The 57671-nt window shown below is 48.6% G+C and carries 51 protein-coding genes (1 of these 51 running past the window's edge); 35 read left to right on the top strand and 16 right to left on the bottom strand.

From position 1 onward, the window contains the following. A protein-coding gene (locus tag DW947_RS18260; RefSeq protein WP_005825199.1) for a non-canonical purine NTP diphosphatase crosses the window boundary here: on the top strand, window positions 1-260 show its final stretch. It extends 319 nt beyond the left edge of the window; only the last 260 of its 579 coding nucleotides appear in the window; its start codon lies beyond the left edge, outside the window; it ends in the stop codon at window positions 258-260. 93 nt (window positions 261-353) lie between these two features. Here the strand turns inward: DW947_RS18260 and nadA are convergent, their stop codons facing one another. Continuing rightward, window positions 354-1292: a quinolinate synthase NadA gene (nadA, locus tag DW947_RS18255; RefSeq protein ID WP_005825202.1), complete on the bottom strand. Its 939-nt coding sequence runs from the start codon at window positions 1290-1292 to the stop codon at window positions 354-356. A gap of 464 nt (window positions 1293-1756) precedes the next feature. Here nadA and DW947_RS18250 point away from each other — a divergent pair, with 464 nt between their 5' ends. The 3 genes from DW947_RS18250 to DW947_RS18240 all read left to right on the top strand — a co-directional run bounded on the left by DW947_RS18250 (window position 1757) and on the right by DW947_RS18240 (window position 4440). Then, window positions 1757-2284: an RNA methyltransferase gene (locus DW947_RS18250; RefSeq protein ID WP_005833966.1), complete on the top strand. Its 528-nt coding sequence runs from the start codon at window positions 1757-1759 to the stop codon at window positions 2282-2284. A 323-nt stretch (window positions 2285-2607) separates the two neighbouring features. Then, window positions 2608-3570, top strand: coding sequence for a YitT family protein (locus tag DW947_RS18245; RefSeq protein ID WP_005825206.1), 963 nt, complete (start codon window positions 2608-2610; stop codon window positions 3568-3570). A gap of 129 nt (window positions 3571-3699) precedes the next feature. Continuing rightward, window positions 3700-4440, top strand: coding sequence for a DUF5131 family protein (locus tag DW947_RS18240; protein WP_009037514.1), 741 nt, complete (start codon window positions 3700-3702; stop codon window positions 4438-4440). Here DW947_RS18240 and DW947_RS18235 read toward each other — a convergent pair. Beyond that, complete coding sequence (locus DW947_RS18235) at window positions 4435-5067, bottom strand: DUF4294 domain-containing protein (protein WP_005833968.1); 633 nt, start codon at window positions 5065-5067, stop codon at window positions 4435-4437. The genes DW947_RS18240 and DW947_RS18235 overlap by 6 nt on opposite strands. Window positions 5068-5164: 97 nt before the next feature. On the opposite strand from DW947_RS18235, the gene DW947_RS18230 reads away from it, so the two are divergent. The 3 genes from DW947_RS18230 (at window position 5165) to DW947_RS18220 (ending at window position 8642) form a co-directional block, all read left to right on the top strand. Then, window positions 5165-7210 (top strand): helix-hairpin-helix domain-containing protein, encoded by a 2046-nt coding sequence (locus DW947_RS18230; protein ID WP_119958594.1) that lies wholly within the window; start codon window positions 5165-5167, stop codon window positions 7208-7210. A gap of 138 nt (window positions 7211-7348) precedes the next feature. Beyond that, window positions 7349-8122 carry a radical SAM protein gene (locus DW947_RS18225; RefSeq protein ID WP_057097320.1) on the top strand — a complete coding sequence of 258 codons (774 nt, stop codon included), beginning with the start codon at window positions 7349-7351 and terminating at the stop codon, window positions 8120-8122. 10 nt (window positions 8123-8132) lie between these two features. After that, window positions 8133-8642 (top strand): flavin reductase family protein, encoded by a 510-nt coding sequence (locus DW947_RS18220; RefSeq protein ID WP_009037517.1) that lies wholly within the window; start codon window positions 8133-8135, stop codon window positions 8640-8642. A 5-nt stretch (window positions 8643-8647) separates the two neighbouring features. Here the strand turns inward: DW947_RS18220 and DW947_RS18215 are convergent, their stop codons facing one another. Beyond that, on the bottom strand, window positions 8648-9487 hold the full coding sequence (locus DW947_RS18215) for a DNA/RNA non-specific endonuclease (RefSeq protein ID WP_008662282.1): 840 nt from the start codon (window positions 9485-9487) through the stop codon (window positions 8648-8650). 7 nt (window positions 9488-9494) lie between these two features. Beyond that, the gene (locus tag DW947_RS18210; RefSeq protein WP_005825218.1) at window positions 9495-11177 is read right to left on the bottom strand and encodes a SulP family inorganic anion transporter; all 1683 of its coding nucleotides are present in this window, start codon (window positions 11175-11177) and stop codon (window positions 9495-9497) included. Between the two features lie 321 nt (window positions 11178-11498). On the opposite strand from DW947_RS18210, the gene rbr reads away from it, so the two are divergent. Further along, window positions 11499-12077, top strand: a complete 579-nt coding sequence (gene rbr / locus DW947_RS18205; protein WP_005825226.1) for a rubrerythrin — start codon at window positions 11499-11501, stop codon at window positions 12075-12077. Window positions 12078-12208: 131 nt separating this feature from the next. Here the strand turns inward: rbr and nadB are convergent, their stop codons facing one another. Next, window positions 12209-13780 carry an L-aspartate oxidase gene (gene nadB, locus DW947_RS18200; RefSeq protein ID WP_016272212.1) on the bottom strand — a complete coding sequence of 524 codons (1572 nt, stop codon included), beginning with the start codon at window positions 13778-13780 and terminating at the stop codon, window positions 12209-12211. A 76-nt stretch (window positions 13781-13856) separates the two neighbouring features. After that, window positions 13857-15776 carry a tetratricopeptide repeat protein gene (locus DW947_RS18195; RefSeq protein WP_005825236.1) on the bottom strand — a complete coding sequence of 640 codons (1920 nt, stop codon included), beginning with the start codon at window positions 15774-15776 and terminating at the stop codon, window positions 13857-13859. Window positions 15777-15996: 220 nt separating this feature from the next. Here DW947_RS18195 and DW947_RS18190 point away from each other — a divergent pair, with 220 nt between their 5' ends. The 3 genes from DW947_RS18190 (at window position 15997) to DW947_RS18180 (ending at window position 17769) form a co-directional block, all read left to right on the top strand. Beyond that, the gene (locus DW947_RS18190) at window positions 15997-16371 is read left to right on the top strand and encodes a helix-turn-helix transcriptional regulator (RefSeq protein ID WP_005833976.1); all 375 of its coding nucleotides are present in this window, start codon (window positions 15997-15999) and stop codon (window positions 16369-16371) included. Between the two features lie 33 nt (window positions 16372-16404). Beyond that, entirely contained in the window at window positions 16405-16797 is a 393-nt protein-coding gene (locus DW947_RS18185; RefSeq protein WP_005833977.1) for a PH domain-containing protein, read from the top strand. Between the two features lie 225 nt (window positions 16798-17022). Continuing rightward, the gene (locus DW947_RS18180; protein WP_057089632.1) at window positions 17023-17769 is read left to right on the top strand and encodes a LytR/AlgR family response regulator transcription factor; all 747 of its coding nucleotides are present in this window, start codon (window positions 17023-17025) and stop codon (window positions 17767-17769) included. Window positions 17770-17922: 153 nt separating this feature from the next. Here the strand turns inward: DW947_RS18180 and DW947_RS18175 are convergent, their stop codons facing one another. Next, window positions 17923-19134, bottom strand: a complete 1212-nt coding sequence (locus tag DW947_RS18175) for a hypothetical protein (RefSeq protein ID WP_117887849.1) — start codon at window positions 19132-19134, stop codon at window positions 17923-17925. Beyond that, the gene (locus tag DW947_RS18170) at window positions 19131-20447 is read right to left on the bottom strand and encodes a DUF4270 family protein (RefSeq protein ID WP_119958593.1); all 1317 of its coding nucleotides are present in this window, start codon (window positions 20445-20447) and stop codon (window positions 19131-19133) included. The genes DW947_RS18175 and DW947_RS18170 overlap by 4 nt, the downstream gene beginning before the upstream one ends. Window positions 20448-20689: 242 nt before the next feature. Between DW947_RS18170 and DW947_RS18165 the strand changes: the two genes are divergently transcribed. Together DW947_RS18165 and DW947_RS18160 are read left to right on the top strand one after the other, a co-directional pair. After that, entirely contained in the window at window positions 20690-21769 is a 1080-nt protein-coding gene (locus tag DW947_RS18165; RefSeq protein ID WP_005825248.1) for a Kelch repeat-containing protein, read from the top strand. Between the two features lie 25 nt (window positions 21770-21794). Beyond that, a complete protein-coding gene (locus DW947_RS18160) occupies window positions 21795-22127 on the top strand; it encodes a DUF4907 domain-containing protein (RefSeq protein ID WP_005825250.1) in 333 nt (110 codons plus the stop codon). Here the strand turns inward: DW947_RS18160 and DW947_RS18155 are convergent. Continuing rightward, the gene (locus DW947_RS18155; protein ID WP_061412812.1) at window positions 22124-23071 is read right to left on the bottom strand and encodes a hypothetical protein; all 948 of its coding nucleotides are present in this window, start codon (window positions 23069-23071) and stop codon (window positions 22124-22126) included. The genes DW947_RS18160 and DW947_RS18155 overlap by 4 nt on opposite strands. 188 nt (window positions 23072-23259) lie before the next feature. On the opposite strand from DW947_RS18155, the gene lpdA reads away from it, so the two are divergent. Together lpdA and DW947_RS18145 are read left to right on the top strand one after the other, a co-directional pair. Beyond that, the gene (gene lpdA, locus DW947_RS18150) at window positions 23260-24618 is read left to right on the top strand and encodes a dihydrolipoyl dehydrogenase (RefSeq protein WP_119958592.1); all 1359 of its coding nucleotides are present in this window, start codon (window positions 23260-23262) and stop codon (window positions 24616-24618) included. Window positions 24619-24652: 34 nt separating this feature from the next. Next, window positions 24653-25075, top strand: coding sequence for a DUF2007 domain-containing protein (locus DW947_RS18145; protein ID WP_005825260.1), 423 nt, complete (start codon window positions 24653-24655; stop codon window positions 25073-25075). 8 nt (window positions 25076-25083) lie between these two features. On the opposite strand, the gene DW947_RS18140 is transcribed toward DW947_RS18145, so the two are convergent. Further along, window positions 25084-26355, bottom strand: a complete 1272-nt coding sequence (locus DW947_RS18140; RefSeq protein WP_119958591.1) for a M1 family aminopeptidase — start codon at window positions 26353-26355, stop codon at window positions 25084-25086. A gap of 177 nt (window positions 26356-26532) precedes the next feature. On the opposite strand from DW947_RS18140, the gene dacB reads away from it, so the two are divergent. Beyond that, window positions 26533-27996, top strand: a complete 1464-nt coding sequence (dacB, locus tag DW947_RS18135; RefSeq protein ID WP_119958590.1) for a D-alanyl-D-alanine carboxypeptidase/D-alanyl-D-alanine-endopeptidase — start codon at window positions 26533-26535, stop codon at window positions 27994-27996. Between the two features lie 68 nt (window positions 27997-28064). Here dacB and DW947_RS18130 read toward each other — a convergent pair whose 3' ends face one another. Further along, entirely contained in the window at window positions 28065-28976 is a 912-nt protein-coding gene (locus DW947_RS18130; RefSeq protein WP_022400615.1) for a helix-turn-helix domain-containing protein, read from the bottom strand. 222 nt (window positions 28977-29198) lie between these two features. Between DW947_RS18130 and DW947_RS18120 the strand changes: the two genes are divergently transcribed. The 3 genes from DW947_RS18120 to DW947_RS18110 are packed head-to-tail and all read left to right on the top strand — an operon-like array spanning window position 29199 to window position 34958. Continuing rightward, on the top strand, window positions 29199-30305 hold the full coding sequence (locus tag DW947_RS18120; protein WP_034523281.1) for an efflux RND transporter periplasmic adaptor subunit: 1107 nt from the start codon (window positions 29199-29201) through the stop codon (window positions 30303-30305). Between the two features lie 37 nt (window positions 30306-30342). Next, window positions 30343-33522 (top strand): efflux RND transporter permease subunit, encoded by a 3180-nt coding sequence (locus DW947_RS18115; RefSeq protein ID WP_035447432.1) that lies wholly within the window; start codon window positions 30343-30345, stop codon window positions 33520-33522. A gap of 29 nt (window positions 33523-33551) precedes the next feature. Next, the gene (locus DW947_RS18110) at window positions 33552-34958 is read left to right on the top strand and encodes a TolC family protein (RefSeq protein ID WP_119958589.1); all 1407 of its coding nucleotides are present in this window, start codon (window positions 33552-33554) and stop codon (window positions 34956-34958) included. Between the two features lie 107 nt (window positions 34959-35065). On the opposite strand, the gene DW947_RS18105 is transcribed toward DW947_RS18110, so the two are convergent. Continuing rightward, entirely contained in the window at window positions 35066-36562 is a 1497-nt protein-coding gene (locus DW947_RS18105; RefSeq protein ID WP_117588941.1) for an acetyl-CoA hydrolase/transferase family protein, read from the bottom strand. A 73-nt stretch (window positions 36563-36635) separates the two neighbouring features. Next, entirely contained in the window at window positions 36636-37016 is a 381-nt protein-coding gene (locus tag DW947_RS18100) for a hypothetical protein (RefSeq protein WP_044468396.1), read from the bottom strand. A 394-nt stretch (window positions 37017-37410) separates the two neighbouring features. Between DW947_RS18100 and miaB the strand changes: the two genes are divergently transcribed. Beyond that, complete coding sequence (gene miaB / locus DW947_RS18095; RefSeq protein ID WP_005833992.1) at window positions 37411-38784, top strand: tRNA (N6-isopentenyl adenosine(37)-C2)-methylthiotransferase MiaB; 1374 nt, start codon at window positions 37411-37413, stop codon at window positions 38782-38784. A gap of 103 nt (window positions 38785-38887) precedes the next feature. On the opposite strand, the gene DW947_RS18090 is transcribed toward miaB, so the two are convergent. Continuing rightward, window positions 38888-39391, bottom strand: a complete 504-nt coding sequence (locus tag DW947_RS18090; protein WP_008662312.1) for a DUF3836 domain-containing protein — start codon at window positions 39389-39391, stop codon at window positions 38888-38890. Window positions 39392-39741: 350 nt separating this feature from the next. Between DW947_RS18090 and DW947_RS18085 the strand changes: the two genes are divergently transcribed. From DW947_RS18085 to metK, 8 genes are all read left to right on the top strand, one after another. After that, entirely contained in the window at window positions 39742-40641 is a 900-nt protein-coding gene (locus DW947_RS18085; RefSeq protein WP_057089640.1) for a class I SAM-dependent methyltransferase, read from the top strand. 89 nt (window positions 40642-40730) lie between these two features. After that, a complete protein-coding gene (locus tag DW947_RS18080) occupies window positions 40731-41606 on the top strand; it encodes a cell division protein FtsX (protein ID WP_005825286.1) in 876 nt (291 codons plus the stop codon). An 83-nt stretch (window positions 41607-41689) separates the two neighbouring features. Next, entirely contained in the window at window positions 41690-41929 is a 240-nt protein-coding gene (locus tag DW947_RS18075) for a DUF3098 domain-containing protein (protein ID WP_005833999.1), read from the top strand. 156 nt (window positions 41930-42085) lie between these two features. After that, window positions 42086-42877, top strand: a complete 792-nt coding sequence (locus DW947_RS18070) for an undecaprenyl-diphosphate phosphatase (RefSeq protein WP_005825291.1) — start codon at window positions 42086-42088, stop codon at window positions 42875-42877. A 115-nt stretch (window positions 42878-42992) separates the two neighbouring features. Next, a complete protein-coding gene (gene truB, locus DW947_RS18065) occupies window positions 42993-43700 on the top strand; it encodes a tRNA pseudouridine(55) synthase TruB (protein WP_119958588.1) in 708 nt (235 codons plus the stop codon). A gap of 130 nt (window positions 43701-43830) precedes the next feature. Further along, on the top strand, window positions 43831-44889 hold the full coding sequence (queA, locus tag DW947_RS18060; RefSeq protein WP_005825296.1) for a tRNA preQ1(34) S-adenosylmethionine ribosyltransferase-isomerase QueA: 1059 nt from the start codon (window positions 43831-43833) through the stop codon (window positions 44887-44889). 2 nt (window positions 44890-44891) lie between these two features. Then, window positions 44892-45368: a 2-amino-4-hydroxy-6-hydroxymethyldihydropteridine diphosphokinase gene (gene folK, locus DW947_RS18055; RefSeq protein WP_005825297.1), complete on the top strand. Its 477-nt coding sequence runs from the start codon at window positions 44892-44894 to the stop codon at window positions 45366-45368. A gap of 301 nt (window positions 45369-45669) precedes the next feature. Then, window positions 45670-46962 (top strand): methionine adenosyltransferase, encoded by a 1293-nt coding sequence (metK, locus tag DW947_RS18050; protein WP_005825299.1) that lies wholly within the window; start codon window positions 45670-45672, stop codon window positions 46960-46962. A gap of 104 nt (window positions 46963-47066) precedes the next feature. Here metK and DW947_RS18045 read toward each other — a convergent pair whose 3' ends face one another. Together DW947_RS18045 and DW947_RS18040 are read right to left on the bottom strand one after the other, a co-directional pair. Beyond that, window positions 47067-49013, bottom strand: coding sequence for an ATP-binding protein (locus DW947_RS18045; RefSeq protein WP_119958587.1), 1947 nt, complete (start codon window positions 49011-49013; stop codon window positions 47067-47069). A gap of 155 nt (window positions 49014-49168) precedes the next feature. Next, on the bottom strand, window positions 49169-49891 hold the full coding sequence (locus tag DW947_RS18040; protein ID WP_005825301.1) for a helix-turn-helix domain-containing protein: 723 nt from the start codon (window positions 49889-49891) through the stop codon (window positions 49169-49171). Between the two features lie 180 nt (window positions 49892-50071). Here DW947_RS18040 and DW947_RS18035 point away from each other — a divergent pair, with 180 nt between their 5' ends. From DW947_RS18035 to DW947_RS21930, 7 genes are all read left to right on the top strand, one after another. Further along, window positions 50072-50215 (top strand): hypothetical protein, encoded by a 144-nt coding sequence (locus DW947_RS18035; protein ID WP_229078227.1) that lies wholly within the window; start codon window positions 50072-50074, stop codon window positions 50213-50215. Between the two features lie 100 nt (window positions 50216-50315). Beyond that, entirely contained in the window at window positions 50316-50630 is a 315-nt protein-coding gene (locus tag DW947_RS18030; RefSeq protein ID WP_008662326.1) for a hypothetical protein, read from the top strand. Window positions 50631-50677: 47 nt separating this feature from the next. Next, complete coding sequence (locus DW947_RS18025; protein ID WP_119958585.1) at window positions 50678-51541, top strand: DUF4373 domain-containing protein; 864 nt, start codon at window positions 50678-50680, stop codon at window positions 51539-51541. Window positions 51542-51727: 186 nt separating this feature from the next. Continuing rightward, entirely contained in the window at window positions 51728-52216 is a 489-nt protein-coding gene (locus tag DW947_RS18020; protein ID WP_005825310.1) for an HU family DNA-binding protein, read from the top strand. Window positions 52217-52374: 158 nt separating this feature from the next. Continuing rightward, window positions 52375-52815, top strand: a complete 441-nt coding sequence (locus DW947_RS18015) for an N-acetylmuramoyl-L-alanine amidase (protein ID WP_119958584.1) — start codon at window positions 52375-52377, stop codon at window positions 52813-52815. 26 nt (window positions 52816-52841) lie between these two features. Beyond that, on the top strand, window positions 52842-52943 hold the full coding sequence (locus DW947_RS21655; RefSeq protein ID WP_005825315.1) for a smalltalk protein: 102 nt from the start codon (window positions 52842-52844) through the stop codon (window positions 52941-52943). Between the two features lie 92 nt (window positions 52944-53035). Then, on the top strand, window positions 53036-57671 hold a 4636-nt coding region (locus tag DW947_RS21930), incomplete at its 3' end, for a DUF6443 domain-containing protein (RefSeq protein ID WP_243635103.1).

The following is a 57671-nucleotide window of genomic DNA, read 5'->3' as shown; positions in this document are numbered from 1 at the left end:
TGGAGGGCATCGAGAACCGTAAGGCACAATTCCGTACCGTATTTGCACTTATCATCGACGGAAAGGAACATCTGTTTGAAGGCATCGTGAAAGGAGAAATCACGAAAAACAGAAAAGGCGCTTCAGGCTTCGGTTACGATCCCATATTCATTCCCGAAGGATATACGCAGACTTTTGCAGAAATGGGGAATGAACTGAAGAATAAAATCAGTCACCGGGCATTGGCCACTAACAAGTTGTGTAAGTTCTTAATGAGATAATGTTTTTAATGTGCTGATATGCTAATGTGCCAATGTGCTAATTGGCTGCGCTGTCACGCCGAAAGGTCATTGGCACATTGGCATATCAGCACATTATAACCCCAGTTGAGCCGATATTTCCAACATCCTCTTAATCGGTTTCACTGCTTTTTCTGCAATCTCAGCATCCACCTTTATTTCCGGTGATTCGTTTTTCAAACAATCATAAAGCTTTTCCAGTGTATTCAGCCGCATGTAACTGCATTCATTGCAGGCACAAGTGCTGTCGTTGGGAGGAGCCGGAATAAATGTTGTCTGCGGGCATTGTTTCTGCATCTCGTGCAGGATACCGCTTTCGGTAGCTACAATGTAGCTCTTTTCGGGATGTGCCACTGCGTACTTCAGCAAAGCTGCCGTAGAGCCTACCACATCAGCCAGTTTCAAGACTGTACTCTTGCATTCGGGATGTGCCAGTACCACCGCATCGGGATGCTGCCGTTTTATTTCAACAATCTTTTCAACCGAGAATTCCTCGTGTACATGGCATGCGCCATCCCATAATAACATATTTCTTCCGGTAATGGAGTTGATATAATTACCCAAGTTCCGGTCCGGGCCAAAGATTATTTTCTCATCTTTGGGGAAGCTTTCCACAATCTGCTTTGCATTGGTAGAAGTTACCACCACATCGGTCACCGCCTTTACGGCAGCCGTTGTGTTCACATAGGATATCACCGTATATCCGGGATGCTCTTTGACAAACTGACTGAATTTGTCTGCCGGACAACTGTCTGCCAACGAACAGCCTGCTGCCATATCGGGCACCAGCACCTTCTTGTCGGGACAAAGCACCTTTGCCGTTTCTCCCATGAAGTGCACACCGCACATCACGATGATGTCCGCCTCCGTTCGGGCCGCCCATTGCGCCAAAGCCAGACTGTCGCCCACGTAATCGGCTATATCTTGTATTTCACCTTTCTGGTAGTAGTGCCCCAGAATGATTGCGTTCTTCTCCTTCTTCAGCTGCTTGATAGCTTCTATAAGATTATCCATAATTATATTTTTTAATTTCTCTTTCTTCTTTAAAAATCCTTTGATAGTGATGATAGGCTGTTAATAGTGTGGACAAATAAATACGATTTTTCTTGCCCATGAAGTTATTAGTATCAAGCTGAATTTTACTCTTATGCTTATAAACCGGGGTTTTTAAGTTTATCCGTTGATAATAAGACTTCTGCTAAACAGCATTAACATGTTGTTAATAATATGCAAAGTTAATAACTTTAGAGTTATAAACCGATGAAACCAGGCTGAAAAATATGTTGAATGAAGCCTGGAAAATTCTCCTTAACTTTTTTGGTTTGTTCGTTTCACTACTGTAATATGCAGACCTTTGAATAATGCAAGGATTATTTTTAAAATTGTTTCCCTATTGTATTGACACCTTTTCAACGGTTATTAACCGGGATATAAACGGAAAAAAGTATCTTTGCAGGGAGATTTAAAAGTATATTGTCATGCGTAAACTGAAGATAACTGAACTGAATCGTATTAGTGTAGAGGAATTTAAGGAAGCCGAAAAACTGCCTTTGGTAGTGGTATTGGATAATATCCGCAGTCTCCATAATATAGGTTCCGTTTTCCGTACTTCGGATGCTTTCCGCATCGAGTGCATTTATCTTTGTGGCATTACAGCTACCCCACCCCATCCGGAGATGCACAAAACAGCTTTGGGAGCGGAATTTACCGTAGATTGGAAATATGTTGATAACTCTGTTGAAGCTGTTGATAACCTAAAATCCGAGGGATACATCGTTTATTCTGTAGAGCAGGCGGAAGGTAGTGTGATGCTGGACGAACTGGTGCTGGACAAGACTAAAAAGTATGCTGTGGTAATGGGAAATGAAGTGAAGGGTGTTCAACAAGAAGTGATTGACCATTCGCACGGTTGCATTGAAATTCCTCAATACGGCACAAAGCATTCGTTGAATGTATCGGTTACGGCGGGTATTGTTATTTGGGATTTATTCAAGAAACTGAGATAATAACAGGGCTGTTAATAAGCTGTCAATATATCGGGTTTGTTGGAGCTATAGATCGAACACGGTGCATCTATAGATCCAGCGTGTTGCATCTATAGATCCAATAAACTAGTTCTATATAGGTATGATGAGAGATTTTATGAACAGTGGTTTATTTTTATAATCAACCATTTTATTCATTGTAAATTAATGCTTTATCTCCTAATTTATCCTTTTTGTTAACCATGTATTCAACACATATCGGTTGTATGTGGAAAACTTGCTGTACAGTTGGTGTCTTTTCTTATTTTTTGTATATTTGCTGAATATATATAAATCATATCGATATGAAAAAGATAATATCTTCATGGATAGGCATTTTTGTAGGTTGTACTATTCTGGCAGCAGGTTTTGTTTACTTTATCAATCCTTATAATCTTGTTCCTGGCGGGGTGTATGGAGCCAGTATTGTGCTTCATAATCTGTTCCCTTCTATTCAGGTAGGTACTTTCGGTTATATGTTTGATATTCCTTTGCTTATCATTTCCGTGCTGGTACTGGGAGCAAAATTGGGAGCACGTACTATCGTGGCGGCACTATTCACTCCGCTTGCCATGAATGTGCTGTCTCTCCTCTCCTATCCTTCTGAAGAAGCGCTCCATCAGTTGGACCCTACACAGTTGCTGGGTGGCAGTCTGAATATGTCCGACCATTTGATGCTGACTTCTGTGATTGGTGCGGTGGTTATCGGTATAGGCTGTGGTATTGTAGTGCGTAGCCGGGCTACTACAGGAGGTACGGATATTGTGGCGATGATATTGCAGAAATATTGCCATATACGTTTTTCAAAGGCGATACTGCTGGTAGATGGTATTGTGGTGGGATTCGGCCTATTGGTTATCGGTTTCGGTATCGGAAATCCGGATGATGCTACACAACCTTCGTGGCATTTGTCTTTCTATTCACTGATAGCTATTTTTGTCACTTCAAGGGTATTGGCCTATGTGATAAATGGGGAGAAGAATGACAAGATACTGTTTGTCATCAGTGATATGCGCCTTACCGCTTTGCACGACTATATTCTTAAAGATTTGGACCGTACAGCCACTTGCATCAAAAGTAGTGGTCTTTATACCAATGTAGACAAGGAAATGCTGTTTCTTGTGGTGAGTTACAAGGAAGTGGTAGGTATCAAGCAGAAGATAAGGGAAGTAGACCCAAAGGCTTTTGTAGTGGTTACCGATGCTTATGATGCATTTGGTGAAGGTTGGAAAGAGCTTCCGATGGCAGGAGAGGTACAACCCGAATAGGTAGTAATAAACAATTGTTCATTCTATTATTAACTGAATATATAGCTTAATATCAATTGTTTAATAACTAATTATTTATGTTGCTAACATAGTTTTCAACATGGTGTTAACGATAAGTTTTTTGTTTGAATGAACGGTATTGTTGCGAAGTCGATGATGTGGAACTTATGGCATGGTTGCCATAAATTGAGTGCAGGTTGCAAGCATTGTTATGTTTATCGTGGTGATGCCCGGCGAGAGGTGGACAGTTCGGTGGTGGTGCGGACAAAAAACTTTGACCTGCCTTTGCGTAAAAAGCGTAACGGAGAATTCAAGATACCACCTGGAACATTTGTCTACACCTGCTTTACTTCCGATTTCTTTGTGGAAGATGCTGACAAATGGCGGGCCGAAGCATGGGAGATGATTCGTTGTCGCAGTGACCTGCATTTTATGATGATTACCAAGCGTATAGACCGTTTTTCTGACTGTCTGCCCGATGATTGGGGAGACGGATATGATAATGTAACCATCTGCTGTACGGTTGAAAACCAGGCTTGCGCCGATTATCGCTTGCCCATTTATAAGAGGGCTCCTATAAAGCATAAGATAATAATCTGTGAACCGCTGCTGGAAAGGATAGATTTAAGTACTTATGCTGTTGGCGAATGGATTGAACAGATAGTTGCAGGGGGAGAATCCGGTTACGAAGCCCGCCCTTGTGATTTTGAATGGGTGATGGACCTTCGCAGAATTTGTGTGGAAAATAAAGTGGACTTCTGGTTCAAGCAGACCGGTTCTAAGTTCGTCAAAGACGGAAAGACATATAATGTGAAACGCCAATTTCAACATTCGCAGGCACGCAAGGCGGGAATAAACATCAGTTTATAATTGTCCGCTTTCTACCATCAATATCACCCGTTCGGTCAATGCATCGTCTCCCATAGGGTCGTATTGCTTCTTTAGACTGGCGCCGAAGAGTGCGGCAAAAGTCTGGTAGAAACCGGCTTTGAAAGGGCCCATAAAAGCTTTTACCAGTTCATATCCGGTGGAGTTGGTCTGTCGGTCTACCAGTTTTATTAACAGTTTGCCTTGGGCAAAGGTAAGTTTCTTCATGCGGGGAGTGTATTGCTCCTTCAAGCTTTTCTCTACTGCTTTCATGTGTTTCTGGCGGGCTTTCTCGGTGGGCAGGGTCATCATGTATTCGTAGGTTTCAATGATGGCACGGTTAATCTCCTTGGAGATGGGAAGTACCTTCTTTACGTCACGAATGAGTTTGTAGTACTTGTTCATGTCGCGCTTGTTCTTGAATTTAAGCGGCTTGAAGATGTAGACAGTGGGGAGCTTGACATAAGGGATGGTATCTCCTTCGTAAACGCACATGGGAGTAAGATAGACACTCTTTTGCGCAGCAGACTGTGGTTGCTGTTGTGCAAAGCATTTCAGGCTTCCGAGAGAAAGAAACATGATGAGTATTACTATGTTAAGCCTTGCGTTCATGTTGCAAAAGTACACCATTCTGTGTAATGTTGTTGCATCATGTTGATTTTTCCTTGCTCAATTAACTTATTTAAGGTAACTTCGCTTCCCAAAACATGAAAGTGACCTACTATTAATGGAATTACTCAAGATAGGAGTTTTTGTAAGTATGCTGTCAATGACTCCTATGCTTGAAGCTCAAAATATATCCGGCCTTCAGAAAGAACGGCCTTTACTTCTTTTGGAAGAAAATTTGGAACAACTCTCCATCGGGAATGAGGAAGAATACGGTTGGGAAGATGAATTGGAGGAGTTGTCCCGACGTCTGCAAGAGCCTGTCAACCTCAATGCCGCCACTAAACGGCAATTGGAGCAGTTTCCTTTTCTTACGGATATACAGATAGAGAATCTTCTGGCTTATGTCTATATACACGGACAGATGCAGACCATTTATGAATTGCAACTGGTGGAGGAGATGGATAAACGTACCATCGACCTACTGCTGCCCTTTGTCTGTGTGCGGGCAGTGAAAGCGGGTAGGGGGTATCCTGCTTTAAAATCTATACTGAAATACGGGAAACACGAAACATTGGCACGTTTGGATGTACCGTTCTATATCCGTAAAGGATATGAGAAGAATTACCTGGGACCTTCCCTTTACCATTCTTTGCGCTATAATTTTCATTATGGAGATTATCTCCAAATAGGCGTGACGGGAGAGAAGGATGCCGGAGAACCCTTCTTTGCCCTGCACAACAGAAAAGGCTATGATTACTATTCTTTCTATTTTCTGATAAAGAATCTGGGGCGGCTGAAGGCTTTGGCATTGGGCAATTACCGTCTGAGCTTCGGGCAGGGACTGGTACTTAGTACGGATTTTCGTTTAGGAAAAACATTCTCTATGTCTACAACAGAATATCGTACCGGAGGCATCCGTAAGCATAGTTCTACCGATGAGTACAATTATTTCCGGGGAGTGGCGGCAACGGTGGGAGTATTGCCTTACTTGGATATTTCGGCTTTCTATTCGCATCGCTCCATGGACGGTGTGGTGGAGGATGGCGAGATAACTTCCATTTACAAGACGGGATTGCATCGCACGCAGAAGGAGGCAGATAAAATGAATGCCTTTGCCTTGCAGGTTACAGGAGGAAACGTGACCTATGAAAAGAATTCTCTGAAGATGGGAGTAACGGGGATTTACTATTTTTTCAACCGTCCTTACGAGCCTCGGTTGAACAAGCATGCAAAGTACAATCTTCATGGAAGTGATTTCTATAACGTGGGCATGGATTATAGGTATCGTCTGGGCCGTTTTGTCTGGGTGGGGGAAGCGGCAACCGGCAGTAAAGGCTATGCCTTGCTGAACCGGCTGAAGTATAATCTTTCTTCCGATTATCATCTGCTACTTGTTTACCGGTATTATTCATATGATTATTGGACTTTGTTTGGGCGTTCCTTTGGCGAAAGCAGTATGCCGCAGAATGAGAACGGATGGTATCTGGCAGCAGAGGCCACACCTTTCGCCCATTGGAAGTTTTTCGCTTCACTGGATATGTTTTCTTTTCCTTGGTGGAAATACCGTATAAGTAAGCCCTCAAAGGGAGCGGATGCCATGTTTCAGGTTACTTATACTCCTCGAAAGAGCCTTTCGATGTATTTTAATTATCGGTACAAACAGAAAGAAAGAGACGTGACGGGTACAAGCGGTACAGTTATCGAACCTATCTATCACCATAAACTCCGTTATCGGTTGACCTATATGCCGGGAAAATATATCTTTCGTACTACAATAGATTATAACCACTTCCGCCAGCAGGATGGGGAAGGGTATCGCTTCGATAGACGGCAAGGTTATCAGTGTACTCAACTTTGCTCGTACACTTTCCCCTTCCCTCTGTCGGTTTCCGTGCAGGGAACCTGGTTTCATACGGACGATTACGATTCGCGTGTTTACGCCTCCGAGCGTGGATTGTTATATACTTTCTATACCCCTTCCTTCTATGGCAAAGGATTCCGTTACTCCACTCATCTGCGATATGATTTGAGTAAGAACTTCATGTTTCTTGCCAAGTTCGGACAGACGGTTTATCAGGATAGGCAGACGATTGGTTCGGGCAATGATGAGATACCGGGAAATAGGAAAGCGGACTTGCAGATGCAACTGCGTATCAAGTTTTAGAGGAATGATTGATAGCTTTTTTATTTCTTTCTTTATCTTTGTCCGTATGATAATCTAAGGATGAACTCTGGAGTGCTAAGATTAGTAGATACTCGGAGTATTAAATAGTAAATAGTAAATCGTCAAATAGTAAATAGTATGACTGTCATTTATCCATCTCCCATATTCGGTCCCGTTCATTCTCGCCGTCTGGGAGTATCTTTGGGAATAAATTTATTGCCGGCAGACGGCAAAGTATGCACTTTCGACTGCATTTACTGTGAATGTGGTTTCAATGCCGACCATCGTCCCAAACAGCCGCTGCCCACACGCGAAAAAGTCCGTTCGGCCCTTGAAGCCCGCCTGCGGGACATGCAGCAAAACGGACCTACACCGGATGTTCTGACTTTTGCCGGTAATGGAGAACCGACGGCACATCCCCGTTTCCCCGAAATCATAGAAGATACACTTGCCTTGCGCGACAAGTATTTTCCGAATGCAAAGGTGAGCGTACTGAGCAATTCTACCTTTATTCATCGTCCTGCCGTATTCGAGGCTTTGAACAAGATTGACAACAACATCCTTAAACTGGATACGGTGGATGAAGAGTATATCCGTGTACTTGACCGTCCTACCGGACATTACTCCATCCGGGAGATTATAGAAGGGATGAAAGCGTTCAAAGGGAACTGCATTATCCAGACCATGTTTCTCAAAGGAAGTTATAAAGGACAAGATATGGATAATACATCCGATAAATTTGTTCTTCCCTGGCTGGAAGCTGTCAAGGAGATTGCTCCCCGCCAAGTGATGATTTATACCATCGACCGCGAAACGCCCGACCATGATTTGCAGAAGGCCACCCGCGAGGAACTGGATCGCATTGCGGAACGGATACGGGAAACGGGTATACCGGTAAGTGTTTCTTATTAATAATATACTTATGAAATCAATAGCAATTAAAGATTTAAGCGAGAACTTCTTCGAAGTGATAGGCAAAGAGTGGATGCTGGTTACGGCAGGCAGTAAAGAACATTTCAACACCATGACTGCCAGTTGGGGAGGTATTGGCTGGCTTTGGAACAAGCCGGTGGTGTTTGTCTTTATTCGTTCCGAGCGCTATACGTATGAGTTTATGGAGGAGAACGAATATTTCACCCTTTCTTTTTTAGGAAAGGAAAACCGGAGCATTTACAACCTTTGTGGCAGTAAATCGGGTAGGGAAGTGGATAAGGTAAAGGAAACTGGTCTGAATCCTATCGTTACCGAGCGGGGAAACATTCTCTTTGAGCAGGACCGCCTGGGATTGGAGTGCCGCAAGCTTTTCATTACCGATATGAAAGAAGAACTCTTTCTCGACCATTCCGTCTACGAGCGTTGGTATGGCGGTGACCACGGTGGATTGCACCGGGTTTATGTAGCCGAGATTGTAGATGCCTGGGTAAAGGAATAGCTCCTTTACCACAGTTTCAAGTCATATTCGGCTTCCACCTTCTCTTCTATTTCATCCGGAAGGGCGGGGAAGAAGTCGATACCTGTAATCCGTTCCACTTCGTCCACTGTATTGACGTAGCTGTCCAACGGATGATTGCCTGATGCATTCTTATAAATGAAGCCGATGGCTTTGGGGGGATTGCTGTCTGCACACAGAACGACCTTGAAGAATGCTTCGGGCACTGTAATTTTGTGCTTCTTACCAATGGTGCGGTGACGTTGGTCATAGAGAATAGGACCGCATACAATGTATATCTTGCCTTCTTCTTGTGCCCAACGGCGGCATGACTCTTCCAGTTCTTTCCAGTCGCCACGGTTTAGATTGTGGTTCTGCGGGCAAATGTTTGTCATGTAGAAGCTCTCTTGCATGGCTTTCCAGTGCCAGCGGTTGTCACCGGCCGGACACATATGTCCGCGGTCCATGCCGGCTCCTTTGTAGTCATCGGTGGTTACTGCCTCGTGCTCAGGCAGGTCGGGGTCGGGCAGGAACTTGTCTGTACGGCTTTCACGCTCCACCAGTTTTTCGGGAGTGAGTTCCCAGGCTACCCAGTTGGGTATCTTTAAATCTTTGTTGTAGGATACTGTGTAGCCTTTCCGCTGGAGAATCTGTTCGGAGACGTTCTTCAGCTTTGCCGGTATTTCAAGGCGTGTGCCTGCCGTGAGTTCTATCTTGGCAGGCGTAGAACTCTTTTGCCTGGCATCCGAAAGTATCTTTGCAACGGGTTCATAGGCAAGGCAGACCGCACATATAAACAATATAAGATAATAGACGCCTTGCGATTGTTTCTTTTTTTTTCGTGCCATGCCGGGATTAGTGTTGGATAATCATTTTGGCCCTTTCCAGTGCCACATTTATGTTCGGACAGATATTTTCTTCGCCCAACAGCTCATAGAAGCCCGATTTTTCCAGTACCTTATGTACCTTTTCATTGACACCGGAGAGCACAATGGTTATTTTTTCCTTTTGGGACATCTCACAAAGGCTTGTCAAGTTGTGGATACCGGTAGAATCGATGAACGGAACTTTACGCATGCGGATGATGCGCACTTTGGGGCGGTCGCCCAGCCGCGCCATGATTTCTTCGAATTTGGTGGCGATGCCGAAGAAGTAAGGACCGTTTATTTCATATACTTCCACATCCTCGGGGATTATCAGGTGCTCGTCATTGCTTGCAATGTCCGATTCTGCATTCGGGTCTATTTCATCTTTGATGACGGATATTTCGGTAGTCTCCATGACGCGGCGCATAAACAGCACGCAGGCAATCACCAGACCTACTTCAATGGCAATAGTCAGGTCGAAGATGACGGTCAGGAAGAAAGTAATCAGCAGTACCGTGACATCCGATTTAGGATTCTTCAATAATGCCTTGAACGTACGCCAACCACTCATGTTATAGGATACTATGACCAGTACACCCGCCAGGCAAGCCATTGGGATATACTGTGCCAGCGGCATGAGGAACAGTAGGATAAGCAGCAATACCACTGCATGCACCATGCCTGCTACGGGAGTTTTTCCTCCGTTGTTGATGTTTGCCATGGTACGCGCGATGGCTCCGGTGGCAGGGATACCGCCAAACAGCGGGGTAGCCATGTTGGCAACACCTTGTGCTATCAGTTCCGTGTTGGAATCGTGTTTGTCGCCTATCACACCATCGGCCACGGTGGCAGACAGCAAAGATTCGATGGCACCCAGTACAGCGATTGTAATGGCTACGGGGAACAAGTTCTTTATCGCTTCCCAATCCAGGGCAGGCATCACGGCATCCGGCAGTTCGGCACGGATGCTGAAACGGTCGCCGATGGTATCGATACAATCAATGCCTCCATATACTTTCATCAGCCAGACTGCCACTGTCACCACGATGATGGCAATAAGTGACCCCGGAATCTTCTTCGAGAACCGCGGTGTAATGGCAATGATGAAGATGCTGACAATACTTACAATCGTGTTCCACCAGTTTACGGTATCGAAATGTCGGAAATAAATCATCCATTTTCCTACAAAGTCTCCCGGAACTTTCTCTCCTCCGAACGTCAGCCCGAAAATGTCGGCAATCTGCGTAGTGAAGATGGTGACGGCAATACCGCTTGTAAAACCTACGATGATGGGATAGGGGATAAACTTAATGACAGCTCCCAGCTTGAACACTCCCAGCAGGATGAGCAGTACGCCTGCCATCAGTGTGGCGACAATAAGCCCCGATTCACCGTATTGCTGGATGATGCCATAGATAATGACGATGAACGCACCGGTCGGTCCTCCAATCTGTACCTTGCTCCCACCCATCAGGGAGATGATGAAACCGGCTATGATAGCCGTAATGATACCTTTCTCCGGTGATACGCCGGAGGCGATACCGAATGCAATGGCAAGCGGGAGGGCAACGATACCTACAATGATACCTGCCATCAGGTCTGCCATGAACAGTTCTTTAGAGTAATTTTTTAAAGCCGTGTATAGCTTTGGTCTGAATCCGAACGCTTTCATTATAATCTACTTTTTTATACGTTTTTTTATACAGAATGTAATGTATATATTGCAAATTGCCTGCAAAAGTAGATAAAATAATGGATATTAGTGAACACAACTGTGATGTATTTTGTTTTCCTTATCAGATATGTGCTATTAATTATGTCTGAAATACCTCTTCGGGTTATCGGTGAAGATAGATTCTTTCTATAAGACGATAAATAAATCCGATGGGGCAGAGGTGTGATTATTCCAAACTAAATTCGTAATTTTGTGTTGTTTATAAACAGTACGAACGACATTTATACGTAATTATATTAACTAATAAAAAAAGAGACTATGGCTAAAAGTGTTAAAGGAACTCAGACTGAGAAGAATCTGCTGACTTCATTCGCTGGTGAATCACAAGCAAGAATGCGTTACACTTATTTTGCAAGTGTAGCCAAGAAAGAAGGTTACGAACAAATCGCCGCTATTTTCACAGAAACGGCTGACCAGGAAAAGGAACACGCTAAACGTATGTTCAAGTGGCTGGAAGGCGGTATGGTGGAAATCACCGCTTCTTATCCTGCAGGTGTTATCGGCACTACCCTGGAAAATCTTCAGGAAGCTGCTGCCGGCGAACACGAAGAATGGTCATTGGATTATCCTAAGTTTGCTGATATTGCAGACGAAGAAGGTTTCCCCGAAATCGCTCTTATGTACCGTAACATCGCCATTGCCGAAAAGGGACACGAAGAACGTTATCGCGCTTTTATCCAGAATATAGAGACTGCCAGCGTATTTGCCAAGGAAGGCGAAGTGGTATGGCAGTGCCGCAACTGTGGTTTCATCTACACCGGTAAGGAAGCTCCTCAGGTATGCCCGGCTTGCTTGCATCCGCAGGCTTATTTCGAAGTAAAGAAGTCAAACTATTGATAATGTCTCCTGCTTGTGCAGGTATGGATAACGGGAAACGCCCGGATGCTCTGAAGAAAGCATCCGGGCGCTTTGTTTAAATGACCATGTTCGTTTTCCGTGCCAGTATAGTGGCGCGAGTTTTACTTTAGTTACTTCCCGACGTGCGGATAGTCTATCGTGTAGTGCAGTCCGCGGCTTTCCTTGCGTTCCATGGCTTGCTTTGTTATCAGGTATCCTACGTTTATCATGTTGCGTAGTTCGCACAGCTCTCGGGTAGCCTTGCTCCGCTTGAAGAGTGCTTCTGTCTCCTCGTAAAGTATGTCCAGTCGGTTCCAGGCACGTGTCAACCGGGTATTGCTGCGGACAATACCTACGTATGCCTCCATAATCTGGTTCACTTCCTTCATGCTTTGTGTGATGAGGACACGTTCTTCGGTGGAAATGGTACCTTCGTCGTTCCATTCGGGAATGTCTTCGTTGAAGTCATAACGTTCCAGTACGCTCAGCGCGTGTTTGGCTGCCGCGTCGGCATAAACCACGGCTTCAATCAGTGAGTTGCTTGCCAGACGGTTGCCGCCATGCAGTCCGGTGCACGAACATTCGCCGATGGCGTACAGGCGGCGGATGCTGCTCTGTCCGTCCAAATCCACCTTGATGCCACCGCAGAGATAATGGGCGGCGGGGGCTACCGGTATGTATTCCTTTGTAATGTCTATACCGATGCTGAGGCATTTCTTGTATATGTTAGGGAAGTGCTTCTTGGTTTCTTCGGGGTCTTTGTGGGTGACGTCCAGATACACATGGTCCTCACCGCGCTGTTTCATTTCGTTGTCGATGGCACGCGCCACGATGTCACGCGGGGCCAGCGAGAGTCGCGGGTCGTACTTCTGCATGAATTCTTTTCCGTCTTTGGTACGCAGCACGCCGCCATAACCGCGCATGGCTTCGGTGATGAGGAACGAGGGGCGGTCTCCCGGATGGAAAAGAGCTGTGGGATGGAATTGGATGAATTCCATGTCTTTCACTGCTCCCTTGGCACGGTAGACCATGGCAATGCCGTCTCCCGTGGCCACCAGCGGGTTGGTGGTATGGCGGTAAACGGCTTCGCAACCGCCCGTTGCCATGATGGTGACTTTGGAAAGGAAGGTATCCACCTCGCCCGTCGCTTCGTTCAGCACATAGGCACCGTAGCACTTGATGCCGGGGGTGTGGCGGGTAACGATGATTCCCTGGTGATGCTGGGTAATGATTTCCACAGCGTAATGGTCGGTCAGTACGGTGATGTTGGGGTGTTGCTTCACAGCTTCAATGAGGCTGGTCTGTATCTCTGCACCCGTATTGTCCTTATGGTGGAGGATGCGGAATTCGGAGTGGCCGCCTTCTTTGTGCAGGTCAAACTCTCCGTCCTCCTTTTTGTCGAAGTTCACTCCCCATTTGATAAGCTCCTTGATTTGTTCGGGGGCATTGCGCACCACCTTCTCTACGGCTTCACGGTCGCTTATCCAGTCACCCGCAATCATGGTATCTTCGATATGCTTTTCAAAATTGTCTACGGCCAGATTGGTGACAGAGGCGATACCTCCTTGTGCAAAATAAGTGTTTGCCTCTTCCAAACCTGCCTTACAAATGAGGGCTACTGTTCCTTTATGCGCTACTTTCAGCGCAAAACTCATACCGGCAAGTCCGGAGCCGATAACGAGAAAATCGAACTTTCTTACCATAGGTTTTGTGTATTAAACGCCGCAAAGATAGTGTAAACCAAACGTAGAGCAAAATAAGCGGGCTTATTTTTATTTGTTATGTAAGGTATTGTTTCAATACTTCATCCAGGGATTTTTCTTTGGGCAATTCCATGTTCTTGCGCATGCGCGAACGGACTACGTTTACACTATTCCGGTTGATTCCCATGATAAGGGCTATTTCGTCGGTACTTTGGTTCATGCAGATGAGCATGGCCAGCAATTCTTCGTTGCGGGTCAGTTGAGGATAACTTTCGCGGAGCTTGGGCAGATAAGAAGGATGTATGGTGGCAAACGACCGGCGGAATGTGTTCTCATCTTCCCTGCTGAGCAGGCTTTGCACGGTGAGCTGGCGAATGGAGTTGAGGTTATTGGTAGCCATGGCCCGTTCTATTTCTTCCGTCAGTTGTTCGTTGCGGCGGTTCAGGTCTTGCTGCCGGGTAATGAGGGTCTGTATTTCCCGTTTGTTGTTTTCTATAAGCTGGTGGTTGGCCTTCCTTCGGATGATGAAATAGGCTGTAGTGGTGATAAGTAGCAACAGTAATGTAATGGAGATGCAGATGTTGTAGAACAACTGCTGTTGCTGCCATTGCACTTGTGCCGAGAGCAGTTTGTTTTCTTTCTCTTTTTGGTTGGCATCAAACCGGATGTTGGCTGCTGCCACAGCACGTTTCTTTTCGTTATTGTCCAGAGAATCGGCAAACTGTCGGTTACGGATGTAGCAACGAGCAAAATCGTCGTTCATGCCTTTGGCCAGATAGTAATCCATTAATATCTCGTTGGCATCGCGGCCTTCCATGAACTTCATGTTGATGAGGTCTTGTGCAGCCCGGTCTATCAGGTGTATGCCGTTTTGCTCCTTCCCGGTTTGCAGTAAGGCCCGGCCTAGGTGGAGGTTGAGTTGGTATTTGGCCCATTGGGGCATCCGCACGGTATCGGGACAGATGCTAAGGGCAAGTTGCAGTGCTTTTTCCAAAGAGTCGGGATAGTCCAGATAACTGTTTACCGTTTCTACTTTGTTTACGAATACGCCCTTAAAGCTGTTTTGTATCATTGACAACTTTTCTCCCAGCCTGAGGTAGTGGAATACAGAGTCCTTTTGATTCATGTTACGAAAGATCTGGGCACGGTAGCGGTACAAGTCTCCCAGTCCGAAGCTGTCTTTCAGCATGGAGTAGTATTGGGCTTTTTTGTTCATTTCCAGGGCCTGGTCGTACATACCCAGTTCGGCGTAGAGATTAGCTTGTTCTCCGTAGGCAATCACTACATTTCCAGGTGCTATGCTGTCGTTGTAAGTGGCTATGGCTTCTTGGTTAGTGGCTATAGCTTTCTCGTATTCGCCACTGAGGTGGTAATAGATGCCCAACCGTGACATTATCCGCAGCATGTTCGGGAAGTTTCCACCTTTCCGGTAGACATCTATTGCTTTTTCCAAAATTTGGATAGCTTTGGGTAGATTGTTTCCGGAGTACATGTAGACACCGCTTATGATTTCTGCCTGCCGGATAAAGTCATTGGCACTGGTACAGACCGGTAACTGGAGGTAGTCTTCTGCCAGTCGGACAGCTTCCGGGTTATTGCCATACAGTTGGTTCAGTCCGGCCTTGAAGCTCAGCAGTTCGTGCGGGCAATGTTCGCGGATGAGGGGATGGTTCCCAATGCTGTCCATATAGTCGATGCCGTCTTTGTATTGTTTGGTGTTTATGTAATTGTTCCCGCAGGCATTAAATATCTTGCGGGCATAGTAAATCAGGGTATCTGTAGTTCCGTTTTTTTCTGCCGATTCCAGGATTTCGGGCAAGGTCTGTTTGGCAAGATCCAACGTTTGTCGCGCTTTGTTTTCGAGTAGTAAGGCATTGATTTGTTGAAGGACATTGTTCCAATGCCTCATTTCGTCTTGTTCCGAAGAGGTGGAGCGGTTGGTGCAGGCTACAGCTACGAGAATCAGAAGTAAAAATGAAAGTTTTTTGGCATTCATATTTTGTGGACTGTTTGTTTTGTAAGGCAAAGATATAATTTCTTAATTTAAAATTTACAACAATGGACTTGTTTTTTGTTTCTTGTTAATTATTTGATAATAAATATAATATGAAATTGTATATCAGATTGTATATCGTATTCTTATGGTTAGGTTGTGCATATTTTGCAAATTTGTATCAAAACGATTGTAAATATGTATAATGGTGAAATAAGATACAATGAAAACAAAGAAAACAGTGACACCTTTTAATATGCAGGAGATTGCCAGAGCTTTGCGCGAAATGATTTCGGAAGATTCTCCCAATGCTTCGGAGGCTTTGTTGTCCGGAACTCGTGAGGCTGTATTCCGTGAAATCTTTATTTTTCATTATCCTTCTTTTTTAGAGAAACTTTATCAGTCTATTCCGGAGGTGGATAAGGATGAAGAACTGATATGTATGCTGGTAGCTCTTGGACAGTCTGTAAAGGAGATTGCAGAACTGATTTATTTTTCGCCGGAACGGGTAGAATTGTTATGTGCTTCGGTCTGCCGCAAGCTGAATGTGACGGAAGTTCGAGAAATGGAGATACTAATGAAGAAGTTGTTATCATAAAAATACGTACCTTAGCGGCAAAAATCAGATAAAATGAATCGAATCTTTCATGCGCGCATTGCTATGGGGCAGTATCTGTTTCTCATCCTGATAGGTATTCTCGCCGTCTATATGCTTTGGTACAAGTCTCCGTTCCTGGCTGCTATTTTCATGCTTTGGCTGGTGGTTATTATCGAGAAGCTGATTCATACCACCTATACCGTAACGCCCGACGGGAAGTTGGTGCTGTCCTTCGGCCGTTTCTCCCGGAGTAAGGAAATTCTGATGAAAGACATCACTTCTGTGGAGCGTGCTTCTTCCATGCAGGTAGGGCGGTTTGCGGTGATGCGCTATGTGCTCGTGAAATATGGCGAGGGCAAGTGTGCAGTGCTTCTTCCCGTCAAGGAGGAGGAGTTTATCCGGTTACTGGAGGAACGGAGAGGGTGAGCAATATGGTGTGCCCACGTATGCAATTCCGTTTTAATCTGTCGTTATCGCTTCCATGGTAATGTCTCCTGTGTAGCTTTCCGGAGTTGTTTGTATGAACTTTCCCTTTATCTGTCTTTCCGTAGATGCAGGTAATCTTTGAATCATAAATAAAGCTTAATTTTAGCTCTTCTGTTTGCAGTTTTTTGGATGTGGCAGCGTCCATTATGTAAAAAAGAAACGGATATGAACTTGAATTGTGCCATTTTGCATGCGGACCCGGAGATTACCGGAAGATTGGAAGAGTATATCGGCAAAGTTCCTTTTCTCTCTTTGCACGGAAAGTACGGCAATCCTCTTGAAGCGCTGAAGGATTATTATGAGACAAAAGTGGAAGTTTATTTTGTCGGCATCTATCCGGTGGAAGAAGGTGAAATCAACGGAATGGATTTTTGCAGGCTCTTGTCCTCGTCTACTCGTGTCATTTTCATTACAGACACCGACCGCTATGCTGCCGAATGTTTCCGTCTGGATGCGTTGGACTATCTGATGGACGGGCTCAATTTCTCCACGTTTTTCCAGTCTGTCAGCAAAGCGGCACGCTGGTTCTCTTTGCAGGATGCAGGTACGTCCGCCCCCAAGCAAAGGCAAGGTCCGGAAGAGGTTCCGAAGGTGATTTACATGCGGTGTGACAACCGCATCATGCGGCTCGACCTGGAACGGATAAACTATATAGAAGGTATGGGCGATTATGTGAAGATTTTCTGTAAAGATGCCCCTAAGCCTATCTTGAGCTTGTGTAGCATGAAGTATATGGAAGAAAAACTTCCGGCCGATGAATTTATCCGCGTACACCGTTCTTTTATTGTCCGCATGGACTGCATCAGCGCCATCGGGCGCAGTACACTGCTCATAGAGCAGAAGGATGTCCCCATTGGCGATGCTTACCGCGAAAGGGTGAAAGGGTATGTGTCCAGGCTGGCAGTGTTGTAATACCCTGTTTTCAGATACTATATACTTTGTTTGTTGGATCTATAGTTCCAGCGTGCTGCATCTATATATGCAACGCGTTGCATATATAGATCCAACAAATGATAATCATTCGGTGTAAAATCCGTGTAATCTGTGGTGAACCGGAACCTTGTATTACTTTAGTTTTGCTCTCGAAATCCTTTCCCCGAACGTCAAGTTCAGATTCAGGCTGAATCGGCTTTCCTGCATCAGATTGCTGCGTGTGTTCAGTTGTTTCCGCCAGGTGGCGCCCAGCGAAAGATAGGAGTACCGGATGGGGAAGCTCGCCCCTACACTGGCTTCCAGATACTGCATCTTCCCGCCTTTCAGGTTGATATAGGAGTTGCCGAAACCTATTCCACCCATCAGCTCGGTGGAACGTGCCAGACGTGGCTTGGTAATGTAGCTGCCTCCCAGGTTCACTTTGTGCTGGTTCTCGTATTTCATGGAAGTGTAGGAGGAGGAGTTGCGGCTCCAGTCCAGGTAGTTGTAGTCGGCGGTCAGCACCCAGCGTTCGGTGGTTATGCTGAGGCCGGTGCCGAGGTGCATGGGCAGATATTGTGTACGGCTGTGGTATCCTTTATCGAGGTTCTCGCTGGTAGATGAGTTGCTGTAAGTCAGTGTATTGTCGTGGCTGATGGGAAGGGAGGGAGCAAATACCAGCCCTGCCGCCCACTTCCGTTGTCCGGTCGCACCCCATTCGTAATGTATGCCGAAGTCCGCATAAAAGGCCTGTTTAGAAGATTCGTACTTTACGACGGCGCTTTCCTGCGTTTCGCTTTGCGTCACTGTGCCCGCTATCATCCCCAGATTGATGCCGACCGACAGTTGCCTGCTCAGTGCAAAGGCATTGGTGACGTAGCACCGGTATAGTCCGCCCGTACCCTCAAAGAGCGAGTAGGTGTAGTTGCCGGGCATTCCCTCTATCTCTTCTTCGGTCTGGATGACATAGCCCACACTGCTGTATGGTGCTGCACCTACAAGGGCATACCAGCGCGGCAGGACACGGAAGCCCATGCTGATGCGGTTGGGGTTGCCGGTGAAGTTGGAGCTGTGTTCGCTCAGAAAGGAGTAGCGGGCATATGAGGCAGATGCACCCACATCGAACGTGAAGCAGGCGGTGTCCATGCGGGTGATGGCTGCGGGGTTCAGCGTGTTCAGAAATCCGGTACGGTTCAGGGCGATGCCCGTGTTGCCCATGCCGGCATAACGTCCGCCGTCACCGGCACTCAGTTCGCCCACTCCGTACATGGAGGTGGGCAGGTTGGTGGTGTTTTGTGCCACGGCAGTGAGGCTTGCCGTACACAGACTGCACAGCAGAAGGGGAATCCGGTAATGGCGTTTCATTGCTCGTTGTATATTTTGAATCTTACGTCTAATCTGCATTGGTTTTCTTGTTCGGGGTCGTTGGTGAAGATGACCTGGTTGAAGGTGGTGGTGCTTTCTTCGTCTGTCAGACTCATCAGCAGTTTCTGCCGCTTGATGCCCGAAGTGCCGTAGTTGTTGCGGATGAATTCGGTGAGGTCGAAGGAGTAGTAGGTCTCTTTCCCGTACATCTCGTCGATGGTCAGGTCGCCGGTCTGTACGGTTACGCCGTCACTGCCGTATACGTAGTCCTCCAGCACATTGTTCTCGTCCGTGATATAAAGGCGGATGTCATTGGGAAGCTGGCTCACTTCGTTGTAGCTCCGGGCCAGAGGATAGAGGTAGAGTGTGGCGCTCTCTATGGAGACTATCTGTCCGGCACTTCCGAGGCTGTTGAGGTAGGGGAATTCCAGTTGGTTGTAGTAACCCGTCAATCCCTGCATATAGGCCAGGCAACCCATGTCGCTGGAGTGGACGAGGTTCTCTATTCCGCTTTTCAGGGAAGCAAGGTGGGTGCCGGTGGGGTCGTGCCGGATACCGGTATAGGCATAGTCGGTGTTTACGCTGAAAGTCAGCACTTGTCCGGTCCGCTGGTTGGAGACTTCCTGGTAGTGGAGGTTGATGCTCATGGCAGAATCATTCACCATGAATCCGGTGATACACTGCCCGTCGTTTTCGGGAACAAAGACCAGTCCGGGGAATTTCTTCTTGAACTTGTCTTGGGTATCGAAGTTGTCGTCCTGCGCCACGAGGTCATTCAGCAGTTGCTGTCCCCATGAGTCGGGCAGGCGGACGCTTACTTCCTTCTTCCGCCCCGGGCAGGGGGTGAAGGTAAAGCTGAAGAGTGGGGCATCTTCCGTCGGGAGTACGGTGCTGTTGTAAAGGTCCTCGTCGTTGTCCAGCACGATAGGGTTTTTCAGCCGGTAGATGGAGATGCGCTGTTGCGTCAAGGTATCTCCCCAGAAATGGCCCGAAGGTATCATCCGTAGTACGAGGGAGTCGAGGGTATAGGTGTAGTCTGTGTTGGGGGTGAAGTGGGACGTGGAGTATTCGGCATAGTAGGTGGCGGATACATCTCCCCAAGAGCTGCTCCGGTAATGTCCCAGCTGGCAGATGCTGTCGCCCCGGGTCTCTATGGAGTCCAGCAGGATGGTGCTGATGTCTACCGAGCAGGTGTCTGCGTATACATTATAGAAGGAGCTTTCCACGAGGCTCTTTCCAAGCTGCGAGTTCTCGTCCTGGCAGGCGCAGAAGATAGCGAGGACTGCGAATAAGCTGTACAATGACTTCTTCATTTCTGTTCTTTTAGTTGGCGGCAAAGGAAAGGCAAAACTTTTATATCTTCCTACAAAAATCGGCGTTCGGACGGTTTTTATCGGTAAAGGCGTTTAACGGGAATTTCGGACTGTTCGTCGGTTATTTTTGTCGGTGTGGTTGCGGTGGTTTACTTTTGCGGACAGACAAAAAGGACCTCCCGCAGCTTCTTGTTTTGGAAAGTGGGAAGTATAAAGCTTAATCATTAAAAAAACAATAAACAATGAACAGACTATTGGTAGGAATAATGTTGCTGGCCATCGTGTGCATTGCCGGCAGTTGTACGGACGAGGATGAATACACTCAGGGGCAGTGGATGAAGAAAGCCAGCTATAACGGTGTGTACCGCGCTTATGCCTCCGGCTTCACCATCGGCAATTATGGATATTTGTGTGGCGGCTTCTACGGAGCGAACAAGGATTACCTGAACGACCTTTGGGAGTATGACATGAGCCGGAACAGCTGGACGCAGTGTGCCGACATGCCCGTTGCCGGGCGCAAGGCTGCCGTGGGCTTTGCCGTGAATGGCAAGGGATACATTACGACCGGTTCCGTGAAGGACGGCTCCTCGTCCTACTGTGTAGCAGATACCTGGGAGTATGACCCTGCCACGGATACCTGGACACGGAAAGACGACTTCAAAGGCGGAGTACGCGACGGTGCCCTGGCTTTCAGTATAGGCGGATATGGCTATGTCGGTACGGGCTGCAACAGCGACGCTACCGGCAGCGAGAGTGCCTACAAGATGGACTTCTACCGTTTCAACCCCAATGGCGCCGAAGGTTCGCAATGGGAAGCGGTGAGCGGGTATGGAGGCGAGAAGCGCTACTTCGGTACGGCATTCGTCATCGATGAGGTGGCCTACATCTGTTGCGGGCGAAACAACAGTACCGATCTGGTGGATTTCTGGAAGTTCGACGGAAGCAACTGGACCCAGTTGCGTGACATTGCCGATACGGACTCCGACAATGACTATGACGATGACTACGCCATCACACGGTCCGAAGCCGTATCCTTCGTCATCGGTGGAAGGGGATTTGTGGCTACGGGAATACGTAACAGCACTTCCTTGAGCAGCGACTACTGGCTGTACGACCCTGACAAGGACTTATGGTACGGCGATTCCGATGACGACTTTACCCCCATTACAGATGTACATAATTATCCTTCCGGTGCTTCTTCGCGCAGGGCTGCCGTTGGTTTCTCTACCGGCGAACGTGGTTTTGTGCTGACGGGAACAAGTGGTACCAGCTACTTTGATGATGTGTACGAACTTCTACCCGATGAGGAAGAGGAAGTCTGATTCGCCTCATAACTGAACGGAACTTATGAAGCTGATGTTTATTATGATAAAGATAGGTGTACCGGCTGTGATGGCGGTATGCCTTTCTTGCTGTTCGGGTCATACTGCCGGCGGTGGCAATGAGTTGAAATGCCGGGTGATGGAGGTGGAAGGCGGTTACGGCTACGTGGTGCTGCATGGAGCCGATACCCTGATATATCAACCTTTTATACCTGCTTTGAGCGGTCGCCTGCCATTTGCAACAAAGGTGGAAGCGCTGGCGGCCGGTCGGCTGGTATGCCGTAAGCTTGCCGATGGGCAAGCTCCGGCATTGAGCAGGGAGGAGGTGGAGTCTTGTCTGACAGACACCGGACTCTAATCTTCTAAAGAATCCTTTACTTCGTGATGTATTTCCGAGCAGTCATAAGGGTATCTCTGCATGAATTTACCCTTGAGTACCTTCTTTGTATCGCTACCGGGACGTGAAAGAGTGGCGGTGAATGTCACTTGAAGCCGTTTGTAGTAGATGGTTGAAGTGTATATGTTCCATTTCATACCTACTATGTCTACTTCAAAATGTTTATATCTCAGTTCGTCTTCTTTGTAATACTTGCCTTGGTTGATGAAGAATAACAGTTGTTGTCCCATGATTATTTTTCCGTCTTCTATGTGGTTGGGCAGATAGATGCTACGTTTCTCCGGGTCTATGCTTTTGAAGGTTTCGTCAGAGTGCCCATCGGGTATGAATGCGTATTCTGTCCATTTATTGATGAATGGATAGTAGTCATGCTTGTCGGTTGTGTTTCCCAGATTTTCATTTTTATAGGTACTCTTATCAGGTCCTGTTCCGGCTTCTTTCACTCCGTCACCTTCTTCCACGCTGTATTCGATGGACTCTATCTGATAGAAGTTAGTGCACGGTTCTTGGTGTATGATGATTTGTTCCTTGTAGAGTCCCGTTTTCATCTCAAGGTTGATGATGAGGCTACGGGATTCACCTAAGTCAAAGTTGTCTTTAAAGTGCAGGATGAGATGGCTGTCGGTGTCCCGTTCCAAGTCCCACCATTTATAATGCAGGCTTCCCGTACCTTCCAGTTGTGGGAGCTTGTTGCCATCCATCATGAGGTCTCCCCATGGGGTGGTGATGGAGGTTATGCGCCAGTCGCCGCGTGTTAGGTCTATCTGCAGGGTAGAGGCTTCGCCCTTCACGGTAGTTTCCTGAAAGGGCGAGAGGCGGATTTCATCGCTATCATTGCAAGCCGTCAGGCCGCAAAGGAAAAGAGCGAACAAAAGGATGGATTGGAATAAGTCAGTCGTTTTCATGTTGGTTATTATTTGATTATGTCCATTGGACGTGGCATTCTTTGTAAATGCTGCACGACAAAGATAATTATTTCCTCTTTACGCTGTATTCTCCGAAAGAAAGAAGTACTCTTTTTTGCCGGATAATACGGGTTTTATTAACTTGCGCACAAATTATCGCTAATCATTAACCACTAACCATTAATTCCATGAAATACCAAGTTGCCATTATCGGTGGAGGTCCTGCGGGATATACTGCTGCCGAAGCTGCCGGAAAAGCAGGATTGAGTGTCGTACTATTTGAGAAGCAGAGTCTCGGTGGAGTGTGCCTGAATGAAGGGTGTATCCCTACCAAGACCTTGTTGTATTCGGCCAAGACCTATGACGGAGCCCGCCATGCTGCAAAGTATGCGGTCAGTGTGCCCGAAGTATCGTTCGATTTGCCCAAGATTATTGCCCGCAAGCAGAAGGTAGTGCGCAAGCTGGTATTGGGAGTCAAAGGAAAGCTGACTGCCCATGGTGTGACGATTGTCAGCGGAGAGGCCACAGTGACGGACAAGAATCATGTGGAGTGCGGCGGAGAAACCTACGAATGCGAGAACCTGCTGCTCTGCACCGGTTCCGAAACCTTTGTCCCTGCCATTCCCGGTATAGACAAGGTGCCTTACTGGACCCATCGTGACGCGCTGGACAACAAGGAACTGCCCGCTTCGCTTGCCATCATCGGCGGCGGTGTCATCGGTATGGAGTTCGCTTCTTTCTTCAACAGCCTGGGAGTGCAGGTAACCGTCGTCGAGATGCTGGACGAGATACTGGGAGGCGGTATGGACCGAGAGCTGGCGGGTATGCTCCGTGCAGAGTACGCCAAGCGGGGAATCAAGTTCATGCTGAGTGCAAAAGTAGTGTCTGTCATGCCGGATACTGCCGAAGCTTCTTCCCTTATCCAGGTGAATTATGAAACAGCCGACGGTCCCGGTTCCGTCGTTGCCGAACGGCTTCTGATGAGTGTCGGGCGCCGTCCGGTAATGAAAGGCTTCGGATTGGAGAATCTGGGCTTGGAAAGAACGGAGCGCGGAAATGTCTTTGTCAACGGACAGATGCAAACTTCAGTTCCCGGAGTATATGCTTGCGGCGACTTGACGGGATATTCCTTGCTGGCGCATACAGCCGTCCGCGAGGCGGAAGTAGCCATACATTCCATCATTGGCAAGAAGGATGCCATGAGCTACCGTGCCATCCCCGGCGTGGTATATACCAATCCCGAAATAGCCGGTGTGGGCGAGACAGAAGAATCCCTGCAGAAGAGAGGCGTTGCCTATCGTGCTGTGAAGCTTCCGATGACGTACAGTGGTCGCTTTGTAGCAGAGAATGAAGGAGTGAATGGCGTCTGCAAGTTACTGTTGGGCAGTGACGATACCGTATTGGGGGCACATGTCTTGGGTAATCCCGCTTCGGAAATCATCACGCTGGCAGGCATGGCTATTGAACTGAAACTTACTGCCGATGAATGGAAGAAGATTGTCTTTCCGCACCCCACGGTGGGAGAGATATTCAAGGAGGCATTGTAGAACCCATGACTATTGTTTCATATAAACATAAAAGATGAAAACCGTAAAGCTAATCACCTGCGACGATGCCTTTCAGGCACATGTTATTCAGGGTGCCTTGAAGAATGAGGGCATTGCGTCTGTTTTGCATAATGAAAACATGTCTTCCGTGATGCGCGGATATGTCCGTGATGTCACGGGAGTGGATATATTTGTCTATGAGGACGAATATGACAATGCCCTCCGTCTGCTTGAACGGAACCAGATGATTCCGGAACAGTTGAGGTACTGCCCCCATTGCGGTTCGGATGAGATTAAGTTTGTGCTGAAGAAGAGCCATCGGGTGCGTGCTGTGGTGGCTGCTGTTATTGCGGCATTGTCGGCCGCACCTCCGGGCACTGAGCATTGGGAGTATGTATGCAGGAAGTGCGGCACTCATTTTGAGAAGCCGGTGGCGAAAGGAACAGTTGAAGAATAATCAGGTGTTTATTCTTTTAACCGCTTTTCAATCCAGTCCCGGTTTTTACGTCCCAATCGGCTTTCCGCAAAATCCAGGAAAGCCGATGTGTCTGTTATATGGGCTTGGATGACACCTGCCAGAAAGTTGAAGAAAGGTTCTTCACCCACTCGGACAAGCAGGTCGGCGAGTAGTACTGACCCTTTCCTATAGAGGGCAAGATGCGCTTCGCGGTCGTTGCGGTCAATACCCCAGATAGGACGGATATGGCGTGTTTCCTTACGGTAGGCGTCGATGTAAGCGGCATAGGCTTTTTCGCCGCGGGCGTGGCGTATGTATTGCAAAGCACTGAATTCGGCAAAAGATTCGTTCAGCCAGTCGTGCCAAGATTCCACCGGAGCCTTGTTCCACCAGAAGTGGCCGATTTCGTGGGCGGTGTTCTTGAGTACATATTCATTGAATGTTCGGGAACTGAGCATAATGAAATTTTTACGGCTGTACCCTCCTGAGGTGCCGGAAGCTGAAAGCAGGAATTTCATGTAAATATCCTCATCTCCCGCAATTTTATAAAGGCGTCGGAAGAATTTCAAGGCATTGTGGCAACATTGAAGTGCCGAGTCTGCACCGGCATCCGGGAAGTCTGTATAGATAAGTTCAATGGTAGTTCCGTTATCATTGATGCGGCGGCTTTTCAGCATGGGTGAAGCCAGGATAACATTGTCGAAATTCTCCCAAGGTTGCTCCATTTCCCATATCCCTTCTTCTGTATGGGAAATAATACCTGAGCCGCTCACCGTATAACCGTCAGTGATGCCGATTCGTAAGTGCGAATAATCTGCCCGGTTACCGTTGCAGACAGGATACCATCCCGTATAGTAACCAAGTTCAATCCAATGGTCATTGAATGATTTTGCAGGGCCCTGCACTTCCTGCATGTAGAGTGTGTAACGGGTATTTATGCGGCAGCGGTCATCGGCTCCTGCCGGCCGGTAGAGGGTCAAGGTCCGTCTGTCGGGAATGAATTGGGCAGGTGCTGGGGCAAGCGTATCGAAACGGTAGGTTATCTCCCGGCTGCTGTGGCGTAGTGTGTCGATACGGGCATGGCGCCATAGTACCAACGAGATTGAGTCACTGTCATGGAAATCGACTTCAAACGAACCGCCAACTTCGACTTGTCGGTTCGGTACATCAATCTGTACGGTTAAGTCATAACTGACAATGCGCGGAGATTCTTGTGCCCGAAGCATGGGGGAGAAAAGGAGGCATATTGTAAAGCTGGCAATTGTAAGTTGTAGTTTCATGGTACATCAATTTTAGAGTGATAGTAACTGGGAGATTTTGCCTATGCAATCTATGCAAAAGTAGTATTTTTAAAGGAATATTAAGATGGATGGCTGGATATAATTTATGAAAAGACTACCTCGTTGTTGTTCATTTGTAAGATTGTCGTACTTTTGCCTTTAAAGATAAATATATTTATGAAAAGGATATTGTTGCTGTTAATTTTATCCGTCTGCCTGCTCCCATTATGGCCCCAAGAGACGGTAACTCCGGTGAAGCCGCTCTCTGCGCGGATTGATGCGTTGATAGAACACAAACTTCCCGCAGGCTCTAATGTGGCCATTTCGGTCTATGACCTGACTGCCGGAAAGCCCTTGTACGGCTATCAGGCGGACAAGCTTTCCCGTCCCGCTTCCACCATGAAGCTGCTGACCACCATTACCGCCCTTTCCCGTCCCGAAGCCGACGAGCCGTTCCGTACGGAAGTGTGGTATCAGGGAACCATTGAGCGCGATACCTTGCAGGGGGATATGTATGTGATAGGCGGTTACGACCCGGAGTTTGATGAAGAGGCATTGGATTCCCTGGTGGCTACCGTGGCCCGTTTCCCCTTCTCTGTCATCAAAGGCAAGGTGTATGGAGATGTCTCCATGAAAGACTCCTTGTACTGGGGCAGCGGCTGGTTGTGGGATGATACTCCCTATTCCTTCCAGCCCTACCTCTCACCGCTGATGCTGAATAAAGGAGTGGTGAAGGTTACCGCCACACCCGGCGAACGGGGCGACAGCGCACGCCTTGAATGCACTCCCGCCTCTTCCTATTATACACTGACGAACAAGACCCAAAGCCGTACCCCTTCTGCCGGACGTTTCCGTGTGTCGCGCGACTGGCTGGTGAACGGGAACAACATCACCGTGACGGGCAACGTCGATGCCCGCCGTGCAGGTACGGTCAATATATTTTCTTCGCAGGACTTCTTCATGCATACCTTTATGGAACGGTTGCAGGCACGAGGCATCCGGTGCATTCCGGCGGCAGAAGCGGAAGTCTCTTACCTCTTCGGTGAGTTCCGGCAAGACAGCCTCTCCGTACGGATGGCTTCCTATGAAACTTCCGTGCAGGATGTGGTGAAACAGATAATGAAGGAGAGCGATAATCTCAATGCCGAAGCCATGCTCTGCCGGTTGGGTGTGCAGAGCAGCGGAAAGAAGCGTGTCTCTGCCGAGGACGGGCTTTCTGCCATCCGCATGCTGATAAAAGAGATGGGATATAACCCCGATAGGTATAATCTGGCAGATGGTTGCGGCCTTTCCAATTACAACTACATTTCACCGGAACTCTTGGTTTCTTTCCTGCGATATGCCTACTCGCGTACGGATGTTTTCCAGAAACTTTATAAGGCTTTGCCCATTGGCGGCGTGGACGGTACACTGGAGTTCCGCATGAAGAAAGGCACCCTTTCCCACAGAAATGTACATGCCAAGACGGGTTCCTTTACCGCCATCAACTGTCTGGCCGGCTACCTTAAAGCCCGCAACGGACACGAGATAGCCTTTGCCATCATGAACCAGAATGCACTGTCGGGCAGGGAAGCACGCGCTTTCCAGGATGCGGTGTGTGATGAAGTGATACGTTTTAGCCATCGTAAAGTTGACCTTTAGCGTCGTAAAGTTAAGGTTTAGCTTCCTAATGCAGACCTTTACGGAGTGAGCCCCAAGAGTAGGGGAAATCATTCCTCTTTCGTATTGCGGTAGCGTGCCGGAGACATACCCAGATAAGACTTCACATACTTCCCGAAGAAAGACTGGTTGGGGAAATTAAATTCTTCTGCAATCTCCTTGATGGACTTGTCCGAATGCTTCAGCCGGTACTTGATGTGTTCAATGGCATTCTCGTTTATCAAGTCCAGCGGTGTACGTCCGCATGCCTGCTTGATGACCTTCGAAAAGTGTTTGGGGCTATAGCAGAGTGCATCGGCATAATATCCTACAGAACGGTGTATGCCGTTGTCTTTGGACAACATCTCTATAAACTTACGCAGGATATAGTCGGACTGTTTGATGCTTTCTTTTGTATCGACTGTCATTTCTGAAGGGTTCACTTCTTTGTTGAGGTGTCCCAACATCTCACAGAAAATGGCAGAAAACAAGTATTGCATCACTTCCCTGTGATAGTGATGAGGCTCGTCGTTTATCTTTGCCATAAGCAGTTCTCGGTAGAATTTGAAGATTTCCTTGTCCCCTTCCTCCCCGACAGACTTTATGGGATTGTTGTGGATATGCATAACGGTATTCCATGTATCCTTCTCCATCTTGACCACGCGTTGTAGGAACTGTGTGGAGAATGCGGCAAGCCTTATCTTGTGCTTCGGGCTTACCATCGCGTGGCTGATAATGGTATTGGGAAGGCCGAGCAGTAAGTCGCCTGCTTCCAGTTGGTAGGTTTTGTAGTTGACGTCCAACTGGATGCAGCCTTCTAGACAGATAGCGATAAGGAAGCATCCCAATCTTATTGTATCTTCATTGTAGGGGCTTCCCTCCAGACTGTTGATTATGACAAAGTCATTGTCTACATAGTCAAGGACATGTTCGCTGTTTTTAAAGTCCGCGATTTCTACGATTTTTATGTTCCCTTTCTCCATATTCTTCCTTTTTCGTTTTGCAAAGTTGGTGAATAATGGGAAATATGGGATGTTCCATTATGCGGCTTTCTTGTTCTATATGTCATTTATAGACAATTCATTAGCCTTAAAAAAGATGAATGTCGAAAAAGGAACATCTTTGGAGTGTAATTGGTCATTATGGCGTTGTTCCTTTCTCCTACTTTTGCCACCAGTTTTAACAAAAAGACAATGAGAAAAAGTATGATTACATTGAACAGGAAATGGATACGGCTGATAGGGATTGTCGGTTGTACAATGTGTTTGGCATCTTGCAAGCAGGCATCGGATGCTTCCGGAATGAAACCTTCTTATGCTACCATGAAAGTGGAGGCGACGGACAAAGAGCTTTCCACTTCGTACTCAGCAACGATACGCGGACGGCAGGACATAGATATTTATCCGCAAGTGTCGGGTACCATCGAGAAGTTGTGTGTGACCGAGGGGCAGAAGGTGCGCCGGGGACAACTGCTTTTCATCATCGACCAGGTTCCCTACAAGGCTGCACTCAAAACGGCCGTTGCCAATGTGGAAGCGGCACGTGCCGCACTGGCTACTGCCGAACTGACTTATAACAGCAACAAGGAATTGTATGCGCAGAAAGTGGTTTCGGAATTCAGCCTGAAGACTGCCGAAAACAGCTACCTTACCGCCAAGGCGCAACTCTCACAGGCCGAGGCCCAGGAGATAAGCGCACGCAACAACCTCTCCTATACGGAAGTGAAGAGTCCCAGCGACGGGGTGGTGGGGGCATTGCCCTACCGTGCAGGGGCATTGGTCAGCCCCAGCTTGCCGCAACCGCTGACAACGGTCAGTGACAACAGCGACATGTACGTTTACTTTTCCATGACCGAGAACCAGTTGCTCGCCCTGACACGCCAGTACGGCAGCATGGACGAGGCGCTGAAGAACATGCCGGCGGCAGAGCTGCGTCTGAACGACAATTCCGTCTACGACAAGAAAGGTACCATCGAGTCCATCAGTGGTGTCATCGACCGCCAGACGGGTACGGTAGTGGCACGCGTGGTCTTCCCCAACGAATCGCGCCTGCTCCATAGCGGGGCATCGGGCACGGTGGTGGTGCCTGCCACGTATAAGAACTGCATTGTGATTCCGCAAGAAGCCACCGTACAGTTGCAGGACAAGACATTGGTATACAAGGTAGTGGATGGCAAGGCCGTCTCTACCCTGATTACCGTGGCAGGAATAAATGACGGACGCGAATACGTGGTGCTGGACGGACTGAAAGTGGGTGACGAGATTGTTTCCACAGGTGCCGGACTGCTGCGCGAAGGAACGCAAGTGAAATGATGATTGCTATTTTATCAACTATCAATGACCCATTAAGATGAAAGGAAATATATTTATAAAACGGCCGGTGATGGCTATCTCCATCTCCGTACTGATTCTGGTGATAGGGCTTATCTCGCTCTTTACGCTGCCGGTGGAACAGTATCCTGATATTGCACCTCCCACGGTGTACGTCAGCGCCAACTACACCGGTGCCGATGCCGAAGCCGTATTGAACAGTGTCATCATGCCGTTGGAAGAGAGCATCAACGGTGTGGAGAACATGATGTACATCAGTTCTACCGCCACCAATGCCGGTTCTGCCACCATACAAGTCTATTTCAAGCAGGGCACGGACCCCGACATGGCTGCGGTGAACGTACAGAACCGCGTATCCAAGGCGCAGGGACTGCTGCCCGCCGAAGTGACGAAAATCGGTGTGACTACCCAGAAGCGGCAGACCAGCTTCCTGCAAATCGGCGCTTTGGTGAGCACCGACGGGCGCTACGACCAGACGTTCCTTGCCAATTACCTCGACATCAACGTGATTCCGCAAATCAAACGTATCGAAGGTGTGGGTGACGTAATGGAGCTGGGTGATACCTACAGTATGCGCATCTGGCTGAAACCGGAACGGATGGCGCAGTATGGACTGGTCCCTTCGGATGTGACCGCCGTATTGGGCGAGCAGAACATCGAAGCGCCTACCGGTTCGCTGGGCGAGAATTCAAAGAACGTGTTCCAGTTTACGATGAAGTATCGCGGACGCCTGAAGAGTGTGGAGGAATTCCAGAACACGGTGGTACGCTCGCAGAGTGACGGTTCCGTGCTCCGTCTGAAAGACGTGGCGGATGTGGAGCTGGGTACGCTGACCTATAGTTTCCGCAGTGAGATGGACAGCAAGCCGGCGGTACTTTTCATGATGTTCCAGACGGCAGGCTCCAACGCAACCGCCGTCAACAAGCAGATTACCGCACAGATAGACGAGATGAGGAAGAGCCTGCCCGAAGGGACGGAATTTGTGACGATGATGAGTTCCAACGACTTCCTCTTCGCTTCCATACACAATGTGGTGGAGACACTGGTCATTGCCATTATACTGGTAATTCTGGTGGTGTATTTCTTCCTGCAGGACTTCAAGAGTACGCTTATACCCTCCATTTCCATTATCGTGTCGCTGGTCGGCACGTTTGCCTGCCTGGTGGCTGCGGGGTTCAGTCTCAATATCCTGACGCTGTTTGCGTTGGTGCTTGCCATCGGTACGGTGGTGGACGATGCCATCGTGGTGGTGGAGGCAGTGCAGTCCAAGTTTGATGCCGGATACAAGTCCCCTTACCTTGCCACGAAGGATGCGATGGGCGATGTGACGATGGCCATCATCTCTTGTACCTGCGTGTTCATGGCGGTATTTATCCCCGTGACGTTTATGGGTGGTACTTCGGGTGTGTTCTATACGCAGTTCGGCATTACGATGGCAACGGCAGTGGGCATCTCCATGATTTCGGCATTGACGCTTTGCCCCGCCTTGTGCGCCATCATGATGCGTCCGTCGGACGGCACGAAGAGTGCGAAGAGCATCAACGGACGGGTGCGCGCGGCATACAATGCTTCGTTCAACGCCGTGCTGGGAAAATATAAGAAAGGTGTGATGTTCTTTATCCACCGCCGCTGGATGGTGTGGACTTCATTGGCGGCTACCGTCGTATTGCTGGTTTACTTGATGAGCACCACCAAGACAGGGCTTGTGCCGCAGGAGGACCAGGGTGTCATCATGGTGAACGTCAGCACCTCACCGGGAAGCACGCTGGAAGAAACTACGAAGGTGATGAACAAGTTGGAGGATATTCTGAAGAGCACACCAGAGATAGAGCACTATGCCAAGGTGGCAGGCTACGGGCTGATGTCCGGTCAGGGAACTTCCTACGGCACCATCATCATCCGTCTGAAGGACTGGGGTGAGCGAAAGGGGAGCGAACACACGTCCGATGCTGTGGTGGCACGCCTCAATGCCCAGTTCTACGGTGTGAAGGAGGCGCAGATATTCAGCTTCCAGCCGGGTATGATTCCGGGCTACGGTATGGGTAACTCCTTAGAGCTGAACCTCCAGGACAGAACGGGCGGTGACATGGCAACGTTCTACGAGGCAGTGATACAGTTCCTGGGTGCGCTGAACCAGCGTCCTGAGGTGGCTATGGCGTATACCTCTTATGCTATGAACTTCCCGCAGGTATCGGTAGATGTAGATGCGGCCAAGTGTAAGCGTGCGGGCATTTCGCCGAGTGTGGTGCTCGACGCATTGGGCAGCTATTGCGGCGGTGCCTATATTTCCAACTACAATCAGTTTGGCAAGGTGTACCGCGTCATGATGCAGGCATCGCCCGAATATCGTCTGGACGAACAGGCACTGGGTAATATGTTTGTGCGCAACGGTACGGAGATGGCTCCGGTCAGCCAGTTCGTGACGTTGAACAAGGTGCTCGGTCCGGAGACGGCAAACCGTTTCAATCTGTACAGCGCTATCGCCGCTAATGTGAATCCGGCGGAAGGATATTCGTCCGGTGAAGTGCAGAAAGTGATTGCGGAAGTGGCAGAACAGACATTGCCGCTGGGCTACGGTTACGAGTACGGAGGTATGGCACGTGAGGAAGCCAATACTGGTGGTGCGCAGACTGTCTTTATTTATGCCATCTGTATCTTCCTTATCTATCTCATCCTGGCATGTCTTTATGAGAGTTTCCTGATACCGTTTGCGGTCATCTTCTCCGTACCGTTCGGGCTGATGGGTTCGTTCCTCTTTGCCAAGGTTCTGGGATTGGAGAACAACATCTATTTGCAGACGGGTGTGATTATGCTGATTGGCTTGCTCGCCAAGACGGCCATCCTGATTACGGAGTATGCCATCGAGCGGCGCCGCAAGGGAATGGGCATTGTGGAATCAGCTTATTCGGCCGCCCAGGTCCGTTTGCGTCCTATCCTGATGACGGTGCTGACGATGATATTCGGTATGCTTCCGCTGATGTTCTCGAGTGGTGCGGGCGCCAACGGTAACTCTTCGCTGGGTACGGGCGTAGTAGGCGGCATGCTCATCGGAACGCTAGCGCTGCTTTTCGTCGTTCCGGTGTTCTACATCATCTTCGAGTACTTACAGGAGAAGGTTCGTCCGCCAATGGAGGAAGAAGCCGATATGCAGGTATTGCTTGAAAAGCAGAAGAGTGAGGCAGAACGGGCGAAAGATTGAGGAAAATAAAATAAAAACAGATTGGAACAATGAAGAAACATATCATCCTATTGTCCGCCGCCGGTTTGCTGTTCAGCAGTTGCGGCGTGTACACCAAATACAAACCCGCTACCGAGGTCCCCGACGGCCTCTATGGGGAAGAAATGGCAGCTTTTACGGAGAGCCTCGCCGGTTCTCCGGCTGCCACCGAAGACAGCCTGGACCTTGGCCTGGGCGGCATGGACTGGCACGAGCTTTTCACCGACCCACATCTGCAGGCACTCATCGGACAAGGGTTGCAGAACAATACCGACTACCAGTCGGCACAGCTCCGCGTGGAGGAAGCCGAAGCTACCCTGCTGTCCGCAAAGCTTGCCTTCCTGCCCTCCTTTGCCCTTGCGCCGCAGGGCACGGTGAGCAGCTTTGACAGCCACAAGGCCACACAGACCTATTCGCTGCCCGTTACTGCCAGTTGGGAGCTGGATGTTTTCGGCCGCATGCGCAATGCCAAGAAACAGTCGAAGGCGCTCTATGCGCAGAGTCAGGACTATCGCCAGGCCGTGCGTACCCAGCTCATTGCCGGGATAGCCAATACTTACTATACCCTGCTGATGCTGGACCAGCAGCTTGCCATCTCCAGGCAGACCGAAGAGACGTGGCGGGAAACCGTTGCTTCCACCCGTGCCCTGATGAATGCGGGCATGGCGAACGAGTCCGCCGTGTCGCAGATGGAGGCCACGTACTATCAGGTGCAGACTTCCGTGCTTGATTTGGAAGAACAGATAAACCAGGTGGAGAACAGCCTTGCGCTGTTGCTGGCAGAGACGCCCCGTCATTACGAGCGCGGTGTGCTGGCAGAGCAGCAGTTCCCTGTGGGCTTTTCTATAGGGATTCCTGTTCAGATGCTTTCCTGCCGTCCTGATGTCCGTTCGGCTGAGCGGACACTGGAAGCGGCGTTCTACGGCACCAATGCGGCGCGCTCTGCCTTCTATCCCTCCATCACGCTGGGCGGGAGTGCGGGCTGGACCAATTCTGCCGGTTCAATGATTGTGAATCCCGGCAAGTTCCTGGCTTCGGCAGTGGGTTCGCTGACGCAGCCGCTCTTTGCCCGCGGGCAGATCATTGCACAGTACCGCATAGCCCGTGCCCAGCAGGAGGAGGCTTCCCTTGCCTTCCAGCAGACATTGCTGAATGCAGGCAGCGAGGTGAACGATGCCTTGACTGCTTGGCAGACAAGCCTATCCAAAAGCGAACTGCTGGACAAGCAGGTAGCTTCCTTGCAGACAGCTGCCCGCAGCACTTCCCTGCTGATGGAACATGGCAACACCACCTATCTGGAAGTGCTTACCGCCCGGCAAAACTTGCTCAGTGCGCAACTGTCGCAGACGGCCAACCAATTCTCTGAAATACAAAGCCTGATTAACCTCTACAAGGCGTTAGGAGGAGGTCAGGAATAGAGTGTCATCATACTACTCTCTCTGCATCTTCACTTTATATGTGAAGAAAGGGCTGTCCGGGAAGTGATTCCGGGGCAGCCCTCTTTGTTGGGTGATGTATGAATGTCTTATTTATACTGTGCCCAGTCTACATTCTTCATGTCTCCACTTTTGGCCAGCTCAGCGTGCATAGCCAGTGCGGCGCGCAGGGCATGGGGAGTCTGTGACTTGCCGTCGGTCAGTTTCAGGTAATCCCACAGAATGTTCTTGTAGTCCGGATGAACACAGTTCTCGATGATGGCTTGTGCACGTTCTTTCGGACTCTTGCCGCGGAGGTCGGCCACACCTTGTTCGGTGATGATGATGTTGACGTCATGCTCCGTGTGGTCCATGTGCGAAACCATCGGCACGATAGCCGAGATTTTACCTTCCTTGGCAACGGACGGACAGGTGAAGATGGAGATATAGGCATTGCGGGTGAAGTCACCGCTTCCACCGATACCGTTCATCATCTTCGTACCGCCGATGTGCGTGGAGTTCACGTTGCCGTAGATGTCGGCTTCGATGGCGGTGTTGATGGAGATAACACCGAGTCGGCGCACCACTTCCGGGCTGTTGGAGATTTCCGACGGACGGAGCACCAGCTTGTCGCGGAAGAAGTCCATATCCTGGTAGATGCCTTCCAGACAGTCGTTCGTTACGGTCAGTGAGCAGGCGCTGCCGAATTTCACGCGGCCTTCGCGGATAAGTCCGATAACAGAGTTCTGGATGACTTCTGTGTACATTTCAAAAGCGGGGATGGTCTTGTCACGTCCCAAAGCACCCAATACGGCATTGGCAATGTTACCCACACCGGATTGCAGCGGCAGGAAGGTAGGCGGAATGATTCCGCGTTTCATGTCGGCGGCAAGGAAGTCGGCCACGTTCTGTCCGATTTTGTCGGTCAGCGGGTCGGCGGCGGCAAACGAACGTGCCTCGTCCGGCCAGTTGGTCTCCACTACGCCGACAATCTTTTTCGGGTCTACCTGGATGTAGGGCAGGCCGATACGGTCACTCGGTTTGTAGATGGGGATTTCGCGGCGGTAAGGAGGGTCGAGGGGTTCGTAGACGTCGTGCAGGCCCATGGCGTTCTTGCTGTGGGCGGCATTCAGTTCCACGATAATCTGGTCGGCCAGGCGGCAGACAGTCGGAGCGATACCGCCGGCTGCCGTCAGGTAGATTTTACCGTCGGGAGTAACCTCGCATGCCTCGATGATGGCAACGTTTACTTTTCCCATGAAACCATAGCGTACTTCCTGCGCCATCTGTGAGAGATGGATGTCGTTGTAGGCTATTTCGCCATTGTTCACGGCTTTGCGGAAGTCGGAGTTGGTGGTGTAGGGCGCGCGGTAGCGGATGGCCTTGACGCGCGAGAGCACACCGTCGCAAGAGTCTCCGGTAGAAGCACCGGTGAAGATACCTATCTGGAACGGGTTTCCTTTTGCATGTTCTGCTTCCGCGATTTTTGCTAATTCAGCCGTAACGGCTTTGGCTGTTCCTGCGGGAGTAAATCCGCTCAAGCCGATGTTGTAGCCATGTTTAATCAGGCTCGCAGCTTCTGCTGCCGAAATGTAATTGAGTGCCATAATATAAATAGTTATTTTTTCGTGTAAAGATTCTGAAGGGGCTCGTAATTGGTTCTGCAATTATCGACTGTCTTTAATATTTCCGTTGAAGTATTTCTGACCAGATGATGGCTTTCCTCGCTTCTTCTGCCGAGTGGATGCCGTATTCGGACGTTGCTTCATCGGATTCTTGCGGACGGGATGCCGGGGAGGGAGGGGAAGCCTTTATGGAAGTGTGCTTGGATTTGGCAGACGGTTTGGATACCGGCTTGGGCTTTTCTGCCGGCTTGGGGCCTTCGGGAATAAAGCCTCCGTAAGTATCTCCGCCCCAGTATTCGGGCAGTGGGTTGTCAACGTCGGGCATAGGTATGTCGGGACTCTTGTCAGCATTTTTATTTGCTTCTTTCTTAAACTGCTTGACGAGTCCGATTACTATGACAGCCGCAACTAACAGAAACTTGAAGACATCTTCCATATTCTTTTTGATTTTCCACCCAAAGATAGTGCAATTATCTCTTATCTTTGCTTTTGGGCAAAGTTAATTATTTAATCTGATTACAGCCAAGGAATTGGTAATAAAAAAGGGCAGCTTCACAGCTCCCCTTAATTTTTTTAACCTAAACCTTAACTATGAAAAAATCTAATGTTTCTTTCATTCCACAAATTTGTGAATTAATTTGCTCTATGCCAAATTAACACTCGGAAAATGTTTGCTCTCTTAACATAAATTAGCTGATAAGGCGCAGATTGACAACTTGTAATGGCATTTTTCTTTCATTTCATCCGTTTATTGGGAGGGAAGAAGTATCTTTGCGCTCCGGATGACAGATACCAACTTATGATATAAACTGATTTTAAACGAACTGATTATGGAAAAAGTAACGGGAGCAGACTTTAAATCTGCAACTGCTGATGACAACAAGAAGTTGTTTATCGAGACTTACGGCTGCCAGATGAATGTGGCCGACAGTGAAGTGATTGCATCCGTCATGCAGATGGCGGGATATTCGGTGGCCGACACCCTGGAGGAAGCCGATGCAGTGTTTATGAACACCTGCTCCATCCGCGACAATGCGGAGCAGAAGATTCTGAACCGTCTGGAGTTCTTCCACTCGCTCAAGAAGAAGAAACGCGGCCTGATAGTGGGTGTGCTGGGCTGTATGGCAGAGCGTGTGAAGGACGACTTAATCACCAACCATCATGTGGACCTGGTGGTGGGGCCGGATGCCTACCTTACTCTGCCCGAACTGATTGCCTCGGTAGAGGCCGGTGAGAAAGCAATGAACGTGGAGCTCTCCACCACAGAGACCTATCGGGATGTCATCCCCTCGCGTATCTGCGGAAACCACATCTCCGGCTTCGTCTCCATCATGCGTGGGTGCAATAATTTCTGTACTTACTGCATCGTTCCCTACACCCGTGGCCGCGAGCGCAGCCGTGATGTGGAAAGCATCCTCAATGAAGTGGCCGACCTCGTGGCAAAGGGTTATAAGGAAGTCACCCTGCTGGGACAGAACGTCAATTCCTACCGCTTCGAGAAGCCGGACGGAGAGACGATTACTTTCCCAATGCTGCTGCGCACCGTGGCAGAGGCAGCGCCGGGCGTACGTATCCGTTTCACTACCTCGCACCCTAAAGACATGAGCGACGAAACTCTCCAGGTCATTGCCGACATGCCCAACGTATGTAAGCACATCCACCTGCCGGTACAGAGTGGGAGCAGCCGCATCCTGAAGCTGATGAACCGCAAGTACGACCGCGAGTGGTATATGGACCGCGTGGCAGCCATCCGCCGCATCATCCCCGATTGTGGCTTATCTACGGATATATTCTCCGGTTTCCATAGTGAGACGGAGGAGGACCACCAGCTTTCCCTCTCGCTGATGGAGGAGTGCGGATACGATTCCGCCTTCATGTTCAAGTACAGCGAACGCCCCGGTACGCATGCTTCCAAGCATCTGCCGGACGATGTGCCCGAGGAGGTGAAGATTCGCCGTCTGAATGAAATCATCGCCTTGCAAAACCGTCTCTCTGCCGAGGCGAATGCCCGTTGCGTGGGCAAGACGTACGAGGTGCTGGTGGAAGGTGTTTCCAAACGCAGCCGCGACCAGTTGTTCGGCCGTACGGAGCAGAACCGTGTGGTGGTGTTTGACCGTGGCACGCACCGTGTGGGCGATTTTGTGATGGTGAAGGTTACCGAATCCAGTTCGGCTACGCTGAAAGGAGAAGAGGTAGCCGGCTGACGGGATAGAAAAGTCTCGATGACATCAGTATGATGACACCGGTATATAATATGAAAAGCACGAGCCTCACGGCCCGTGCTTTTCATATTATAAACTTTAAATTTTATTCTGCCATGGCCAGAATATTCGCTACGTAGTCAGTCCTGTTGTAGCTTACCAGGGTCAATTCGGACTTTGGCGCGTCCTGATTGTAGAGTTTGTAAGCTACCGGCATGTTTTCATCGTTCAATTCATACACACTTTTCTTCATGTCTTTGTCATAAGCCTTGTGAGACTCGTTCCAACGTGCGTAGGACATGGTGATTTCATCATTGCCATATTGGTATGTCATCTTAAAGTAAGGTGTCCATTCGTCTTTTGCACCGTCCCACTTGGAGGCTTCCTTGCAGGTCAAGCGTTTCTGGTCGTCATAAGAGTATTCATAACGGATGTGCCGGTAAAGTTGTGCACCGTCTTGCTTAAAGATGGTCTTGGCAACTACTAATTCGTTTTTCACTTCTTCATTGGTGATGAAGTTGTTTTCCTGAGCTTTCACTTCTGTATTCATAACGCTTACGATAGTCATTGCTACGAATGCGACTGCCTTGAATAAATTTGTAGTTTTCATAATCTTTATTTTTAATTGTTGTTACTTACTCTGTTTCTTTTAGACGTTGTTCCCGATTAAAAAGTTGCATTCCAACTAATCTTTTTCTCAAACGCCTTCGCCTAATTATAGTCAATTCCCATGCCAAAGATTTAAGTTGTTGATAATCAATGAATAGATGCTTTCGAAAACTGTTCATTATCGGACAGTTGGTCATTCGTTCCGCCGGCTGGCCGGAGCAAGTGTTTGTTTTCTTAAATCTCCTTAATGGAAACCCTATAAATCACTTTTTATTTGTTATTTTGCACCAAATTTAGGTATGGTGTGGTCTGTTTCATTCGGGCTGCACTTCCTTATTGGCAGAACGTTCGATGAATAAACTCACTATAAAAGCTTGTCCGTTATGTGGTGGAACGCATTTGGAGCGTGCCCTGACATGTGTAGACCATTATGCCTCGGGCGAAATGTTCCACTTGTGCCGCTGCCGGGATTGCGGTTTCCTTTTCACGCAAGACTTTCCCGTGGAGGCTGAAATCGGTCGTTACTACGAAACTCCTGATTACATATCACATACCGATACCCGCAAGGGGGCGATGAACTCCGTGTACCATTGGGTGCGCAACTATATGCTGGGACGCAAGGCACGCCTTGTGTTCCGTGAAGCACACCGCAAGGAGGGCCGCCTGCTGGATTTGGGTACGGGGACCGGTTACTTTGCCGATGCCATGCAGCGTCGCGGCTGGCAGGTGGAAGCTGTGGAGAAGAGTGCGCAGGCGCGTGCCTTTGCCAAAGAACACTTCAATCTGGATGTGAAACCCCATACGGCATTGAAAGATTTTGCACCGGGCAGTTTCGACGTCATCACCCTATGGCATGTCATGGAACATCTGGAACCCCTCAACGAAACGTGGGAAACCCTGCACTCCCTGCTGACTGAAAAGGGGGTGCTGATTGTAGCTGTGCCCAACTGCTCCTCCTTCGACGCAAAGAAATACGGGGCTTACTGGGCTGCCTACGATGTGCCCCGCCATTTGTGGCACTTCACACCGGGCACCATCCAGCAATTCGGTTCCAAGCATGGTTTCATCATGGCAGAGCGGCATCCCATGCCGTTCGATGCCTTCTACGTCTCCATGCTGACAGAAAAGCACATGAGGCACTCGTGTACTTTCCTGCGGGGAATGGTGACCGGTACACTGGCCTGGTTCAGCGCGTTGGTGAAGAAGGAACGCAGCAGTTCCATGATTTACGTGTTCAGGAAGAAAGGGTGAGAAAAGGGATTAGGGATTAATGATTAATGATTAATAGCGACTGATTTACATAACTTGTAGCTTGTAACTCGTAACTTATAATTGGTATAATGAAAGCAAAGAATAACTCGGTATCCTATTTTGACATGCAGTTCATTACGTCCAGCATCAGTACGACGCTGGTGTTACTGCTGTTGGGGCTGGTTGTATTCTTTGTGCTCGCGGCTCATAATCTTTCCGTGTACGTCAAGGAGAACATCAGTTTCTCCGTGCTTGTCAGTGACGACATGAAGGAGAGCGACATCCTGAAGCTTCAGAAGAGGCTGGACAAGGAGGCTTTTGTGAAGCAGACGGAATACATTTCCAAGAAGCAGGCACTCCGCGAGCAGACTGAGGCGATGGGTACGGACCCGCAAGAGTTCCTCGGCTACAATCCTTTCACTGCCTCCATCGAAATCAAGCTGCATTCCGACTATGCCAATTCGGACAGCATCGCCAAAATAGAGAAACTGATTAAAAAGAATACCAATATCCAGGAAGTGCTCTACCAGAAAGACTTGATAGATGCCGTGAACGATAATATAAGGAATATCAGCTTGATGCTGCTGGGGCTGGCTGTGATACTGACGTTTATCTCCTTTGCGCTGATAAACAACACCATCCGTCTGGCTATATATTCCAAGCGTTTCCTTATCCACACCATGAAGCTGGTGGGGGCAAGCTGGGCATTCATCCGTCGTCCGTTTCTGCGGCGCAATTTCTGGATAGGTGTGCTGGCCGCTTTCATAGCCGACAGCATTCTGTGGGGAGCCGCCTATTGGCTGGTGTCCTACGAACCGGAGTTGGTCAAGGTGATTACGCCCGAGGTGATGGTGCTGGTGTCGGGTGCCGTGCTGGTGTTCGGTGTACTTATTACGTGGCTGTGCGCTTTGCTTTCCATCAACAAATATCTGAGGATGAAGGCAAGCACACTGTATTATATTTAACGCCTTGAAGTGCATAGAGAGAAAGTACTGTTATCGCAGCCTCCAAATAGTAAATTGTAAATAGTAAAATAGTAAATGTATAGATGAGTAAAGAGAAATTCGCTTTTGATAAGACCAATTTTATCCTGCTTGGCATCGGAATGGCGGTGGTTATCATTGGTTTTCTTCTGATGACCGGCCCCGTGTCTACCCCGACGACCTTTGAGCCGGACATTTTTAGTGTGAGACGCATCAAGGTGGCTCCGGTAGTTTGCCTGCTGGGGTTTGTGTTCATGATATATGCCGTGCTGCGCAAGCCTAAAAGCTGTCGTGCAGAGGAGTAAACTTTCAGACGCGGATTACACAGATGACGCAGATTGGAATATTAGAAATCCGTGTCATCTGCGTTATCTGCGTCTGAAAAATAATCAGAAAGAAAGTAGTAACAGAGCTTCCGGACAGCCCCTCCGGCAACTCAAGAACTTAAAAACTTAAACAAATTGGAATGGTTTGAAGCGCTTATCCTTGGGCTTATTCAAGGACTGACCGAATATCTGCCGGTGAGCAGTAGCGGACACCTCGCCATCGGTTCGGCATTGTTCGGTATTGAGGGAGAGGAGAATCTTGCTTTTACGATAGTGGTACATGTGGCTACGGTGTTCAGTACGCTGGTGATACTCTGGAAAGAGATTGACTGGATTTTCAAGGGACTGTTCAAGTGGCAGATGAACGAGGAGACACGTTACGTCATCAATATACTGGTATCCATGATACCTATCGGCATTGTGGGGGTATTTTTCAAGGACGAAGTAGAGGCCATTTTCGGTTCGGGACTGGTCGTTGTGGGCTGCTGCCTGCTGCTGACAGCTCTGCTGCTGTCTTTCTCCTATTATTATAAGCCGAAGCAGAAGGAGAACATCAGCATGAAGGATGCCTTTATCATCGGTCTGGCACAAGCATGCGCGGTGCTTCCGGGGCTTTCCCGTTCGGGCAGCACCATTGCAACCGGTCTGTTGCTGGGCGACAACAAGGCGAAGCTGGCACAGTTCTCTTTCCTGATGGTGATGCCTCCCATCCTGGGCGAGGCACTGCTGGATGGAATGAAGATGATGAAAGGTGAGGCGGTTGCAGGGGATATTCCGACGCTTTCGTTGGTGGTAGGTTTCCTGGCTGCTTTTGTTTCGGGCTGCCTGGCCTGCAAGTGGATGATAAATATTGTGAAGAAGGGCAAGCTGATTTATTTTGCCATCTATTGCGCGATAGCCGGTGTCATAACGCTCATATTAAGCTAAAGTCCCCTCCTTGTGTGGGGGAAAGACTGATTACTCCGGAAATCAATAAGAGAAAAATATTAAGTTGTACCATTTTATCCCCCTCCCTACGGGGGAGGGGTTAGGGGAGAGGCCAATGAATTTTAAAGAAGGAGAAGTCCTCTATTTCAATAAACCGCTGGGATGGACATCGTTCAAGGTTGTGGGACATGCGCGTTACCACATCTGCCGGCGGATAAAGGAGAAGAAGTTGAAAGTAGGCCATGCCGGTACCCTCGACCCGCTTGCTACGGGGGTGATGATTGTCTGTACGGGCAAGGCCACGAAACGGATTGAGGAATTCCAGTATCACACGAAGGAGTACGTCGCCACCATCCGGTTGGGCGCCACCACTCCCTCTTACGACCTGGAACATGAGATAGATGCCACCTATCCCACGGAGCACATCACCCGCGGACTGGTGGATGAGACGCTGAAGAAGTTCATCGGCGAGATACAGCAAGTGCCTCCCGCCTTCTCGGCATGTATGGTGAACGGGAAACGTGCCTACGACCTTGCCCGCAAGGGAGAGGAGGTAGAGCTGAAACCCAAGTTGCTCGTCATCGACGAGATAGAGCTGCTGGACGACGGGCTGGGTATTGCCGAACCGTGGATAAAGGTACGCGTAGTATGCAGCAAAGGAACCTATATCCGCGCCCTGGCACGTGACATCGGCGAAGCCCTGCAGAGCGGCGCTCACCTCACCGCCCTGGAGCGTACCCGTGTAGGCGACGTCTGGCTGGCAGACTGCCTCAATCCCCTCGATTTCAAAGAGTGGATAGAGGCGCAGGAGATAGATATTTAGTTATAAGTTATGAGTTATAAGTTATTTGCTATGAAGTGTAGCATACTGCCGGATAACTCATACCCTCTTATGACTAAAACAGACTGATATAAATAATAAATAACTCATAACTTATAACTCATAACTAATTATGAAACTGTCGCAATTCAAATTCAAGCTTCCCGAAGAGAAGATAGCTTTGCACCCCACGAAGTACAGAGACGAGTCACGTCTGTTGGTGTTGCACCGTAAGACGGGTGAGATTGAGCACAAGATGTTCAAGGATGTTCTGGACTATTTTGATGACAAAGATGTGTTTATCTTCAACGACACCAAGGTTTTCCCTGCCCGCTTGTACGGTAACAAGGAAAAGACCGGTGCGCGTATTGAAGTGTTCTTGTTGCGTGAGTTGAACGAAGAGCTCCGGTTGTGGGATGTACTGGTGGACCCTGCCCGTAAAATACGTATCGGCAATAAGCTCTACTTCGGTGACGACGACTCCATGGTGGCTGAGGTTATCGACAACACCACTTCGCGCGGGCGTACGCTTCGTTTCCTTTACGACGGTCCGCACGATGAGTTCAAGAAGGCGCTCTATGCGCTGGGCGAAACGCCGCTGCCCCACAGCATCATCAACCGTCCCGTAGAGCCGGACGATGCCGAACGTTTCCAGTCTATTTTTGCACGCAACGAAGGAGCTGTTACAGCGCCTACCGCCAGCCTGCACTTCAGCCGCGAGCTGATGAAGCGTATGGAAATCAAGGGTATTGACTTTGCCTACATCACCCTGCATGCCGGCTTGGGTAACTTCCGCGACATTGATGTGGAAGACCTCACCAAGCACAAGACAGACTCCGAGCAGATGATTGTGAACGAGGAAGCCGTACGGATTGTGAACCATGCCAAAGACCTGAACCGCCAAGTCTGTGCCGTAGGTACCACCGTGATGCGTGCCATCGAGAGCACCGTCAGCACCGACGGACATTTGAAGGAATACGAGGGTTGGACCAACAAGTTCATCTTCCCGCCGTACGACTTTACCGTGGCCAATGCCATGATATCCAACTTCCACATGCCGCTCAGTACCCTGCTGATGATTGTTGCCGCTTTCGGCGGTTACGAGCAGGTGATGGAGGCATACAATGTGGCATTGAAGGAAGAGTACCGCTTTGGTACGTATGGAGATGCGATGCTGATTACAGACCGGTAATTATGGTTGTTTATTTCAGTCTTGGTACCAATCTCGGCGATAAGGAGCAGAACCTCCGCATGGCCGTCCAAAAGATAAGAAAGCAGATAGGGGAAGTGATTTCCCTATCTGCTTTTTATGCTACTGCCCCGTGGGGCTTTTCTTCCGATAATACTTTTCTGAATGCCGCACTCTGCGTAGACACTGCTTTGGCACCTTTGGAGGTGTTGCAAACGACGCAGGAAATCGAGCGGGAGATGGGGCGTACGCATAAGTCTGTCAATGCAGTGTATAGCGACCGTGTGATAGACATCGACCTGTTGCTCTGTTTTGCCGATGACGGTACTCCCGTTTTGCTGGATACTCCCGAACTGAAACTTCCTCATCCGCTGATGCAGGAACGCCGTTTCGTGATGGAGCCGTTGGCGGAGATTGCTTCAGGCGTGGTGCATCCGGTATTGGGAAAGACAATCGGGGAATTGTTGCAAAATCAGTGTTAATCTCTGCTATCTGTAGCGCAGATACAAGATTTCTTTTTTATCTTTGCCTCCGGAAAGCGAAGATAGGCTGCACCTCAGCATAAAAAATGAACAAGTTCATTTTGTTCTGCGTTCGGTTTGCACTATCTTTGCCCCCGAAAAACGATATGTGGAGAGATTTGAGTAGCTTGCAACCACAGAAAAAAATGCTAAAACACATCCTTTTCTGACGGCACGTTTGTGTGCCGGATGCATCTACTCCACACACCTCCTTCCGCCATTCGTTGAATTATCAATTATCAACTATCAATTCTCAACTGAAATGGGATATTTATTCACATCCGAATCGGTGTCTGAAGGACACCCCGACAAAGTGGCCGATCAAATATCGGACGCTGTGCTTGACAAACTGTTGGCCTACGACCCCAGTTCGAAAGTAGCTTGCGAAACTCTGGTTACTACCGGTCAGGTAGTGCTGGCTGGAGAAGTGAAAACCAAAGCGTACGTTGACATGCCTCTCATCGCACGCGAAGTAATCAAGAAAATCGGCTATACCAAAGGCGAGTATATGTTCGAGAGCAATTCGTGCGGCGTGCTGAGCGCCATCCACGAGCAGAGCCCCGACATCAACCGCGGCGTGGAGCGACAGGACCCCATGGAACAAGGTGCCGGAGACCAGGGGATGATGTTCGGCTACGCCACCAACGAAACGGAGAATTACATGCCGCTTTCACTGGACCTTGCACATCGCATCCTGCAAGTGCTGGCAGATGTCCGTCGCGAAGGCAAGGTGATGACCTACCTCCGTCCCGACGCCAAGAGCCAGGTGACCATCGAATATGATGACAACGGCACACCCGTACGCATCGATACCATCGTAGTTTCCACCCAGCACGACGACTTCGTACAGCCTGCCGACGACAGCGATGCCGCCCAGCTGAAGGCCGACGAGGAAATGCTCGCCCAAATCCGCCGGGATGTAATCGAGATTCTGATGCCGCGTGTCATTGCTTCCATCCATCATGAAAAGGTGCTGGCACTGTTCAACGACCGTATCACATACCACGTCAACCCCACGGGCAAGTTCGTAATCGGTGGTCCTCACGGTGACACCGGGCTGACGGGACGCAAGATTATCGTAGATACCTACGGCGGCAAGGGTGCCCATGGCGGCGGCGCTTTCTCCGGAAAGGACCCCTCTAAGGTAGACCGCAGCGCAGCTTATGCAGCCCGCCACATTGCCAAGAATCTGGTAGCTGCCGGCGTTGCCGACGAAATGCTGGTGCAGGTAAGTTACGCCATCGGTGTGGCACGCCCCATCAATATTTTCGTAGATACTTATGGCCGCAGCCACGTCAATATGAGCGACGGTGAGATTGCCCGTAAGATTGACGAGCTGTTCGACCTTCGCCCCAAGGCAATAGAAGACCGCCTGAAACTGCGCAACCCCATCTATCAGGAGACTGCCGCCTACGGACACATGGGCCGCGAGCCGCAGACCATCGTCAAGCATTTCAAGAGCCGCTACGAAGGCAACAAGGACATTGAAGTGGAACTCTTCACCTGGGAGAAGCTGGATTATGTGGACAAGGTGAAAGCCGCATTCGGTTTATAATCAGCATAGCTTTACGGCTATTTATATAGAAGGCTGCCCTTCTGCAGATACCGATGTTTCGGAGGATGCAGAAGAGGCAGCCTTTGTTGTTTTGGTCTTGCTCTTCAAATGGATTTTTTCACCGGCAGTACAAACACGAACCTTGCCCCCTCCTTGTACTCCTTGTCCAGCAGCACTTTCCCTTTCAGCCGTTCGGCGATGAGGCGGCAGATATTGAGTCCCAGACCGGTGCCTTGCCCGAAGTTGTCGGCCTTTTCAAAGCGTTCGAAGATGGTTTCCGAGTATTCCGGGGGAATGCCGGTACCGGTATCGGTGACGGAGAAGGTGACGTATCCGGGATGCTCTGTGAGGGAGCAGTGCAGGCGGATTTCGCCTTGTGTGGTGTGTTTCTCTGCATTGGTAAGGAAGTTGATGAGTATCTGGCACACACGTTGCCCGTCGGTGCTCAGTTCGTAGCAGTCGTCCACTTCGGAGGTGTAGTAGAGCTTCACGCCTTCGGGCTTGCGGTGTTCAACGGTGGTTATGGCTTCCCGGCAGAGCTTGTTGCAACTGTGCGGCGCTATCTTCATGGTGTATCTGTTGCTTTCCAACTCGGCTGCGCTGAGGATGTCCCCCACCAGTGTAAGGAGGAGGTCGGAATTGTGCTGTATGAGATGGCAGAAATCCTGCCTTTCCTCTTGGGAAAGGTTCGCGTCGGGGGAAGTGATGAGTTGTGAGAAGCCCACGATAGAGTTGAGCGGTGTCCGTATTTCGTGACTCATGTTCTGCAGGAAGATGCTCTTTGCCTTGTTGGCTGCTTCGGCTTGGTCGCGTGCTTCGGAAAGTTCCTCGTTCTTGTGGCATAGTTCGAGGTTGACTTTACGTTTGCGGTGGAGGTAGAGCATCAGGAAAAGCAGGGATAACAGCAAAAAGCCGGTGACAATGCTGAAAAGAGTGATGCGGTAGCGCGAGGTGGCCTGTATGTTTTCCATTTTCAGACGTTCGGCGCCTATCTGGGTGTTCAGTTCGGCGATGTCCGACAGTTGCAGCAGATTGTTCGTCGAATCCAACTGCTGGTGGTATTTTTTCAGATATTTGATGGCATTGGGATAGTCTTTGGCGTATTCGTAAATGTAAGCATGTTGTTGCAAGCCTTTCTCGGACAATTGGTCAGCGTGGGCATGGGCCTGCTCATACTGTTTGTCCAGTATGTTCTTGCTGATGTGGGCTATCAGTAGGGAAACGTTGGCAGAGAGCTTGCAACGGTCTGCCATTTGTACGGCTTCTTTATAGCAGTCGTTGAATTCATCTATACGTTTCTGCTTGAACAGTATCAAGCATTTCTCTATCATGGCTTGGGCTATGTTCCGTTCTGTTTTAGCGCTCTTCAAGGCTTTTTCGCAATAGTCCAGTGCGGTGGCGTAATCTTTTTGGGTGTTACGGTAATATTCGGCAAGGTTTGAGTATAGTTGGCTGGGATCCTGGTCGGGCATATTCTTCAGCATATAGTCCAAGGCTTCCTGATAGTATTGGGCGGAGAGGTCGAAGTTTCCGCGTGATTTGTAGATATGGCCCATGGTTCGAATACAGCTGAAGATACCGTAAGGGTATCTGTCGGCAAAAGCTTGCTTTTTCATTTTTTCCGCTTTCTGCAAGGCGAGCAATGAGCGTTGTTGGTTCAGGAAGTAGATGATTTCGCTGCTCCAAGCGTGATAATAATATTGCAGATAGTTATTGGCACGTGAAATCTCTTTCAGGTCAGTGGATGCCTTTTCTATTTTGCTATCATCTTTTTGGGATATATAGAACTGCAGGGGGATGATGTATGCCAGGCATTGTGCTTTTTTGTCACCGAGTTTCAGAGCCTGTTGATACAAAGTGTCGGCCACCAGCAACCCCTCCTGCTGGCGTGCCTGCTTGGAAGCCCGCTGGTAGATGGGGTAGAGTGCATCGTCTATCTTGTAGGGATTGTTCTGTGCTGCGGAAGGTAGGGACACCCATACTGAAAGCACTAGAAAACATAACCTTGAAAGAATGCACTCCCTCTTTGTTCTATTGGATGGAATAAGCATGTTTTTTTCCGGATACTTATTATTATGCCTATGGCATCGCAAAAATAAGATAAAAGAATAAATTACAAGCTTTTTTTGTATAATTTCTCTGTTTACTTATTAAACAATCCTTGCCAGGAGCTTTCTTACGAAATTTCCGGTGATAATGCCGCCCTCTACATCATCATATTCTTCCTTATCGAGAACTTCACGATGGCCATTGCATTGACTGCCGCCAGCGGCAGGTCCATGGGGTCGTGGTGGTTGTTGTAGCTCACCAGACGGATGCAGTCCGGCCGTTCCGAGTGGTTGACGTATTTCACTGCCAGGTATTCGTCGCCGCCCCGTTCGAAGGAGACGAGATACATTTCACCGTAGATGACGTCGGTGAAGTCGCGGATGGACTTAAAGCCTACGATGTCGCCGGACTTGAGGATGGGATACATCGAGTCGCCCGAGACGTAGACGGCACCGTCGCACACAGGGATATTGGGAATTACAATCCGCCCCAAGGCGTACTGCGGGCGGTCAGCCAGCAGTGTCTTCAGGTTGGCGGCGGCAGAGATGTCATAGAGGGTCACGCTACGGTCGTCCATAGGGTCGGCTGTTTTCGGTGTGTGAAGTATTTCCACTTCACCTTGTACCAAGTCATTGTCACAGAATTTTGAATGATGTGCAGGCGAGCCCTTTCCCGTCAGCAGCCAGTTGTAGTCCACGTCGTCCAGGCTGCCCAGCAGCAGGGGGAAGTCGATGCTGTTGCGGGCGTTCCAGTTGCTCAGTGTGGAGCGTGATATACCCAGAAAGGCGGCAAGTTCGCTGTCTGTCTTGAATTCTTTCGCCAGTTTGGCACGTTTTATGATGTCTGCCGCACAAAATACCGGGTCTTTGTCATTCGCCATATTCTTCAGTTTTTACGTGTAAATTATTCAGAAACTATTATCTCCTCATTTATACTGTCTTACGTCTTATTTAAGAATTTAATTCCCGATTTGTTTGTTTTATAAATGAAAACAGCATTATCTTTGTTGGGACAAAAATACATATCATGTTTTATAAATGCAAATAAAAGGGAGGGATTTATGGAAAATACACATCTGGTCTTTTATCCGGAAGCATCCGAATTTAGCAAAAATACTTACGAATTTGAAAAAATGGGCATCCGCCTTGCCGGATGTATAGATGAGGTGCGTTGGAAGTATAGATGCAACGCGCTGAATGTATAGATGGAATACGCTGGATATATACTTCCAGCAAACAGCCCCTACAAGCATCTTTGGCAGGGGCGTGCCGAAAAAATATTATTGTACTAATTCTTAACAAAAAATGGTTATGGAACAGATTATTGAAAAAAATGTTCGTTTCTGTGGATGTTGCCACAGAGAACTGCCCGTTGATTCTTTTTATGTAGACAAGCGTACGCTTGCCCCCGACAATTATTGCAAGGAATGCCGTAGGGCGATGAGCAACGCCCGCTACCGTCGCTCACTTCCTGCAAGCAATCCCCTCCGTTATCCGGTCATCACTGAAATTTCGGACTGTACTCTTCGTATGTATCTTATTCTGAATGCTTTGAAGGTAGTGCGCGAAAGCGTGCTCCGCAAGCGGAAACGCCTATGCGAAGCAGGTGATATAGAATGATACAAGCCGCTCTCTCCCCCTAATCACTAACCCCTAATCATCAAACCATGTCCAGAATCAAAAAACGGGGACTTGACTATTTCCCCTTGAACACAGACTTCATGCACGACCGTCTGGTGCGCCGCATCATGAAACGTGAGGGTGACGGCTCCTTTGCCATTCTGCTGGGCGCCCTCTCCTGCATTTATGCCGACGAAGGCTATTACGTGTGTGCCGACGAGCTTTTCTACGAAGACCTTTCCGCCTGCCTCTATGAAAAGACGGCTGCCGACGTGAAGCGCATTCTTGCCCTGGCTGTGGAGTACGGCATTTTCAATGCCGTCCTTTTCGGCAAATACGCCATCCTGACTTCTGCCGAGATACAGCGGCAGTATCTGTTCAGTACCAAGCGCCGGAAATCTTCCGCCATAGACGCACGTTATTGTCTGGTGGATGATTCTCAGAGCGATGACGAGGCCGCGCCGACTGCCGCCGGGAGAGTGCCGTCTGCCAATGGAAGCGTGCCGTCCGTTGCCGAAAGTGCAGCATTTAAGTCCGAAAATGCGACATCGGGTACACATAGCACAGCAGAGCATAGCACATCACAACACAGCAAAGAAAATCCCCTCCTCCATAGTTCCCCCGGAACCGGGGGCACTGAGGGCGCGGATGTGCCATCCGCGGAGGGGGAATATCTTCGGAAAATAGAGCAACTGCAACCGCCGCAGGATGGCACGGACCGCAACCTGGACGGGCTGCTTTTCAATCTGAAGCAGTTCCATATTCCTCCGCAAGAGCAGTATGCCATTATCCTCAAAAGTAATTTCGGTGCTATCGGCCACCCTTTGTGGAAGGGCTTCTATGCCTTGCGCGAGAGTCATGGCAAGATACGGCAACCGGGGCGATACCTGCTGAGCCTGTGCTGTAAGTAAAGTTTTCGATTTGTGAATAAATTCATGAAGAAAAACGGTTTTTTTAATTTGCACACTTTTCCGGATAGCGTTATCTTTGCAATGTGGTTAAGCTTGATACACAAAAATAAAACAATGTTGTTTCATTTGAAAAAAACGAATCCTTGAATTTCAAGACAAACTATTAATTTTTAAAACAAAACTACTATGCCAGTAATTTACAAATCATTTCAGTCGGTTCTTGCCAACAAAGAGGGCAAGAAGCTTTTCTATCCCCGCGTGGTGCTGACGGGGAATGTGGACACCGAGCAGGTGGCCAAGGAGATTGCGGAGTTGTCTTCCCTCTCTACGGGTGACTCGAAGAATGTCATCGACAACCTGGTGACCGTGATGACTCGCCACCTGCAGTCTTCCGAGAGCGTGACGCTGGACGGTCTGGGTACTTTCCGCCTTACGATGAAGTCCACCATGAACGGTGTGGAAGACCCTCTGAAGGTATCGGCTACCCAGTCCACACTACGAGTGCGTTTTCTGCCCACCTCCAAGCGTAATCTGGACCATACGGTGTCTACCCGTTCGCTGGTGACCGGGGTGAAGTGCGTGCGCTTCGACCTTCAGGACACGGCAGGTTCGGGCGGCAACGACGGTGGCTCGGGCGGTAACGACGGTGACCAAGGTGAAAATCCGTTGGGATAAGGCCATTTACGATTTGACGATTTACGATGTACGATTGAAATTCGTACTGCTAAATAACCGCGCCTATGCAGGCATTTATGATACGAAAAGTAATCGTACATCGTAAATCGTCAAATCATAAATTACTAATCTTCAATCATTAATCACTAACTAATCTTATGCGAAAAATCAACTACATCGTGGTGCATTGCAGCGCCACGCGGGAGGGCTGTACGCTTACTTCCGAGGCTCTGGAGGCAGAGCACCGCCGCCGTGGCTTCCGCACGACGGGCTATCACTACTATATCCGGAGAGACGGTACCGTGCTCGGAACCCGTTCCTTGGAACTGCCCGGTGCGCATTGCCGCGGTCACAACAAGTATTCGATAGGTATCTGCTACGAAGGCGGGCTGGATGCCTGGGGAAATCCGAAGGATACCCGTACGCCGGAGCAGCGTTCGGCCCTGCACCTGCTGGTACACCAGCTGCTACAACAGTTCCGGAACGCCCGTGTATGCGGCCATCGCGACCTCAGTCCCGATTTGGACGGTGACGGGAAGGTGGAGCCGTGGGAGTGGGTGAAGCAGTGTCCGTGCTTCGAGGTAAGTAAAGAATTTTAGAACAATCATCTTTAAAACATGGAATTATGAAAATAAGCAAAGAAACCTGGAAAGATATCTTGAAAATTGTGGGTACCATCATTGCCACCATAGCCAGTGTGCTGGGCGTGCAGGCGATGCCACTGTAAAAACAAGTATTACAAAACTAAAAAAGTGTGCCGGAAGCCGAAATACCTACTTCAGGCGCACTTATTTAAGAAATATATAAATTTCATTGAATATGAAAAATAGAATAAAAGTATTGTTAGCTCTTCTTATGTTATGTGGTACAACGCAGTCGGTACGTGCACAGGACGGTGGAGATATGAATAATCATCTTCTGCGGATAAATGATTATGTACCTGCTATTCCCGAAGCGGCAGGTATGCAATTGTATGGAAACATTCCTGTAAGTGAATACACAGGAACACCTGATATCTCTATACCGCTATATACCCTTAAATGTGGGCGTATAGAACTACCCATTACGTTGTCTTATCATGCGAGCGGAGTCAAGGTGGCTCAAGAAGCTACGTGGGTAGGTCTTGGTTGGAATCTTTTGGCAGGAGGGTGCGTCAACCTTAATGCTGTGGGCAAGGTAGACGCGACCTCTGGTACATTTGCTACTTGGGCTGAATGGGAGAAAATAAAATATCACTGGAAAGTACAGAGTGCTGATACGTTGAACTACCGTTCGGGTACCGAGGAACTGATGAATTTGTGGGGAAATTTAATGTTCGACCCCAATACGAGTAATACGACCAATGGAATTATTAATGAAGGCCTTATAGGGCAAGGTGAAAGAGATATATTTGAAGTTGCATTGCCCGGAGGAAGATCATTCAAATACTTCTTGCACCCCAAAAGTCAGACTCCTGTCATTATCGGTTCCAGGATGAATTGTAAAGTGTGGCATAGTGCTGAAAAAGTGATCATTACAGATGAAGCAGGCACATCTTATGCCTTCAGGCCTTATGCATTTGTAACTTCCAATGCTCCCTTGACTTATATGCTGACAAGTATGACGGATGTGACGGGACATACTATCACTCTAACCTATGTTACCGCCAGTTGCTATTCGGTGCCTGTTATGTCGGAGTATTATACCGTAGGTACTCCTCCGGACAATGACTATATAAAACGGAACTTTACTGCCGGCATTTCACAGACTTGCTATTTAAGCAAGATAGAAACCGATACGGAAGAAGTGATTTTCGAGATGGGAAGTCGTGAAGACCGCTATCCGGGAACTACCGGAAAACTGACAAACATGAAAATAAAGAGTAAGTTGGACGGGAAGGATGTGTATTCTTACCAGTTCAATTATGATTACTTCATTTGTCCCGAACAATCAGTCGGCGGTAATTACTTGTCATCGGACGATTATGGGTCGTCGTCTACCATACCCACCAGCGTACTTCGTAAACGTCTGAAACTGCTTTCTGTACTTCGAAAAAATGGCACTTCGCAGGGTGAAAAGCATACATTCACTTATAATGAAGCTGTGAACTTGCCTTATAAGACTTCTTTTGCCATAGACTATTGGGGATATTACAATGGACAGCAGAATACTTCCACGCTTACAAACCGTGTTCATACATTGATTCCCTCCCTGGAAGGTTTGACGAATGTTCCTTTATCCGGTTCTACCGCTGTCAGAAATTGTAGCCGGGAGTATATTACGGCCAATATGCTGAAGAAAATCACATATCCTACGGGCGGCAGTGTGGAGTTTGAGTTTGAACCTCACACTTTTGTAGGAGACAATCGTTTCATTTCTGCAGAGGATTTGAATAAGTATGACGCACAAGTCAAAGGTGTCAATACTGTCAACAACAACGACCTGATAGTGACGCCTTCCGCTACTTTCACTCTGCCCACCACGCAGGTAGTGACGGTGGATGCTCAAGTCAATTTTCCCGATTATGAAGTCAATCAAGTCACCGGCTCCGGAACCACTTTGCGGAAACTCGGTGCCGGAGGAAGTGTCATTAAATCGTACAAAGTGACTTCACAAAATACCAGTGGGCATGTGTATCATGTCAACGAGTCGTTCACATTGGAAGCGGGAGATTATGTCCTGACAAGTACATTGAGTTCTGCAGTTACCAATCAAGGTTATTCTACCCGCAATGCCAGTTCTGCTACTTTGACCTATAGAGGCGGTGGAACTGCAGTAAACAAAGACACATTGCAGAAAGTTGGCGGAGGAGTGAGAATCAAGACCATTACTAAAAAGAATAATACAGGTGAAGTGTTGGAACGTACCGGTTACTTGTATGAAAGCGAGAATCACAAGACCTCTGGCATTCTGATGTTCTCAGTCAAGTTCTATGATGATTTTAATGTCCGGCGCGGAAGCTATACCACAACTCCTGAAGGAGTGATACGCCCTTCTACCAGTTACCACACTTTCCGCCGTTTTTATGCTCAGGCGCAAACTCCACCAGCTTCTGCGCCCAATGCCAATCCTGTAGGTTACAGCCGTGTCGTCAAGCAGCGCGATTTTCTGGATGCGGGGAGAGAGGAACTCGTATTCAGTAACATAGCCGGCCAGGATTATGATGCTACCTTGGCTTATATGCCTGCCAACTATAATGGGCGACTACTGAAAAAGAGCATCTATGATGCCGGTAATATCTTGGTATGGGAAGACACCTATGAATATGAGATTGCAAACAAGTGGCAAGAATTGACCAACATCCGTGTAAGGGACAACTATGTGGGTCCGGTTAATTGCTATTCCGGCAGTATCACCTATAATGAAAACATCGGAGGACAGACGGTGAGCTTTAGAAATCCATTGGCTTATCACGGACGTTTTGAGATAACTTTATATCCGCATCTTACCTATGATATACGGTTAAAACGGGAAGTTTCGACGGAATATGCCCATGGTGTACCGGTGACGCAGGAAAAACTGTATACCTACAACAGTCGTAACCAGATAGCTACTTGCCGCACAAGTACCAGCCGTTCGGGCTATGTAATGGAAAGCTATGCTTATGCAGCGGATGTTTCTTCCTACAAAGATGAATTCAAGGCTAATAACGTGCTTGATGCTGTACAGAACTACCAACGAACATCGGGAGGAGCGACGCTGTATCTGAATAATACGTACGGGGACGTCTTTTCTAAATTCACCTTGCAGTCCAGTGAAGAATATAGTAGTTTGTATCCTGAGAAAAGAACTGTTTCTTATAGGTATGATAGTAAATGGAATCCGGTGGAAGTTACTACTCCCGACAACATGTCTGTGGTCTATTTGTGGGGCTATAAATATTCTTTGCCGATTGCCCGTCTCAAAGGTATCACTTATGCGGAAGTAGTGTCTCGGCTCGGAACAACAGGTTTGGATGCTTTGTGTTCTGCCGGTTCACCCAATACGACGGCCCTCTATGCACTGAAAACGTCCTTCCCGGAATGCGAGGTCACAACCTGGCTTCACAATCCTTCTTATGGGCTGAAGGAGATAAGAAAAGCAACTGGTTTTAAGGATTTCTATCTCTATAATGCTTTGGGTGATTTATCTGATGTGCAGGATCATAACCAAAATCCTATTGCCTCGTACTTCTATCAGTGGTCTCCTGACGGCACTTCGCAGAATTACGTTCGCACTCATGCTATGACTGCAGCAGCAGGTAGCAAGTATATGGCAAGTTATGATTATTATGACGGCTTGGGGCGTCTCTTCCAGAAGGTACAAAAGGGAATTACTCCTGCCGGAAGTAATTTGATATCGTTACAAGAATATGATGGCGCAGGACGTCGTTCGGAGAGTTGGCTCCCAATTGTTTCCTCCTCTGTTTATATGTCTCCTTCGGCTATCAAAAGTGCGGCTCCGGGCAACTATTCAAGTGATTCCCGTCCCTACAGCAAGCCTGTTTACAGTGTTTCCCCATTAGACCGCATTCTGAAGCGATACTCTCCGGGAGCGGCATGGGCATCAAAACCTGTAACTATGGATTATCTGGCTAATTCTTCCGATGTGAATTGCATTAACTATTCGGTAAGTTCGTCTGGGGCACTTGTCAACAACGGTACTTATGCAGCCGGACAGTTGCGCGTGGTGAAACGTATTGACGAAGACCAACATGTTTCTTATACTTTCACAGACAAACAAGGCCATATATTGCTGGAACGCCAGATGCAGGGTAGCGAGCAGCATGATACTTATTATGTGTATAACGATTTGGATAACCTTTGCTTCGTATTACAACCGATGTATCAGAGTGTGTCAAACCTGGATCAATATGCTTTCCAGTACAAATATGACAACCGTAACCGTTGTAATTGGAAAAAGCTTCCAGGTGCTTCTGCTGTGAGCTATGTGTACGATAAGGCAGACAATATGATCTTTTCCCAGGATGGCAAGCAGTATGCCTCTAAGCAGTGGAGTTTCTATCTGTATGATAAGTTCCATCGTCTGGCAGTGCAGGGCGTTTGTTCCAATACGAATACGGCTGCAGTTTCGAATGTTATTGTATCATGTACACGGGTGAATAGCAACAGCGGTTTGGGTAACAGTGGATATACATCAAGCTTCGCCTTGGTGTCGCCCGAAGTCCATAGAGTAAACTATTATGATGACTATGCCTTCCGTAGTCTGACCGGTTTCGATAATGCCGGCTTTCCTGCGGCAACAATCGATGCCAAAGGATATGTCACCGGTAGTGTAGTCACTGTTCTTGGCAGCAGTACAAAACTTTATTCGGCTAATTATTATGACTTTGAGGGACGCATCACAAAAACGGTTCAAGGCAATTTGCTGGAGGGTTATGATACGACGAACACTGTTTATACTTTTACCGGCAAGCCGAACACTGTGACACATACACATACTGCCAGCGGAAAGACCACGCGCACGGAAGTATATA

Origin of the sequence: Bacteroides sp. AM44-19, from assembly GCF_003603395.1 — a bacterium.
In the GTDB taxonomy this organism is placed as follows: Bacteria; Bacteroidota; Bacteroidia; order Bacteroidales; family Bacteroidaceae; genus Bacteroides; species Bacteroides uniformis.
This window is presented reverse-complemented; position numbering and strand designations above follow the sequence as displayed.

What these genes read in the sequence shown, in the direction of transcription:
- DW947_RS18165 (WP_005825248.1), top strand. Translation starts at nt 20,690, where the DNA reads ATGAACAGACTATTGGTAGGAATAATGTTGCTGGCCATCGTGTGCATT.
- DW947_RS18215 (WP_008662282.1), bottom strand. Translation starts at nt 9,487, where the DNA reads ATGGCACGAAAAAAAAAGAAACAATCGCAAGGCGTCTATTATCTTATA.
- DW947_RS18195 (WP_005825236.1), bottom strand. Translation starts at nt 15,776, where the DNA reads ATGAATGCCAAAAAACTTTCATTTTTACTTCTGATTCTCGTAGCTGTA.
- DW947_RS18120 (WP_034523281.1), top strand. Translation starts at nt 29,199, where the DNA reads ATGATTACATTGAACAGGAAATGGATACGGCTGATAGGGATTGTCGGT.
- nadB (WP_016272212.1), bottom strand. Translation starts at nt 13,780, where the DNA reads ATGGTAAGAAAGTTCGATTTTCTCGTTATCGGCTCCGGACTTGCCGGT.
- truB (WP_119958588.1), top strand. Translation starts at nt 42,993, where the DNA reads ATGAATTTTAAAGAAGGAGAAGTCCTCTATTTCAATAAACCGCTGGGA.
- lpdA (WP_119958592.1), top strand. Translation starts at nt 23,260, where the DNA reads ATGAAATACCAAGTTGCCATTATCGGTGGAGGTCCTGCGGGATATACT.
- DW947_RS18185 (WP_005833977.1), top strand. Translation starts at nt 16,405, where the DNA reads ATGAATCGAATCTTTCATGCGCGCATTGCTATGGGGCAGTATCTGTTT.
- DW947_RS18155 (WP_061412812.1), bottom strand. Translation starts at nt 23,071, where the DNA reads ATGAAAACGACTGACTTATTCCAATCCATCCTTTTGTTCGCTCTTTTC.
- DW947_RS18090 (WP_008662312.1), bottom strand. Translation starts at nt 39,391, where the DNA reads ATGAAAACTACAAATTTATTCAAGGCAGTCGCATTCGTAGCAATGACT.
- DW947_RS18140 (WP_119958591.1), bottom strand. Translation starts at nt 26,355, where the DNA reads ATGAAACTACAACTTACAATTGCCAGCTTTACAATATGCCTCCTTTTC.
- DW947_RS21655 (WP_005825315.1), top strand. Translation starts at nt 52,842, where the DNA reads ATGAAAATAAGCAAAGAAACCTGGAAAGATATCTTGAAAATTGTGGGT.
- DW947_RS18025 (WP_119958585.1), top strand. Translation starts at nt 50,678, where the DNA reads ATGTCCAGAATCAAAAAACGGGGACTTGACTATTTCCCCTTGAACACA.
- DW947_RS18085 (WP_057089640.1), top strand. Translation starts at nt 39,742, where the DNA reads ATGAATAAACTCACTATAAAAGCTTGTCCGTTATGTGGTGGAACGCAT.
- DW947_RS18240 (WP_009037514.1), top strand. Translation starts at nt 3,700, where the DNA reads ATGAACGGTATTGTTGCGAAGTCGATGATGTGGAACTTATGGCATGGT.
- DW947_RS18035 (WP_229078227.1), top strand. Translation starts at nt 50,072, where the DNA reads ATGGAAAATACACATCTGGTCTTTTATCCGGAAGCATCCGAATTTAGC.
- DW947_RS18015 (WP_119958584.1), top strand. Translation starts at nt 52,375, where the DNA reads ATGCGAAAAATCAACTACATCGTGGTGCATTGCAGCGCCACGCGGGAG.
- DW947_RS18235 (WP_005833968.1), bottom strand. Translation starts at nt 5,067, where the DNA reads ATGGTGTACTTTTGCAACATGAACGCAAGGCTTAACATAGTAATACTC.
- queA (WP_005825296.1), top strand. Translation starts at nt 43,831, where the DNA reads ATGAAACTGTCGCAATTCAAATTCAAGCTTCCCGAAGAGAAGATAGCT.
- DW947_RS18100 (WP_044468396.1), bottom strand. Translation starts at nt 37,016, where the DNA reads ATGGAAGATGTCTTCAAGTTTCTGTTAGTTGCGGCTGTCATAGTAATC.
- DW947_RS18145 (WP_005825260.1), top strand. Translation starts at nt 24,653, where the DNA reads ATGAAAACCGTAAAGCTAATCACCTGCGACGATGCCTTTCAGGCACAT.
- DW947_RS18230 (WP_119958594.1), top strand. Translation starts at nt 5,165, where the DNA reads ATGGAATTACTCAAGATAGGAGTTTTTGTAAGTATGCTGTCAATGACT.
- rbr (WP_005825226.1), top strand. Translation starts at nt 11,499, where the DNA reads ATGGCTAAAAGTGTTAAAGGAACTCAGACTGAGAAGAATCTGCTGACT.
- DW947_RS18160 (WP_005825250.1), top strand. Translation starts at nt 21,795, where the DNA reads ATGAAGCTGATGTTTATTATGATAAAGATAGGTGTACCGGCTGTGATG.
- DW947_RS18040 (WP_005825301.1), bottom strand. Translation starts at nt 49,891, where the DNA reads ATGGCGAATGACAAAGACCCGGTATTTTGTGCGGCAGACATCATAAAA.
- DW947_RS18210 (WP_005825218.1), bottom strand. Translation starts at nt 11,177, where the DNA reads ATGAAAGCGTTCGGATTCAGACCAAAGCTATACACGGCTTTAAAAAAT.
- DW947_RS18105 (WP_117588941.1), bottom strand. Translation starts at nt 36,562, where the DNA reads ATGGCACTCAATTACATTTCGGCAGCAGAAGCTGCGAGCCTGATTAAA.
- metK (WP_005825299.1), top strand. Translation starts at nt 45,670, where the DNA reads ATGGGATATTTATTCACATCCGAATCGGTGTCTGAAGGACACCCCGAC.
- dacB (WP_119958590.1), top strand. Translation starts at nt 26,533, where the DNA reads ATGAAAAGGATATTGTTGCTGTTAATTTTATCCGTCTGCCTGCTCCCA.
- DW947_RS18080 (WP_005825286.1), top strand. Translation starts at nt 40,731, where the DNA reads ATGAAAGCAAAGAATAACTCGGTATCCTATTTTGACATGCAGTTCATT.
- DW947_RS18220 (WP_009037517.1), top strand. Translation starts at nt 8,133, where the DNA reads ATGAAATCAATAGCAATTAAAGATTTAAGCGAGAACTTCTTCGAAGTG.
- DW947_RS18075 (WP_005833999.1), top strand. Translation starts at nt 41,690, where the DNA reads ATGAGTAAAGAGAAATTCGCTTTTGATAAGACCAATTTTATCCTGCTT.
- DW947_RS18225 (WP_057097320.1), top strand. Translation starts at nt 7,349, where the DNA reads ATGACTGTCATTTATCCATCTCCCATATTCGGTCCCGTTCATTCTCGC.
- DW947_RS18020 (WP_005825310.1), top strand. Translation starts at nt 51,728, where the DNA reads ATGCCAGTAATTTACAAATCATTTCAGTCGGTTCTTGCCAACAAAGAG.
- DW947_RS18190 (WP_005833976.1), top strand. Translation starts at nt 15,997, where the DNA reads ATGAAAACAAAGAAAACAGTGACACCTTTTAATATGCAGGAGATTGCC.
- DW947_RS18250 (WP_005833966.1), top strand. Translation starts at nt 1,757, where the DNA reads ATGCGTAAACTGAAGATAACTGAACTGAATCGTATTAGTGTAGAGGAA.
- DW947_RS18030 (WP_008662326.1), top strand. Translation starts at nt 50,316, where the DNA reads ATGGTTATGGAACAGATTATTGAAAAAAATGTTCGTTTCTGTGGATGT.
- DW947_RS18180 (WP_057089632.1), top strand. Translation starts at nt 17,023, where the DNA reads ATGAACTTGAATTGTGCCATTTTGCATGCGGACCCGGAGATTACCGGA.
- DW947_RS18130 (WP_022400615.1), bottom strand. Translation starts at nt 28,976, where the DNA reads ATGGAGAAAGGGAACATAAAAATCGTAGAAATCGCGGACTTTAAAAAC.
- DW947_RS18115 (WP_035447432.1), top strand. Translation starts at nt 30,343, where the DNA reads ATGAAAGGAAATATATTTATAAAACGGCCGGTGATGGCTATCTCCATC.
- DW947_RS18175 (WP_117887849.1), bottom strand. Translation starts at nt 19,134, where the DNA reads ATGAAACGCCATTACCGGATTCCCCTTCTGCTGTGCAGTCTGTGTACG.
- folK (WP_005825297.1), top strand. Translation starts at nt 44,892, where the DNA reads ATGGTTGTTTATTTCAGTCTTGGTACCAATCTCGGCGATAAGGAGCAG.
- DW947_RS18170 (WP_119958593.1), bottom strand. Translation starts at nt 20,447, where the DNA reads ATGAAGAAGTCATTGTACAGCTTATTCGCAGTCCTCGCTATCTTCTGC.
- DW947_RS18045 (WP_119958587.1), bottom strand. Translation starts at nt 49,013, where the DNA reads ATGCTTATTCCATCCAATAGAACAAAGAGGGAGTGCATTCTTTCAAGG.
- DW947_RS18245 (WP_005825206.1), top strand. Translation starts at nt 2,608, where the DNA reads ATGAAAAAGATAATATCTTCATGGATAGGCATTTTTGTAGGTTGTACT.
- nadA (WP_005825202.1), bottom strand. Translation starts at nt 1,292, where the DNA reads ATGGATAATCTTATAGAAGCTATCAAGCAGCTGAAGAAGGAGAAGAAC.
- miaB (WP_005833992.1), top strand. Translation starts at nt 37,411, where the DNA reads ATGGAAAAAGTAACGGGAGCAGACTTTAAATCTGCAACTGCTGATGAC.
- DW947_RS18110 (WP_119958589.1), top strand. Translation starts at nt 33,552, where the DNA reads ATGAAGAAACATATCATCCTATTGTCCGCCGCCGGTTTGCTGTTCAGC.